General features: G+C 71.8%; 48 protein-coding genes and 1 tRNA gene (1 of these 49 only partly in view). 24 read left to right on the forward strand and 25 right to left on the reverse strand.

The features are described 5' to 3' along the window. Both ACWC5O_RS19665 and ACWC5O_RS19670 read left to right on the forward strand, forming a co-directional pair. Positions 1 to 838 carry the 3' portion of an aldehyde dehydrogenase family protein gene (locus ACWC5O_RS19665; protein WP_450584482.1) on the forward strand. It extends 551 nt beyond the left edge of the window, so the window shows 838 of its 1,389 coding nt (coding positions 552-1,389); its start codon lies off the left edge, out of view; its stop codon occupies positions 836 to 838. A gap of 14 nt (positions 839 to 852) precedes the next feature. Then, positions 853 to 1,935: a Zn-dependent alcohol dehydrogenase gene (locus ACWC5O_RS19670; RefSeq protein WP_450584480.1), complete on the forward strand. Its 1,083-nt coding sequence runs from the start codon at positions 853 to 855 to the stop codon at positions 1,933 to 1,935. A 3-nt stretch (positions 1,936 to 1,938) separates the two neighbouring features. Here ACWC5O_RS19670 and ACWC5O_RS19675 read toward each other — a convergent pair whose 3' ends face one another. The 3 genes from ACWC5O_RS19675 to ACWC5O_RS19685 all read right to left on the reverse strand — a co-directional run bounded on the left by ACWC5O_RS19675 (position 1,939) and on the right by ACWC5O_RS19685 (position 4,462). After that, positions 1,939 to 2,871 carry a DMT family transporter gene (locus ACWC5O_RS19675; RefSeq protein ID WP_450584478.1) on the reverse strand — a complete coding sequence of 311 codons (933 nt, stop codon included), beginning with the start codon at positions 2,869 to 2,871 and terminating at the stop codon, positions 1,939 to 1,941. A 195-nt stretch (positions 2,872 to 3,066) separates the two neighbouring features. Further along, positions 3,067 to 3,774, reverse strand: coding sequence for an ArsR/SmtB family transcription factor (locus tag ACWC5O_RS19680; protein ID WP_450584477.1), 708 nt, complete (start codon positions 3,772 to 3,774; stop codon positions 3,067 to 3,069). A gap of 46 nt (positions 3,775 to 3,820) precedes the next feature. Further along, a complete protein-coding gene (locus ACWC5O_RS19685; protein WP_386574624.1) occupies positions 3,821 to 4,462 on the reverse strand; it encodes a TetR/AcrR family transcriptional regulator in 642 nt (213 codons plus the stop codon). Between the two features lie 90 nt (positions 4,463 to 4,552). Here ACWC5O_RS19685 and ACWC5O_RS19690 point away from each other — a divergent pair, with 90 nt between their 5' ends. The 3 genes from ACWC5O_RS19690 to ACWC5O_RS19700 all read left to right on the forward strand — a co-directional run bounded on the left by ACWC5O_RS19690 (position 4,553) and on the right by ACWC5O_RS19700 (position 6,769). Continuing rightward, positions 4,553 to 5,704, forward strand: coding sequence for an acyl-CoA dehydrogenase family protein (locus ACWC5O_RS19690; RefSeq protein WP_450584648.1), 1,152 nt, complete (start codon positions 4,553 to 4,555; stop codon positions 5,702 to 5,704). 60 nt (positions 5,705 to 5,764) lie between these two features. Continuing rightward, entirely contained in the window at positions 5,765 to 6,052 is a 288-nt protein-coding gene (locus ACWC5O_RS19695) for a YiaA/YiaB family inner membrane protein (protein WP_450584475.1), read from the forward strand. Positions 6,053 to 6,145: 93 nt separating this feature from the next. Continuing rightward, complete coding sequence (locus tag ACWC5O_RS19700) at positions 6,146 to 6,769, forward strand: TetR/AcrR family transcriptional regulator (protein WP_450584473.1); 624 nt, start codon at positions 6,146 to 6,148, stop codon at positions 6,767 to 6,769. A 13-nt stretch (positions 6,770 to 6,782) separates the two neighbouring features. Here ACWC5O_RS19700 and ACWC5O_RS19705 read toward each other — a convergent pair whose 3' ends face one another. After that, the gene (locus ACWC5O_RS19705; protein ID WP_450584471.1) at positions 6,783 to 7,244 is read right to left on the reverse strand and encodes a MaoC family dehydratase; all 462 of its coding nucleotides are present in this window, start codon (positions 7,242 to 7,244) and stop codon (positions 6,783 to 6,785) included. A gap of 117 nt (positions 7,245 to 7,361) precedes the next feature. On the opposite strand from ACWC5O_RS19705, the gene soxR reads away from it, so the two are divergent. Beyond that, positions 7,362 to 7,820: a redox-sensitive transcriptional activator SoxR gene (soxR, locus tag ACWC5O_RS19710; RefSeq protein ID WP_450584470.1), complete on the forward strand. Its 459-nt coding sequence runs from the start codon at positions 7,362 to 7,364 to the stop codon at positions 7,818 to 7,820. Positions 7,821 to 8,046: 226 nt separating this feature from the next. Here soxR and ACWC5O_RS19715 read toward each other — a convergent pair whose 3' ends face one another. Then, positions 8,047 to 9,114 carry an RNA ligase (ATP) gene (locus ACWC5O_RS19715; protein ID WP_450584469.1) on the reverse strand — a complete coding sequence of 356 codons (1,068 nt, stop codon included), beginning with the start codon at positions 9,112 to 9,114 and terminating at the stop codon, positions 8,047 to 8,049. 152 nt (positions 9,115 to 9,266) lie between these two features. On the opposite strand from ACWC5O_RS19715, the gene ACWC5O_RS19720 reads away from it, so the two are divergent. Then, the gene (locus ACWC5O_RS19720) at positions 9,267 to 10,001 is read left to right on the forward strand and encodes a hypothetical protein (protein ID WP_450584467.1); all 735 of its coding nucleotides are present in this window, start codon (positions 9,267 to 9,269) and stop codon (positions 9,999 to 10,001) included. Here ACWC5O_RS19720 and ACWC5O_RS19725 read toward each other — a convergent pair. Together ACWC5O_RS19725 and ACWC5O_RS19730 are read right to left on the reverse strand one after the other, a co-directional pair. Then, complete coding sequence (locus ACWC5O_RS19725; RefSeq protein WP_450584465.1) at positions 9,971 to 10,675, reverse strand: 3-keto-5-aminohexanoate cleavage protein; 705 nt, start codon at positions 10,673 to 10,675, stop codon at positions 9,971 to 9,973. The genes ACWC5O_RS19720 and ACWC5O_RS19725 overlap by 31 nt on opposite strands. A gap of 145 nt (positions 10,676 to 10,820) precedes the next feature. Further along, positions 10,821 to 11,423, reverse strand: coding sequence for a hypothetical protein (locus ACWC5O_RS19730; RefSeq protein WP_450584463.1), 603 nt, complete (start codon positions 11,421 to 11,423; stop codon positions 10,821 to 10,823). A 258-nt stretch (positions 11,424 to 11,681) separates the two neighbouring features. On the opposite strand from ACWC5O_RS19730, the gene ACWC5O_RS19735 reads away from it, so the two are divergent. Continuing rightward, positions 11,682 to 14,471 (forward strand): penicillin acylase family protein, encoded by a 2,790-nt coding sequence (locus tag ACWC5O_RS19735; protein ID WP_450584461.1) that lies wholly within the window; start codon positions 11,682 to 11,684, stop codon positions 14,469 to 14,471. A gap of 18 nt (positions 14,472 to 14,489) precedes the next feature. Here the strand turns inward: ACWC5O_RS19735 and ACWC5O_RS19740 are convergent, their stop codons facing one another. Both ACWC5O_RS19740 and ACWC5O_RS19745 read right to left on the reverse strand, forming a co-directional pair. After that, positions 14,490 to 15,764 (reverse strand): serine-threonine protein kinase, encoded by a 1,275-nt coding sequence (locus ACWC5O_RS19740; protein WP_450584459.1) that lies wholly within the window; start codon positions 15,762 to 15,764, stop codon positions 14,490 to 14,492. Positions 15,765 to 15,844: 80 nt separating this feature from the next. Then, a complete protein-coding gene (locus ACWC5O_RS19745) occupies positions 15,845 to 17,065 on the reverse strand; it encodes an exo-beta-N-acetylmuramidase NamZ family protein (RefSeq protein WP_450584458.1) in 1,221 nt (406 codons plus the stop codon). A gap of 182 nt (positions 17,066 to 17,247) precedes the next feature. Here ACWC5O_RS19745 and ACWC5O_RS19750 point away from each other — a divergent pair, with 182 nt between their 5' ends. Genes ACWC5O_RS19750 through ACWC5O_RS19760 form a run of 3 tightly spaced genes read left to right on the forward strand, consistent with a single transcriptional unit; the run spans position 17,248 to position 20,305 of the window. Next, positions 17,248 to 18,021: an SDR family oxidoreductase gene (locus ACWC5O_RS19750; protein ID WP_450584456.1), complete on the forward strand. Its 774-nt coding sequence runs from the start codon at positions 17,248 to 17,250 to the stop codon at positions 18,019 to 18,021. Beyond that, positions 18,018 to 19,688: a class I adenylate-forming enzyme family protein gene (locus ACWC5O_RS19755; protein ID WP_450584454.1), complete on the forward strand. Its 1,671-nt coding sequence runs from the start codon at positions 18,018 to 18,020 to the stop codon at positions 19,686 to 19,688. The genes ACWC5O_RS19750 and ACWC5O_RS19755 overlap by 4 nt, the downstream gene beginning before the upstream one ends. Before the next feature lie 23 nt (positions 19,689 to 19,711). Next, entirely contained in the window at positions 19,712 to 20,305 is a 594-nt protein-coding gene (locus ACWC5O_RS19760; RefSeq protein ID WP_450584453.1) for a TetR/AcrR family transcriptional regulator, read from the forward strand. A 62-nt stretch (positions 20,306 to 20,367) separates the two neighbouring features. On the opposite strand, the gene ACWC5O_RS19765 is transcribed toward ACWC5O_RS19760, so the two are convergent. From ACWC5O_RS19765 to ACWC5O_RS19775, 3 genes are all read right to left on the reverse strand, one after another. Continuing rightward, positions 20,368 to 21,591 (reverse strand): acyl-CoA dehydrogenase family protein, encoded by a 1,224-nt coding sequence (locus tag ACWC5O_RS19765; RefSeq protein ID WP_450584451.1) that lies wholly within the window; start codon positions 21,589 to 21,591, stop codon positions 20,368 to 20,370. 6 nt (positions 21,592 to 21,597) lie between these two features. Next, positions 21,598 to 22,620, reverse strand: coding sequence for a phosphotransferase family protein (locus ACWC5O_RS19770; protein ID WP_450584449.1), 1,023 nt, complete (start codon positions 22,618 to 22,620; stop codon positions 21,598 to 21,600). Positions 22,621 to 22,787: 167 nt separating this feature from the next. Then, positions 22,788 to 23,087 (reverse strand): hypothetical protein, encoded by a 300-nt coding sequence (locus tag ACWC5O_RS19775; protein WP_450584448.1) that lies wholly within the window; start codon positions 23,085 to 23,087, stop codon positions 22,788 to 22,790. Between the two features lie 112 nt (positions 23,088 to 23,199). Here ACWC5O_RS19775 and ACWC5O_RS19780 point away from each other — a divergent pair, with 112 nt between their 5' ends. Beyond that, positions 23,200 to 24,159: an NADP-dependent oxidoreductase gene (locus ACWC5O_RS19780; protein ID WP_450584646.1), complete on the forward strand. Its 960-nt coding sequence runs from the start codon at positions 23,200 to 23,202 to the stop codon at positions 24,157 to 24,159. Positions 24,160 to 24,181: 22 nt separating this feature from the next. Here ACWC5O_RS19780 and ACWC5O_RS19785 read toward each other — a convergent pair whose 3' ends face one another. Genes ACWC5O_RS19785 through ACWC5O_RS19800 form a run of 4 tightly spaced genes read right to left on the reverse strand, consistent with a single transcriptional unit; the run spans position 24,182 to position 26,345 of the window. Beyond that, positions 24,182 to 24,496: a DUF202 domain-containing protein gene (locus ACWC5O_RS19785; RefSeq protein ID WP_450584447.1), complete on the reverse strand. Its 315-nt coding sequence runs from the start codon at positions 24,494 to 24,496 to the stop codon at positions 24,182 to 24,184. After that, entirely contained in the window at positions 24,493 to 24,885 is a 393-nt protein-coding gene (locus tag ACWC5O_RS19790; RefSeq protein WP_450584445.1) for a YidH family protein, read from the reverse strand. The genes ACWC5O_RS19785 and ACWC5O_RS19790 overlap by 4 nt, the downstream gene beginning before the upstream one ends. A gap of 21 nt (positions 24,886 to 24,906) precedes the next feature. Continuing rightward, positions 24,907 to 25,422: an NUDIX hydrolase gene (locus tag ACWC5O_RS19795; protein ID WP_450584443.1), complete on the reverse strand. Its 516-nt coding sequence runs from the start codon at positions 25,420 to 25,422 to the stop codon at positions 24,907 to 24,909. 32 nt (positions 25,423 to 25,454) lie between these two features. Beyond that, positions 25,455 to 26,345 carry a DMT family transporter gene (locus ACWC5O_RS19800; protein WP_450584442.1) on the reverse strand — a complete coding sequence of 297 codons (891 nt, stop codon included), beginning with the start codon at positions 26,343 to 26,345 and terminating at the stop codon, positions 25,455 to 25,457. Positions 26,346 to 26,678: 333 nt separating this feature from the next. Here ACWC5O_RS19800 and ACWC5O_RS19805 point away from each other — a divergent pair, with 333 nt between their 5' ends. The 4 genes from ACWC5O_RS19805 to polX all read left to right on the forward strand — a co-directional run bounded on the left by ACWC5O_RS19805 (position 26,679) and on the right by polX (position 30,859). After that, positions 26,679 to 27,680 (forward strand): hypothetical protein, encoded by a 1,002-nt coding sequence (locus tag ACWC5O_RS19805; protein WP_450584440.1) that lies wholly within the window; start codon positions 26,679 to 26,681, stop codon positions 27,678 to 27,680. 77 nt (positions 27,681 to 27,757) lie between these two features. Further along, the gene (locus ACWC5O_RS19810; protein ID WP_450584439.1) at positions 27,758 to 28,486 is read left to right on the forward strand and encodes a molybdopterin-dependent oxidoreductase; all 729 of its coding nucleotides are present in this window, start codon (positions 27,758 to 27,760) and stop codon (positions 28,484 to 28,486) included. Further along, complete coding sequence (locus tag ACWC5O_RS19815) at positions 28,470 to 29,096, forward strand: cytochrome b/b6 domain-containing protein (protein WP_450584438.1); 627 nt, start codon at positions 28,470 to 28,472, stop codon at positions 29,094 to 29,096. The genes ACWC5O_RS19810 and ACWC5O_RS19815 overlap by 17 nt, the downstream gene beginning before the upstream one ends. Positions 29,097 to 29,131: 35 nt before the next feature. Then, complete coding sequence (gene polX, locus ACWC5O_RS19820) at positions 29,132 to 30,859, forward strand: DNA polymerase/3'-5' exonuclease PolX (RefSeq protein ID WP_450584437.1); 1,728 nt, start codon at positions 29,132 to 29,134, stop codon at positions 30,857 to 30,859. A gap of 9 nt (positions 30,860 to 30,868) precedes the next feature. On the opposite strand, the gene ACWC5O_RS19825 is transcribed toward polX, so the two are convergent. From ACWC5O_RS19825 to ACWC5O_RS19835, 3 genes are read right to left on the reverse strand one after another with little or no spacing between them, the layout of a single operon-like run. Continuing rightward, positions 30,869 to 31,984, reverse strand: coding sequence for a CapA family protein (locus ACWC5O_RS19825; protein ID WP_450584435.1), 1,116 nt, complete (start codon positions 31,982 to 31,984; stop codon positions 30,869 to 30,871). Between the two features lie 9 nt (positions 31,985 to 31,993). Next, positions 31,994 to 33,298 carry a phosphoribosyltransferase family protein gene (locus ACWC5O_RS19830; protein ID WP_450584434.1) on the reverse strand — a complete coding sequence of 435 codons (1,305 nt, stop codon included), beginning with the start codon at positions 33,296 to 33,298 and terminating at the stop codon, positions 31,994 to 31,996. Between the two features lie 12 nt (positions 33,299 to 33,310). Beyond that, positions 33,311 to 33,610: a dsRBD fold-containing protein gene (locus ACWC5O_RS19835; protein WP_450584432.1), complete on the reverse strand. Its 300-nt coding sequence runs from the start codon at positions 33,608 to 33,610 to the stop codon at positions 33,311 to 33,313. Between the two features lie 127 nt (positions 33,611 to 33,737). Here ACWC5O_RS19835 and ACWC5O_RS19840 point away from each other — a divergent pair, with 127 nt between their 5' ends. After that, a complete protein-coding gene (locus tag ACWC5O_RS19840) occupies positions 33,738 to 34,112 on the forward strand; it encodes a YchJ family protein (protein WP_450584431.1) in 375 nt (124 codons plus the stop codon). 42 nt (positions 34,113 to 34,154) lie between these two features. Here the strand turns inward: ACWC5O_RS19840 and ACWC5O_RS19845 are convergent, their stop codons facing one another. Then, a complete protein-coding gene (locus ACWC5O_RS19845) occupies positions 34,155 to 34,856 on the reverse strand; it encodes a FadR/GntR family transcriptional regulator (RefSeq protein WP_450584429.1) in 702 nt (233 codons plus the stop codon). A 142-nt stretch (positions 34,857 to 34,998) separates the two neighbouring features. Between ACWC5O_RS19845 and ACWC5O_RS19850 the strand changes: the two genes are divergently transcribed. From ACWC5O_RS19850 to ACWC5O_RS19865, 4 genes are read left to right on the forward strand one after another with little or no spacing between them, the layout of a single operon-like run. Then, entirely contained in the window at positions 34,999 to 35,517 is a 519-nt protein-coding gene (locus ACWC5O_RS19850; protein ID WP_450584427.1) for a gluconokinase, read from the forward strand. A 39-nt stretch (positions 35,518 to 35,556) separates the two neighbouring features. Next, positions 35,557 to 36,954: a GntP family permease gene (locus ACWC5O_RS19855; RefSeq protein ID WP_450584425.1), complete on the forward strand. Its 1,398-nt coding sequence runs from the start codon at positions 35,557 to 35,559 to the stop codon at positions 36,952 to 36,954. 13 nt (positions 36,955 to 36,967) lie between these two features. Next, positions 36,968 to 37,732: an SDR family oxidoreductase gene (locus ACWC5O_RS19860; protein ID WP_450584424.1), complete on the forward strand. Its 765-nt coding sequence runs from the start codon at positions 36,968 to 36,970 to the stop codon at positions 37,730 to 37,732. 14 nt (positions 37,733 to 37,746) lie between these two features. After that, on the forward strand, positions 37,747 to 38,772 hold the full coding sequence (locus ACWC5O_RS19865; RefSeq protein ID WP_450584422.1) for an L-idonate 5-dehydrogenase: 1,026 nt from the start codon (positions 37,747 to 37,749) through the stop codon (positions 38,770 to 38,772). Here ACWC5O_RS19865 and ACWC5O_RS19870 read toward each other — a convergent pair. From ACWC5O_RS19870 to ACWC5O_RS19890, 5 genes are all read right to left on the reverse strand, one after another. Beyond that, positions 38,769 to 40,112, reverse strand: a complete 1,344-nt coding sequence (locus ACWC5O_RS19870) for a M1 family metallopeptidase (protein ID WP_450584421.1) — start codon at positions 40,110 to 40,112, stop codon at positions 38,769 to 38,771. The two genes, ACWC5O_RS19865 and ACWC5O_RS19870, sit on opposite strands and share 4 nt — an antisense overlap. 89 nt (positions 40,113 to 40,201) lie before the next feature. Then, positions 40,202 to 44,062, reverse strand: coding sequence for a Pls/PosA family non-ribosomal peptide synthetase (locus tag ACWC5O_RS19875; protein WP_450584419.1), 3,861 nt, complete (start codon positions 44,060 to 44,062; stop codon positions 40,202 to 40,204). Between the two features lie 263 nt (positions 44,063 to 44,325). Further along, positions 44,326 to 45,615, reverse strand: a complete 1,290-nt coding sequence (locus ACWC5O_RS19880; protein WP_450584417.1) for an McrC family protein — start codon at positions 45,613 to 45,615, stop codon at positions 44,326 to 44,328. Further along, a complete protein-coding gene (locus tag ACWC5O_RS19885; RefSeq protein ID WP_450584415.1) occupies positions 45,599 to 47,710 on the reverse strand; it encodes an McrB family protein in 2,112 nt (703 codons plus the stop codon). The genes ACWC5O_RS19880 and ACWC5O_RS19885 overlap by 17 nt, the downstream gene beginning before the upstream one ends. Positions 47,711 to 47,792: 82 nt before the next feature. Further along, positions 47,793 to 47,880 (reverse strand) — tRNA-Leu (locus ACWC5O_RS19890). Between the two features lie 195 nt (positions 47,881 to 48,075). Between ACWC5O_RS19890 and ACWC5O_RS19895 the strand changes: the two genes are divergently transcribed. From ACWC5O_RS19895 to ACWC5O_RS19905, 3 genes are all read left to right on the forward strand, one after another. Continuing rightward, on the forward strand, positions 48,076 to 49,401 hold the full coding sequence (locus ACWC5O_RS19895) for a M20/M25/M40 family metallo-hydrolase (RefSeq protein WP_450584414.1): 1,326 nt from the start codon (positions 48,076 to 48,078) through the stop codon (positions 49,399 to 49,401). Positions 49,402 to 49,548: 147 nt separating this feature from the next. Beyond that, on the forward strand, positions 49,549 to 49,782 hold the full coding sequence (chpH, locus tag ACWC5O_RS19900) for a chaplin ChpH (RefSeq protein ID WP_450584412.1): 234 nt from the start codon (positions 49,549 to 49,551) through the stop codon (positions 49,780 to 49,782). 142 nt (positions 49,783 to 49,924) lie between these two features. Further along, a partial coding sequence (locus ACWC5O_RS19905; protein ID WP_450781024.1) for a chaplin occupies positions 49,925 to 50,329 on the forward strand: 405 nt, incomplete at its 3' end.

A 50,329-nucleotide genomic window follows, 5' to 3' on the forward strand; every position in this document is an offset into this window, starting at 1 on the left:
GGCGGTCCACGATGCGGGCGTCCCGGCCGGTGTGTTCAACCTCGTCACCGGCCTCGGCCCGGTCGCCGGACAGGCGCTCGCCGAGCACCCGGGCGTCGACCTGGTCTCCTTCACCGGCTCCACGGCCGTCGGCCGGCAGATCGGCGCGGTGGCCGGCGCGGCCGTCAAGAAGGTGGCGCTGGAGCTGGGCGGCAAGTCCGCCAACGTCATCCTGCCGAGCGCCGACCTCGCCAAGGCCGTCAACGTCGGCGTCGCCAACGTCATGTCCAACTCCGGCCAGACGTGCAGCGCCTGGACCCGGATGCTGGTCCACCGCGACCGGTACGACGAGGCCGTGGAGCTGGCCGCCGCGGCCGCCGCCAAGTACGGCGAGCGCATCGGACCCGTCGTCAGCGCCAAGCAGCAGGCACGCGTGCGCGGTTACATCGAGAAGGGCATCGCCGAGGGCGCCCGCCTGGTCGTCGGCGGCCCCGAATCCCCGCGCGAGAAGGGCTGCTTCGTCAGTCCGACGGTCTTCGCGGACGTCACCCCGGAGATGACGATCGCGCAGGAGGAGATCTTCGGCCCGGTCCTCACGATCCTCGGCTACGAGGACGAGGAGGACGCCCTGCGCATCGCCAACGGCACCGTCTACGGTCTCGCCGGCGCCGTCTGGGCCGGCGACGAGGCCGAGGCCGTCGCCTTCGCCCGCCGCATGGACACCGGCCAGGTCGACATCAACGGCGGCCGGTTCAACCCCCTCGCCCCCTTCGGCGGCTACAAGCAGTCCGGGGTCGGCCGGGAGCTGGGCAGCCACGGGCTCGCCGAGTACCTGCAGACCAAGTCCCTCCAGTTCTAAGGAAGTCCACGACCATGGCCGTACGAGCCGCCGTCCTGCCCGCCATCGGCGCCCCGCTGGAGATCACCGACATCGAGCTGCCCGATCCGGGCCCCGGGCAGGTCCGCGTCCGCCTCGCCGCCGCCGGTGTCTGCCACTCCGACCTGTCCCTGTCCAACGGCACCCTGCGGGTACCGGTCCCGGTCGTCCTCGGCCACGAGGGCGCCGGAACGGTCGTGGCCGTGGGCGAGGGCGTCACCCACGTGTCGCCCGGCACCCCCGTGGTCCTCAACTGGGCACCGTCCTGCGGCACCTGCCACGCTTGCACGCTCGGCGAGGTCTGGCTGTGCGCCAACGCGCTGAACGGCACCGCCGACGTCTACGCCCGCACCGCCGACGGCACCGACCTCCACCCCGGCCTGAACGTGGCCGCGTTCGCCGAGGAGACCGTCGTCTCCTCCTCCTGCGTGCTGCCCCTCCCGGAGGGCGTCCCGCTCACCGACGCGGCCCTCCTCGGCTGCGCCGTCCTCACCGGGTACGGCGCCGTCCACCACTCGGCCAGGGTCCGGCCGGACGAGACGGTCGCGGTCTTCGGCGTCGGGGGAGTGGGCCTGGCCACCCTCCAGTCCGCGCGCATCGCGGCCGCGTCCCGCATCATCGCCGTCGACGTCTCCCCGGAGAAGGAGGAACTGGCCCGCGCGGCCGGCGCCACGGACTTCGTCCTCGCCTCCGACGCCACCCCCCGCGAGATCCGCGCCCTCACCGGCAAGCAGGGCGTCGACGTCTCCGTGGAGTGCGTGGGCCGCGCGGTCACCATCCGCGCCGCCTGGGAGTCCACCCGCCGGGGCGGCCGTACGACGGTCGTCGGCATCGGCGGGAAGGACCAGGAGGTCACCTTCAACGCCCTGGAGATCTTCCAGTGGGGCCGCACCCTGTCCGGCTGCGTCTACGGCAACACCGACCCGGCCCGCGACCTGCCGGTGCTCGCCGAACACGTGCGGGAGGGCCGGCTGGACCTCTCGGCCCTGGTCACCGAACGGATCGCCCTGGAGGGCATCCCGGCGGCCTTCGAGAACATGCTGGCGGGCAAGGGCGGCCGGTCCCTGGTGGTGTTCTGACCTTCAGCCGACCTTCTCGGGTCGCGGCTCCCCGGCCGCGACCCGCCGGGTCCGCCCGCGCACCCGGGACCGGGACACCGCCACGCCCGCGAGGCACAGCACCCCGCCCGCCAGCGTGAGCAGCCCCGGCACCTCACCGAGCGCCACCCACGACATCAGCACGACCAGGGCCGGAACGGCGTACGTCGTCGCGCCCATGCGGCTGGCGGTGGTGCGGGCGAGGGCGTAGGCCCAGGTGGTGAAGGCGAGAGCGGTCGGAAAGACACCGAGATACACCATGTCGAGGGTGGCCGAGGCCGGCGCACGGGCCGCCTCCCGCACCAACTGCCCGGCGAACGGCAGGCAGACCACGGCACCGACGAGGCAGCCGTAGGTCGTCACCTGCAGGGCACTCGCCTGTCCGAGGGCGGGCTTCTGCGCCACGACCCCGGCGGCGTAGGCCACCGCCGCGAGCAGACACAGCACCACCCCGAACACCGAGGATCCGCCCCCGGCCGACATCGACAGCCCCACGGTCACGGCGCCGGCGAACGACACGGCCATCCCCGCCAGCAGCCGGGGCGGCATCGGATCGCCGAGCAGCCTGGCACCGAGCAGGGCTATCAGCAGCGGGCCGACGTTCACGACGAGAGCGGCGGTGCCCGCGTCCACCTGCTGCTCACCCCAGTTCAGGACCACCATGTAGAACCCGAACCACAGCACCCCGGACAGCCCGATCCCCCGCCAGGCGGCCCTGGGCGGCAGCCCCTCCCGGCGTACGGCACAGATGACCCCGAGCGTCACGACCCCGGCGACCAGCCGCCCGAGCGCGAGCGCACCCGGCGAGTAGGCGTCCCCCGCGGTCCGGATCGCCACGAAGGCGGAGGCCCAGAGCACGACGGAGACGACGGCTGCGGCGGTGGCGAGCAGCTGTTGGCGTGGGGCGCTGTTCATCATGCTCCTGAGGCTAGGTAGGGACACGTACAGGGGCTGGCGGAATTCGGACGGGCAACGACGGTGCGCACGCGGCTCACGGGGCTGCGACTCCCCAGGGGCGCGGGACACGTATCGATGTGCGGCTCCGCCGCGTGGGCGCGCCCCCACGCACCCGCACCCGGCACACCACCTGACCCCCCACCCCCGTAGCCGAACTCAACCCAACCCCGCCGCCTCGATGCCGAGCAACTCAAATAGCGCCCGCCCTCCCGACGGAGTCACCTGCACGGCCCGCTCAGAGCCGATTCGGACGCACCAGCCCGCATCCATCGCGTGCCGGTACAGCGCCGCCCCCGCCACCCCCGCGAGATGAGGCCGCCGCTCGGTCCAATCGAGGCACGCTCGGGCCAGCGGACGCCGGGTCGAACGGTCGAGGGGGATTCCCGCCGTACCGAACCACTCCACCCCCGCGTCCGTCAGTGCGAACCCGGTGTCCTGCCGGAGCAGCCCGCGCGAGGTCAGCGCATCCGTGACCGCGATGCCGAGCCGCCCGGCGAGATGGTCGTAGCAGGTACGGCCCCGGGCCATGGCGGACCGGGAACTCGACTCCCGCAGCGAGCGCGGCCGTACCGCCGCCGCGGGCACCTGCGCGGCAAGGTCCTCCACGAGCTGTGCCACACGAGCGTCGGCCAGCCGCACATACCGGTGCCTGCCCTGACGTTCCTCCGCGAGCAGGCCGCCGGCCACCAGCTTGCCCAGGTGCCCGCTCAGTGTGGACGCGGCGACCCCGGCATGCCGGGCCAGCTCGCCGGCGGTCCAGGCCCGCCCGTCCAGCAGCGCGAGCAGGCACGCGGCCCGGGTCTCGTCGGCGACCAGGGAGGCGAGTGCGGCGAGGCCGGCGGCCTGGGAGTCCTTGGCGGTCATGCCTTCAGCTTGCGGCACCGACACTTCGGCAGCGGCCGAAGTGTCCTCACACGCTCTGCCGTACCTGCTCGTACTGCTGCGCCAGTCCGTCCAGCAGGGCGCTCAGCCCCGTCTCGAAGGCCCGCTCGTCGATCTTCTCCTGCTGCTCGGCGAGCAGGTGCGCCTGCCCGAGGTGCGGATAGTCGGCGGGGTCGTACGCGCTCGCGTCGTCCACGAAGCCCCCGGCGAAGGAGCCGAGCGCGGAGCCCATGATGAAGTAGCGCATCAGCGCGCCGATGGACGTGGCCTGCGCCGGCGGCCAGCCCGCCGCGACCATCGCGCCGTACACGGCGTCGGCCAGCCGCAGCGCTGCGGGTCGGCGGCCGGGCCCGCGGGCGAGGACCGGGACGATGTTCGGGTGGTCGCGCAGGGCGGCCCGGTAGGAGATCGCCCAGTCGTGCAGCGCGGTCCGCCAGTCCCGGACGTCCTCGAACATCGACAGGTCCACCAGACCGCTCACCGAGTCGGCGACCGCCTCCAGGATCTCGTCCTTGGTGCGGAAGTGGTTGTAGAGCGAGGGCCCGCTCACCCCCAGCTCGGCGGCGAGCCGCCGGGTGGAGACGGCCGCCAGGCCCTCCGCGTCCACGAGTTCCCGTGCCGTCTCGACGATCCGGTCGGTGCTGAGGAGGGGCTTGCGCGGTCGGGCCATGGCGCACATAGTAGGGCTGCGACAGGAAACTAGCAGTGCTAATTTAAATGTCCGGCTTTCAAGATCCATCTGGTGTGGGGTGATCTCGTGGTGAACCTGGGGCTCAGTGCGGAGCAGGCCGCCGTACGGCAGCTCGCCCGGGACTTCGTGGAGCGCGAGATCGCCCCGCACGTGGTCGCCTGGGACCGCGCCGAGGAGGTCGACCGGGGCATCGTGAAGAAGCTGGGCGAGGTCGGCTTCCTCGGTCTGACCGTCGGCGAGGAGTACGGCGGCTCGGGCGGCGACCACCTCGCGTACTGCCTGGTCACGGAGGAGCTGGGCCGCGGGGACTCCTCGGTCCGCGGCATCGTCTCCGTGTCCCTGGGCCTGGTCGCCAAGTCGATCGCGGCCTGGGGGAGCGAGGAGCAGAAGCGGCGCTGGCTGCCGGGTCTGACCGCGGGCGAGTACGTCGGCTGCTTCGGCCTCACCGAGCCCGGCACCGGCTCCGACGCGGGCAACCTCACCACCCGCGCGGTGCGCGACGGCGACGACTACGTCCTCAACGGCACCAAGATGTTCATCACGAACGGCACCTGGGCCGACGTCGTCCTGCTCTTCGCCCGCTCCACGGACGCCCCCGGGCACAAGGGCGTCTCCGCCTTCCTGGTCCCCACCGACACCCCCGGACTGACCCGCCGCACCATCCACGGCAAGCTCGGCCTGCGTGGCCAGGCCACCGCCGAACTGGTCCTGGAGGACGTCCGGGTGCCCGCCTCGACGCTGCTCGGCGAGGAGGGCAAGGGCTTCTCCGTCGCCATGTCCGCGCTGGCCAAGGGGCGGATGTCGGTGGCGGCGGGCTGTGTCGGCATAGCCCAGGCCGCGCTGGACGCGGCCGTGCGGTACGCCGGTGAGCGCGAGCAGTTCGGCAGGTCCATCGACCATCACCAGCTGGTGCAGGAGCTGATCAGCGACATCGCCGTCGACGTGGACGCGGCCCGGCTGCTCACCTGGCGGGTCGCCGACCTCGTCGACCGCGGGCAGCCGTTCGCCGTCGAGTCCTCCAAGGCCAAGCTGTTCGCCTCCGAGGCGGCCGTCCGCGCCGCCAACAACGCCCTCCAGGTCTTCGGCGGCTATGGCTACATCGACGAGTACCCGGCCGGCAAACTCCTGCGCGACGCCCGCGTGATGACCCTCTACGAGGGCACCAGCCAGATCCAGAAGCTGCTCATCGGCCGGGCGCTCACCGGGGTCTCCGCCTTCTGAGTACGCTCCTGAGTACTTCGGCGGATGTGGCGCGAGCCACGTCCGCCGATGCTTGCTCCCATGAGTGACACACCCGTCAAGCAGCAGAACACGGCCGCCTTCTACAGCCAGGCCGTCGCCTCCTTCGCGGTCGCCATGGCGGCCACCGCCATCGGCATCTTCCGGCTGAACGCCGACGCCTGGGTGCGGGCCTTCCTGGCCATCGCCGTCCTCTACCTCGTCACGTCCGCCTTCACGCTCGCCAAGGTGATCCGGGACCGCCAGGAGGCCGGGCAGATCGTCAGCCGCGTCGACCAGGCCCGCCTGGAGAAGCTGCTCGCCGAGCACGACCCCTTCGAAAAGCTGTGAAAAGCACCGGCAGGCTCTGAGCGGGCACTCTAAGCGAGCGCTCACCTTCGGCGGTATGGTGGTGCTCCTGTCACCGAGAGGGGCGAGTGAGCGATGAGTACGGCGGAGGAGACGGCCGGCGGCGAGGTCGAGCCGTGGGAAGAGGTCACCCCTGACGCGGCCCGGCGACTGCTGGTCGCGGCCGTGGAGGCCTTCGCCGAGCGCGGCTACCACGCGACGACGACCCGCGACATCGCGGGCCGCGCCGGCATGAGCCCGGCCGCGCTCTACATCCACTACAAGACCAAGGAAGAGCTGCTCCACCGGATCAGCCGGATCGGCCACGACAAGGCCCTGGACATCCTGCGGACGGCGTCCCGGCGCGAGGGCACCGCCGCGGAGCGGCTCGCCGACGCCGTCAGCTCCTTCGTCCGCTGGCACGCCGGGCGGCGCACCACCGCGCGGGTCGTGCAGTACGAACTCGAGGCGCTCGGCCCCGAGGCCCGCGCCGAGATCGTCGCGCTGCGCCGCCAGGTGGACGCAGAGGTGCGCGGGATCATCGAGGACGGTGTGGCCTCCGGCGAGTTCGACGTGCTCGACGTGAAGGGCACCACCCTCGCCGTGCTGTCACTGTGCATCGACGTGGCCCGCTGGTTCACCCTGGACGGCCCGTACACCCCCGAGGAGGTCGGCGCGCTCTACGCCGACCTCGTGCTACGGATGGTGGGCGCCAAGTAGGGCGCCCCCGGGCTCAGAGGTAGTACCGGGACACCGACTCCGCGACGCAGACCGGCTTGTCGCCGCCCTCGCGCTCCACGGTGAAGGCGACGGCCACCTGGACACCGCCCGGGACGTCCTCGACGCCGGTGATCGTCGCGGTGGCGCGCAACCGGGAGCCGACGGGGACGGGGGCGGGGAAGCGGACCTTGTTCGTGCCGTAGTTGACGCCCATCCTCACGCCCTCGACCTTGATCAGCTGCGGCCCGAAGAGCGGGAGCAGCGACAGCGTCAGGTATCCGTGGGCGATGGTGGTCTTGAACGGCCCCGCCGCGGCCTTCTCCGGGTCCACGTGGATCCACTGGTGGTCCCCGGTGGCCTCCGCGAACAGGTCGATCCGCTTCTGGTCGATCTCCAGCCAGTCCGTGTGGCCCAGCTGCTCGCCCACCGCGCCCTTCAGTTCGTCGGGGGAGGTGAAGGTCCTCGGTTCTGCCATGTTCCCGGCCTCTCGCTCGCATGTCTAAGCAACTGCTTAGCATGGTCGGGTCGGGGGGTGATGTCAACGGATGCCGGCCCGGCCGGTCGGATGGTGTCTGTCGGTAGTCTCTGAGGAGTGCCCCAGATTCCCGAGAAGATCCATGAGCTGACCGTCGGCCAGCTGTCCGCGCGCAGCGGCGCTGCCGTCTCCGCCCTGCACTTCTACGAGTCCAAGGGGCTCATCACCAGCCGCCGCACCTCCGGCAACCAGCGCCGCTACACCCGCGACACCCTGCGCCGCGTCGCCTTCGTCCGCGCGGCCCAACGGGTCGGCATCCCCCTGTCCACGATCCGCGAGGCCCTCGCGCAGCTCCCCGAGGAGCGCACCCCGACCCGCGAGGACTGGGCCCGCCTGTCGGAGACGTGGCGCTCCGAACTGGACGAACGCATCAAGCAGCTCAACCGCCTCCGCGACCACCTCACCGACTGCATCGGCTGCGGCTGCCTGTCCTTGGACACGTGCGTACTGTCCAACCCGGACGATGTGTTCGGTGAGCGGAGGGCGGGGTCGCGGCTCATGGCGGAGGGGCACTGACCGCTGACCGCGGGCTTCCGCCGTAGCGGCTCCCTTCCGTCGTCGGCTGCGGGTGAGTGGGGGCTGGTCGCGCCCACGCGGCGGAGCCGCATATCGATACGGTCCCGCGCCCCCGGGGAGTTGCAGCCCGGTCGGCTGCGACGGCACCGTTGGTGGCTGCGGCACCCTGCCCGCGCCGGTGCGCGGACCCCACCCCGCCCAGCCTCCACACCGGGCAACCGGAGACCTACTCGTACTCGGTCCCGCCCTTGCGCGTCAGGTACGCCGGGCTGACAGCCTTCGCGATCGCCCGTCCCCCGGTCACCGGGCTGTACCGCTCCACCGAGGGCCGTATCACCACACCCTCCCGCAGATGCAGCCCCCGCCCGGACACCGTCTCCCGCCCGCTCGCGAACTCCAGGACCCGCTCGATGTCGTACGGCCCCGAGTACAGCCGGGGCACCAACGGCAGCTCGCCGCCGAGGAGTTCGGTCGCGTCCAGCCACCGCACGGTGCCGTCGATCTCGGCGGAGACGTCGAACACCGCGTACCCCAGCGTCTCCCGCCGCCCATCGGCCCCGTACGTCAGGTCCTGCACCCCCGCCCCGTACACCTCGCCGAAGACGCCGACCCGGCGCGCGCCCAGCCGCTCGGCGAGCCGTGCCGCGACCTCGGGGACGCCGTGTCCGCGCACCGCCCGCCAGTACAGATTGCGTGGATCCTCTTTCAGGGCGAGGGACTTGGCGCCGAAGCCCTTGGAGGAGACGTGCACCCGGTCCTCGTCGGCGAGATACGTCAGCAGGCAGGCCGAGCCGTGCAGCTTCTCGGTCAGGACCACATCCTCGCCCGCTGCGAAGATATCCGGAAAGCGCTGGATGTTCTCGATGTCCACCCAGGGCAGCAGATCCGGCGCGGACTCCACGTCCCCGTCCATCGTGGGCGGGACCGGCGGCACCCACTTGGTGATGCCCAGCCGCTCGGCGAAGTCGGTCCCCTCGGCCGCGGCCCGCGCCAGGTCCTCGTCCGCCAGCGCCTTCGGCCGGCACACGATGCCCTGTGACAGCTCACCCCGCAGCCGTACCGCCTTGACCCGGTTGGCGTCGCCGCCCGCCAGCCGCCCGGTCAGCCCCAGTTCCTCGATCAGCCCGGGCGGGAGCACGGACTGCTCGGGGATGTACACGGCGGCCTCACCGGTGCGGTACGCACCCTTGGCGACGACGGCCCGGTACAGACCCACCTGGGCCAACTCAAGGGCATCGGCGTTCGGATGCTCGTGGACGGTCAGCACTTCAGCGGTGACGCGCAGCGTCGACATCTGGGGACTCCTCGGTTCCTCAGCTCGGTTTCATCGACACCCACTCTCCACACGGGAACGGGGTGGAGCGAGCGGATTAGAGGCTGGTAATGTCGCGCTCTTCGGCCGGCGGCGACGCCCGGCACGGAGTACCGGAACGGGGCCGAACTCCCATGCCCACGCCCGCCCTTGCCGCCGCCCTCGCGGACATCGACACGGTCTTCAACGGTTTCGCGAGCCCGAACGAGACCGGCTGCGGCCGCTGTCACCTGCCCGAGGAGACCGCGTATCTGCGCACGCCGTACGTGCGTGTGCCCGTCGACGTGGTGCAGATGTACCTCTTCGAGGTGTCCGACCACTTCGACGACCACGCGGCCGCGATGCGCCGCCTGCTCCCGCAGGGCGCACGGGCGATGACCGACGGCACCCTCGACGCGATCGGCTACGGCTGCCACGGGCTGAGCCGGGTGGACTGGCGCTCCTGGCCGGCCGAGCAGGCCGCGGCGATCGATGCCTTCCTGCGCGCATGGTGGCAGGACGCCCTGACGGCCGCCGAACCGCCGTACGCCATCGACGACATCTTCGACATCTGTGTCACGATCGCGCAGAGCGTGCGTCCGTTCCTCGACGGCTGGCCCCGAGGACCGGTCGCCGACACACACCTCGTCCACTGCACCGACGTGTGGCTCTACGACCTGCTCTCCGACCGCTCCCCCTTTTCCTGGTGGTACGACGACAGCGAGGAGGCGGGCCTCGCCGAGCTGCGTACCTGGCTGGCCGGCCCCGGTGCCGCCCGCCTGCACGCCCTGGGTGAGTACGACCTCGCCGTCCGCAGCGAACTCCTGGCCCTGCCCTACGACGACCGCTGGGCGCACGCCTACTGGGACAGCGCCTCCGCCACCAACTGAGCGTTGGACCGGGCCCGTTCACCGTCCGGCAGGACCAGGGTGTCCTCCAGGCCGATGCGGATGGCCAGGCCCAGCCGTCCGGCCAGACGCAGCACCGGCCAGGTACCGCCCTCCTCGCCGTGCAGCAGCACCGGGCGGCCGTGAGCCTGGCCCAGCTCGCCCAGCAGGGCCCGCGCCGTCGCCTGCGCCGTCGCCGGATCCGGGTCGGTCACCTCCGCGAGCACCCGCAGCACCCTGGGTCCGAGCGGCGAGGCCGCGAACCGGGCCGCTGCGTCGGTGCCGGACCAGATGCCCGCCTCCACACCGACACCCCGGGCGAGCAGGTGCTCGGCCACCTCCTCGGCGCCGGGCTCATGCCAGTCGACCGAGGCGAAGTCGGGCAGCACGGACCAGTCGCGCACGCGGTCGAGGCGGGCGGCCGGGTCGGGGTCGGTCCAGGCGCCGGTGGTCACCCCGACCGGTACCCGCACCCGTGCCCGTATCGCCTCCAGGGTCGGGGCGAGCACTCGTGGGGACAGGCTGTCGTGCCCGCACGGGGTCTTCGGGTGGACGTGGATCTCCGTGGCGCCGGCCGCGACTGCCTCGGCGGCGGACCGTGCCAAGTCCTCGGGAGACAACGGCACGCACGCGCCGTCCGTGGCCGAGCGGCGGCCGTTGAGACACACCTGCGTCATGACTCGATGGTGCCGGACGCCACTGACAGCGGCCCCGCAGCACATCTCACGAGGCCCAACGGCACCTCCGGGAACACCCCATGGCGCGTCCCGGCAAGGGGTGCGGCATCCCCCTGCGCACCCCCCGGTTCCACCCCCCTGCCGATCAGGCCGAGATCAGCAGCCGTCCCCGTCCGGCGCACGCCGGCGCCTGGGGCGTGAGCACGGGCCGGGGCACGAGGATCCCGCAGTCCGTGCAGACCGGACCGGACGAGGGCTCGTGGTCCAGGTCGTACTTCCACACGAGGCGCTCACCGGAACACACCGGGCAGGCCGAGCCCGGTTCCCGCTCCAGCGCGGCGATCAGCCGGCGCAGCACCTCGGCCAGGGGCTCGTCGGGGTGGACCCGCGGGTCGTCGCACCAGGCGACCCCGAACCCGCCCCAGGTCAGCCGGTGCCAGTCGTCCACGCTGCCCGGCCGCCGCAGCCCGTCGTGCTTCTCCTTCTTGCGGCGCTCGGCGAACTCGCCCTCGTAGGTGAGCCAGACCTCGCGCGCCTCCTCCAACTCCTCCAGTGCGGCCACGAGCCGCGCCGGGTCGGGGGAGCGGTCCTCCGGACCGAAACCGGCCCGGGAGCACAAGTGGTCCCAGGTCGCCCGGTGCCCGTAAGGAGCGAACCGCTCCAGGCACTTACGCAGTGAGTAGCGTCGCAGTGCCAGATCACACCGCGGATCGCGCACCTGTCTCGCCAGACTTCGGAATCCGGCCATCGCCCTGCACCTCCGTCACACCTGCGTCCGCACTTCGGTCACTTCGGCGTCGCCGTACGGCATTCGCGCGACGTCGCCGAGTAGACGTATCGACACGCGATCCGGCTCCATCCGATTTCCGATGCCCTCCCATAAGGCGCCCCGGGTTGACCGCCGGGCGCACCGGTCCTCGTGACTCCAAAACTTGACGCATGCTCATCTTCAATCCCGGGGATACCGGCGGTAACGTCCGGCCCACCCCCGTCGGGAGGAGCAGCCATGCCACGGCGCACCCCACGCAACGTGTTGTTCGACAAACTGAGAACTCCCCGCAGGCTCACCGGGTTCCTGAAGACGGCATCCGTATGCGTTCTGATCGCAGGAGTGCTCTCCCCGCTCACCCAGGCAGCGGCGGCTCAGAGCGCCATGGCCTCGAACGACTACTGCGGCGGCCAGTGTTCGGACATCCTGCCGCCGGGCGAGAACGGCAACGCCACCCTCGCCCAGATCCTGCTCAACCAGGCCTTCGGCACCCAGCCCTCCCATGCCGAGGACCAGCTCGGCCCGTACGCCAACCTGGCGACCGGCTACTCGGGGCTCACCGACGCGAAGGTCAACACCTTCTTCAACGACGCCTCGTTCGGCGTCCCTTCCGACCAGGTCGCCTCCACCGAGAAGCCGGCCGGCCGCAGCGACGTGACGATCGTCCGTGACAAGAAGACCGGTGTGCCGCACATCACGGGCACCACCCGGTACGGCACCGAGTTCGGCGCCGGGTACGCGGCCGCCGAGGACCGGCTGTGGCTGATGGACGTCTTCCGGCACGTGGGCCGCGGCCGGCTGACCACCTTCGCCGGCGGCGCGGCCGCCAACCAGGGCCTCGAGCAGCAGTTCTACCGCAACGCGCCGTACACCGAGGCCGACCTGCAGGCGCAGATCGACAACGCCGTGGCGAACAACGGCGCCCGCGGGCAGCAGGCCCTGGCCGACGCCAACGCCTACCTCGCCGGCATCAACTCCTACATCGACGCCTCCGACAGCGGCCGTTACTTCCCCGGCGAGTACGTCCTGACCGGCCACAAGGACTCCATCACCAACGCCGGCACCATAGACCACTTCAAGATCACCGACCTGGTGGCGCTCGGCTCCGTCGTCGGCTCGCTCTTCGGCTCCGGCGGGGGCGGCGAGGTCAACAACGCGCTCTCCCTGATCGCCGCCCAGTCCAAGTACGGCGTGGAGGAGGGCACCAAGGTCTGGGAGTCCTTCCGCGAGCGCAACGACGCCGAGGCCGTCCTGACCGTCCACAACGGCGAGAGCTTCCCCTACGCGTCCAGGCCCGACGACCCCAAGGGCGAGGCCCTGCCCGACGCCGGCTCGGTGACCGAGGAGCCGCTGGTCTACGACCGCACGGGCAGCGCCGCCACCGCGAGCGCCACCAGCGCCTCCACCACGGCGGCCAAGACCACCCTCAGCTCCGCCAAGCGCGGCATGTCCAACGCCCTCGTGGTCGGCGGCAAGTACACCGCCAGTGGCCACCCCATCGCCGTCTTCGGGCCGCAGACCGGCTACTTCGCCCCGCAGCTGCTCATGCTCCAGGAGATCCAGGGCCCGGGCATCAGCGCCCGCGGCGCCTCCTTCGCGGGCCTGAGCATGTACGTCGAACTGGGCCGCGGCCAGGACTACTCCTGGAGCGCCACCACCTCGGGCCAGGACATCATCGACACCTACGCCGTCGAGCTGTGCCAGGACGACTACCACTACCTGTACCACGGCACCTGCACCGCGATGGACAAGGCCGAGCAGAAGAACGCGTGGAAGCCGACGACCGCCGACGGGACCGCGGCGGGGTCGTACACCATGCGGGTCTGGCGGACGAAGTACGGCCCGGTGGAGTACCGCGCCACCGTCGGCGGCAAGAAGGTCGCCTACACCACCCTGCGCTCCTCCTACCTGCACGAGGCCGACTCGATCATAGGCTTCCAGATGCTGAACGACCCCGACTACGTCAAGGGCCCGAAGGACTTCCAGAGCGCGGCCCAGCACATCAACTACACCTTCAACTGGTTCTACGCCGACTCCCGGCACACCGCGTACTACAACAGCGGTGACAACCCGGTGCGGGCGAGCGGCGTGGACGCCGAGTTCCCGGTGTGGGGGCAGGCGGCGTACGAGTGGAAGAACTGGGACCCGGCCACCAACACCGCCGACTACACCCCGGCCTCCGCGCACCCCAACTCCGTCGACCAGGACTACTACGTCTCCTGGAACAACAAGCAGGCCAAGGACTACGCGACCGCGTCCTGGGGCGACGGGTCGGTCCATCGCGGCAACCTGCTCGAGGACCGGGTGAAGAAGCTGGTCGCGGCCGGCGGGGTGACCCGTACGAAGCTGGTGCAGGCCATGGCGGACGCGGCCCTCGCCGACCTGCGCGCCGAGGACGTGCTGCCCAAGCTGCTCAAGGTGATCAACTCCTCCCCGGTGACCGACTCCACGGCCGCCGGCGCGGTGAACAAGCTCCAGGCGTGGGTGACCGCGGGTGCCAAGCGCACGGAGACCTCGGCGGGTTCGAAGGCGTACGCCGACGCCGACGCGATCCGCATTCTGGACGCCTGGTGGCCGCTGCTGGTGAAGGCGGAGTTCGAGCCCGGCCTGGGCAGCGATCTGTACACGGCGTTCAGCAACAACCTGCCCGTGGACGAGGCCCCGTCCGCCGGACACGGTCCGACCGGTTCGCACGCCGGAAGCTCCTTCCAGTACGGCTGGTGGAGTTATGTCGACAAGGACATCCGGGCGGTGCTCGGTGAGTCCGTGCAGGGCCCGCTCGCCCGGCAGTACTGCGGCGGCGGCAGCCTCAGCGCCTGCCGGGACAGCCTGATCAGCACCCTGAAGCAGGCGGCGGGGCTGACCGCCGCCCAGGTCTACCCGGGCGACGACCAGTGCTCGGCCGGCGACCAGTGGTGCGCCGACTCGATCGTCCAGCGCACCCTGGGCGGCATCAAGCACGGCAAGATCAGCTGGCAGAACCGGCCGACCTTCCAGCAGGTCGTGGAGTACACCTCACACCGGTGACGTCCGAACGGCGGCGGGTCAGGCGATACGGCCCGCCGCCAGCACCACCCGCGCCAGCTCCGGGTGCACGATGTCGCTGTGCGCCCCGGACGGCGGGCCCCCGCGGTGGACGACCGCGGCCGTGTCGACGTTCACACAGCCCGAGCCGGGCAGCGCCCCGTTCAGGGCCGCGGCGAGGTCCAGCTTCGCGGTGCCCGGTACCGCCTGCACCCCGTCATGCCCCATGGCTCCCCACTCGGGCCCCAGCACGGCCGCGACGTCGACACCCAGGACCGAGTGGTCGTCCCCCGCGAGACGCGAGGCGAGCGGATAGAAGGTGCCGAGCGCCTGGTCGAAGTGCGAGTGGCAGCACACCAGCGGGCCGTCGATCCGCTTCTGCCGGTCCTTGAGCGCGCCCGCGGTGTCCGGGTCCTGGGGCAGTCGGGCCGCGAACGCGTAGTGCGAGAAGGCGCCCTGCAGCAGCGTCACGGACTTCACCACGCGCACTCCGTCGGGCAGCCCGCGCAGCGCGAACGCCACCAGCCGCCCGCCGAAGCTGTGTCCGACCAGATGCACCCGCACACCGGGGACCGCATGGGCCAACTGCCCGACGAAGGGCCCGAGTCCGTGCTCGCCGACCGTCCCGGCCCGCCGTTTCATCGTGTAGTACGTCGCCTGCCGCAGCAGCTCCTTGGCGCCTTCCCAGGGGTTCGGCAGGCGGAACTCGGCGTGCGGCCCGGTCAGGGCGTCGGCGAACTCCCCGCAGGCGGTCGCCGTGTCCCCGCCGAGCATGAGGGGCTCGCCCTGCTGCGAGGTGTCCGCCGCGGCGAGCGGCTGGGTCGTCCCGACCAACTGCCGCACCAGCTGCCCGAACTCCGCCAACCCCGCGTCCCCGTCCGGCTGTTCGTCCAGCATCCGGGCCAGCCGGTCGAGTTGCCCGGCCCGGTCCGGGAAGGTCCTCAGCAGCGCGCGCCGGGTGCCCGGGTCCAGCGCCGGGCCCGCCGCGAGAGCGGGCGCGGCGCTCGGGAAGTCCGGGATCGGCTCGTCGCAGAACCGCATCGACGGCCAGATCACACCCGCGTACCCGATCCGCGCCCGCGGCGCGAGTTTCGGGATCGGGGCGAAGAAACGCCGGTACAGCGCGGTGGCGCCCGAACGGTCGTTGTTCCAGCCGTGCGCGAAGACGATCAGGTCACGGACGCCCTGGTCCGTGACCTGCGCCAGCAGCCGGTCGCGTTCGGGGCCGTCCACGTCCCCGTCCGCATCGAAGGTCAGCTCCCAGTAGGGAGTCACGCTCATCCCAGGATCCGCCATGCCAGGCTCCCTCGTCCCCCGAACGACGCGATGTGGGCGTATCGTCCTGCGCCGGGGCAGAGTTGGCCATACAACGCGGGTCACTCGTACAGCAGATATTCCTTTCGAATGCTCCGGAAAGCCGCCAGCTCGTCCTGCCAGGCGGCGACCACCTCGTCCGTGTCCGCCCCCGCGTCGATCATCGTCCGCACAAGGGTGGAGCCGGTGAGCTTGTCGATCCAGTTGTCCGACCGCCAGGCGAAGCCGTCCCAGACCTTCCGCGCGGTCACCAGCAGAGCGATCCCGGTGCGTACGGGGTCGTAGGCGGCCCGGTCCCGCACATGGATCTGCACGCCCCCGACGGTCTTGCCCTGGAACTTGGAGAAGGTGGGCGCGAAGTACGCCTCCCGGAACCGCACACCCGGCAGCCCCAGCTCGTTGACCGCGGCGGCCCAGCGCCCGTCGACGCCCTCGGCGCCGAGGAGTTCGAAGGGCCGGGTGGTGCCGCGGCCCTCGGAGAGGTTGGTGCCCTCGAACATGCAGGTGCCCGAGTACACCAGCGCGGTGTCCGGAGTCGGCATGTTCGGGCTCGGCGGCACCCAGGGCAGACCGGAGTCGTCGTAGAACCGTGTGCGCTTCCAGTCCGTCATCAGGACGGTCTCCAGCGGGACGGGCGTGCTCAGGAACTCCCCGTTGAACAGCCGGGCCAGCTCGGCGACCGTCATGCCGTGCGCCTGCGCGATGGGTTGGCGGCCGACGAAGGTGGCGAACTCCTTGTGCAGGACGGGGCCCTGGGCCGAGCGGCCGGTGACCGGGTTCGGGCGGTCGAGTACGACGAACCCCTTGCCCGCGAGCTGGGCCGCCTCCATGCAGTCGTACAGGGTCCAGATGTACGTGTAGAAGCGGGCGCCCACGTCCTGGATGTCGAAGACGACCGTGTCGACGCCGGAGGTGGTGAAGATGTCCGCCAGCGGGCGGCCGCTCTTCAGGTACGTGTCGTAGACCGGCAGGCCGGTCGCCGGGTCGTCGTAGCGGCCTTCGGAGCCGCCGGCCTGGGCGGTGCCGCGGAAGCCGTGCTCGGGGCCGAAGACCGCGGTGAGTCTGCAGCGGGGGTCGGCGTGCATGACGTCGACGATGTGGCCGGCGTCTCTCGTGATGCCCGTGGGGTTGGTGACGACGCCGACTTTCTGGTCGGCCAGGAGGGCGTATCCGTCGGCTGCGAGTCTTTCGAAGCCGGTGTGCAGTTGTCCGCGGTGCTGGGGTGTGACAGGAACGGCTGCCATCGTGGCCGATGCGAGAAGGCTCCGTCTGGACATGCGCATGGGGTGACCTCCGTCTGTGTGGAAGGTGCCGGCCGTATGTGGTTGCTCGCGCCCGCGCGGCGGAGCCGCAGATCGACACCGCCCCGCGCCCCTAGGTTGGAGCAGTCACCCTTCCTTTTACACATACCGACTGGTTAGTCTGGTCGTTGCTGAGCCGAGTCGCGTCGTGTCGAAGGAGACCGATGGTGGAAGCCGTGCAGGATGCGGGAGTGGTCGTCACCGGGGCGGGCGGGGGGATCGGGGCCGCGTTGGCCCGTAGGTTCGCTGCCGAGGGGGCCCGGGTGGTGGTGAACGACCTGGATGGCGACAAGGCCAAGGCGGTGGCGGACGAGATCGGTGGGATCGCCATGCCGGGTGACGCCTCCGCGATCGTCGACGACGCCCGTGACGCGCTCGGCGGCGCCGTGGACGTCTTCTGCGCCAATGCCGGGGTCGCCTTCGAGGACGCGGGTGCCGGTGTGCCCTTCGACGAGAAGTCCTGGGCGCTGTCCTGGGACGTCAACGTGATGGCTCACGTCCGGGCGGCCCACGCGCTGCTGCCGGACTGGCTGGAGCGCGGGCGTGGACGGTTCGTCTCCACCGTGTCGGCCGCCGGACTCCTTACCATGATCGGCGCCCCCTCCTACGCCGTCACCAAGCACGGCGCGCTGGCCTTCGCCGAGTGGCTGTCGCTGACCTACGGCCACCGGGGCGTCAAGGTCCACGCCATCTGCCCGCAGGGCGTCCGCACCGACATGCTGGCCGCCACCGGCAGCGCGGGCGACCTGGTGCTGCAGCCGACCGCGATCGAGCCGGAGGCGGTCGCCGAGGCGCTGTTCCAGGGCATCGCGGAGGACCGCTTCCTGATCCTGCCGCACCCCGAGGTCGCCGAGTACTACCAGGCGCGGGCCGCCACCCCCGACCGCTGGCTCGCCGGCATGAACCACCTCCAGCAGAAGTGGGAGGCCACCCGGTGAGCGCCTCGCCGTACGCGGCGCGGCCCTGGCTGGCCCTGCTCAACGAGGTCCAGCGCGGGCCGGTCGACCCCGCCGACTCGCTCGTGCACGCCCTGCGCGCGGCCGTCGCCGACGCCTCCGAGCGGACCTTCCTCGCCTACTTCGACGCCCGGCTGAGCTACCGCGAGGTCGACGAGCTGAGCGACTCGGTGGCCGCCCACCTCGCCGGGCGCGGTCTGGAGCGCGGCGACCGGGTCGCCGTCCTGCTGCAGAACTCCCCGCACTTCGTCCTGGCCGTCCTCGGCGCCTGGAAGGCGGGCGCGACCGTCGTGCCGGTCAACCCCATGTACAAGTCGGCCGAGGTCGCCCACGTGCTGCGGGACGGCGAGGTCGCCGCGCTGATCTGCTCCGACCGGGCCTGGGAGTCGTATCTGCGGGACACGGCCGCCGACTCGCCGGTGCGGATCGTGCTCACCGCGTGCGAGCTGGACTTCCAGACGCGGGACGACGCGCGCGTGCTCGCCTTCGAACGGCTGCCCCAGGCCCCCGACGCCGACGATCTCGTGGCCGTCGCGCGGCAGGGCGGCACGGCGCCCGAGGGCCGCGATCCGCTGCCCGGCGACATCGCGCTGATCAGCTACACCTCGGGCACCAGCGGCACCCCGAAGGGCGCCACCAACACACACGGCAACATCATGCACAACGCCGAGCGGCAGCGGACCGGGCTGGCCCTGCCGGAGGCACCCGTCTACTTCGCGCTCGCACCCCTGTTCCACATCACCGGGATGGTCAGCGAGTTCGCGTCCTGCCTCACCAGCGCGGGCACGCTGGTGCTCGCCTACCGCTTCGAGCCTGGCGTTGTCCTGGACGCGTTCGCCGAGCACCGGCCGCAGTACACCGTCGGCCCGTCCACCGCCTACATGGCGCTGGCCGCCCACCCGGACGTCACCTCGGAGCACTTCACCTCCTTCGTGTGCATCGCCTCGGGCGGCGCCCCCGTGCCGCCCGCCCTGGTGGAGAAGTTCCGCGCCCGGTGCGGTCCGTACATCCGCACCGGCTACGGGCTCACCGAGTGCAGCGGGGCCGCCGCGGCCGTCCCGCCCGGACTGGAGTCGCCCGTCGATCCGGCCTCCGGGACGCTCGCAGTGGGCGTGCCCGGCGCCGACACCCTCGTGCGCATCCTGGACGAGCAGGGCGAGGAGGTCCCCTTCGGCGAACAGGGCGAGATCGTCGTCCGCGGGCCCCAGGTCGTCCCCGGCTACTGGCGACGTGCCGAGGCCACCGCCGAGACCTTCCCGGACGGGGAGCTGCGCACCGGCGACATCGGCTTCATGGACGCACAGGGCTGGCTCTACGTCGTCGACCGCAAGAAGGACATGATCAACGCGTCCGGCTTCAAGGTGTGGCCGCGCGAGGTCGAGGACGTCCTCTACACCCATCCGGCGGTGCGCGAGGCCGCCGTCGTGGGCGTCCCCGACGGCTACCGCGGGGAGACCGTCAAGGCCTACATCAGCCTCCGTCCGGGCACCGAGGCGGACCCGGATGAACTCGCGGTGTACTGCAAGGAGAGACTGGCTGCCTACAAGTACCCGCGCCAGGTGGAGATCCTGCCCGACTTGCCCAAGACGACGAGTGGGAAGATCCTCCGTCGGGAACTGCGTTCCCGCGCCCACGACAATCAGCAGTAACGACGGAAAGGCAGGTGGCGGCAGTGCCCAGGACGACGGACGGAGACGGGACGCCCGTTCCGCAGCGGCTGCTGAACGCCGCCACCCGCCTCTTCGCCGAGCAGGGCTACGACCGCACCTCGGTGCAGGAGATCGTGGAGGCGGCCGGCGTCACCAAGGGGGCGCTGTACCACTACTTCGGCTCCAAGGACGACCTCCTGCACGAGGTGTACGCGCGCGTGCTGCGCGTCCAGCAGGAGCGGCTGGACCATTTCGCCAGCATGGACGCGCCCGTGGAAAAACGGCTCAGGGGCGCGGCCGCGGACGTCGTCGTCACGACGATCGAGAACCTCGACGACGCGATGATCTTCTTCCGCTCCATGCACCACCTGAGCCCGGAGAAGAACAAGCAGGTGCGCGCCGAGCGCCGGCGCTACCACGAGCGCTTCCGCGCGCTCATCGAGGAGGGCCAGCGCGAGGGCGTCTTCTCCACGGCGACCCCCGCCGACCTGGTCGTGGACTACCACTTCGGCTCGGTCCACCACCTGTCAACCTGGTACCGCCCCGACGGCCCCCTCACCCCCCAGCAGGTCGCCGACCACCTCGCCGACCTGCTGCTGCGGGCGCTGCGGCCGTAGCAGCGTAGAGATACCTGTAAGGGGCGGTCGCCTTCATGGCGGCCGCCCCTTGTGCACGCTCCCTAGAGGTACTTCTTCAGCTCCCGCCGCGCCAGCGACCGCTGGTGCACCTCGTCCGGGCCGTCGGCCAGCATCAGGGTGCGGGCGCTCGCGTACAGCTCGGCCAGCGGGAAGTCCTGGCTCACACCGCCCGCGCCGTGCAGCTGGATGGCCCGGTCCAGGATGCCGACCACCGCGCGCGGGGTGGCGATCTTGATGGCCTGGATCTCCGTGTGGGCGCCCTTGTTGCCGACGGTGTCCATCAGCCAGGCCGTCTTCAGCACCAGCAGCCGCAGCTGCTCGACGGTGACCCGGGCGTCGGCGATCCAGTTCTGGACGACACCCTGCTGGGCCAGCGCCTTGCCGAAGGCGGTGCGTGAGACGGCCCGCCTGCACATCAGCTCGATCGCGCGCTCGGCCATGCCGATCAGCCGCATGCAGTGGTGGATCCGGCCCGGCCCGAGCCGGGCCTGGGCGATGGCGAAGCCGCCGCCCTCCTCACCGATGAGGTTCGACGCCGGCACGCGCGCGTGGTCGAAGATCACCTCGGCGTGGCCACCGTGGGAGTGGTCCTCGTAACCGAAGACCTGCATCGCGCGCTTGACCGTCACGCCCGGGGTGTCGCGCGGGACCAGGATCATCGACTGCTGGCGCCGGATGTCCGCCCCGTCCGGGTCCGTCTTGCCCATGACGATGAAGATCTTGCAGTCGGGGTTCATCGCCCCGGAGATGTACCACTTGCGGCCGGTGACGACGTACTCGTCCGTGCCGTCGGAGGCTCGCTCGATGAGCGTGGTGATGTTCGTGGCGTCGGACGAGGCCACGTCCGGCTCGGTCATCGCGAACGCCGAGCGGATCTCACCGGCGAGCAGCGGCTCCAGCCACTGCTTCTTCTGCTGCTCGTTGCCGAACTGCGCCAGCACCTCCATGTTCCCGGTGTCGGGCGCGGCGCAGTTCGTCGCCGTCGGCGCGAGGTGCGGGGAGCGGCCGGTGATCTCGGCGAGCGGCGCGTACTGGAGGTTCGTCAGCCCGGCGCCGTACCCGGCGTCCGGCAGGAAGAGGTTCCACAGGCCCTGCCTGCGCGCCTCCGCCTTCAGCTCCTCGACCACGGCCGGCGTGTCCCAGGGCGAGGCCAGCGCGGCCCGCTGCTCCTCGGCCACCGCCTCCGCCGGATAGACGTGCTCGTCCATGAAGGCGAGCAGCTTGGCGCGCAGTTCCTCCGTGCGCGCGTCGAACGCGAAGTCCATGTCCGGTCAGCCTTCCTGAAGAGTGGTCAGTCCGTGGTCGATGAAGACGGGCACGAGTTCGCCGATGCGGTCGAAGCCGCGCCCGACCGTCTGGCCGAGCGTGTACCGGTAGTGGATGCCCTCCAGGATCACGGCGAGCTTGAACCAGGCGAACGCCGTGTACCAGGAGACGGTGGAGACGTCCCGGCCCGAGCGCGCCGCGTACCGCTCGATCAGCTCCTGCGGGGACGGGTGCCCCGGGGCCTCGGCGGTCGTGGACACCGGCGACTGGGGCATCCCGAGCGGCTGGCTGTACATCACCAGCAGGCCCAGGTCGGTCAGCGGGTCGCCGAGGGTCGACATCTCCCAGTCGAGGATCGCCTTGATCTTGTCGTCGTCGCCGATCAGGACGTTGTCCAGGCGGTAGTCGCCGTGCACGACTGCGGGCGCGGGGGAGGTGGGCAGGGCACGTCCCAGTGCCGCGTGCAGCTCGTCGATGCCGGCCAGCTCGCGGTTGCGGGAGGCGTCCAGCTGCTTGCCCCAGCGGCGCAGCTGCCGGTCCAGGAAACCCTCGGGCCGGCCGAAGTCGCCCAGGCCCACCTCGGCGGGGTCCACCGCGTGCAGTTCGACCAGCGTGTCCACCAGGGACAGCACCGCGTTCCGGGTACGCTCCTCGCCCAGCGGGGCGAGCTGGTCCGCGGTGCGGTACGGGGTGCCCTCGACGAACTCCATGACGTAGAACGGCGCCCCGAGCACCTCCTCGTCCTCGCACAGCAGCACCGGGCGGGGGACCGGCACGTCCGTCGGGTGGAGCGCGCTGATCACCCGGTGCTCGCGCTTCATGTCGTGCGCGGTGGCCAGGACGTGGCCGAGCGGCGGGCGCCGCACGACCCACTTCGAGGTGCCGTCGGAGAGCGCGTAGGTGAGGTTCGACCGTCCGCCCTCGATCAGCCGGCCGGTCAGCGGGCCGTTCACCAGACCGGGCCGCTCACGGTCGAGCAGGCCGCGCAGCCGGTCGAGATCGAGTCCGGGCGGGTGGTCGGCGCTCATACATCACTCCTACGAACGGGTGAACTGGACCCGACTTATGATGCCGACCGGTCGGTATGCCGTCCAGTGCCTACGCCGAACGTGGCGAGAAACGTGACCGGAGCCACGATAGGCCGACGGCTCCCCGCGCGCTGCCCGGGGAGCCGTCGGCCGTTCCGCGATACGGGTCAGTGGTCGTCCCAGTGGTCCCCGTGCTCGGCGTGCCGGTGTCCGTCGTGCAGGTAGTCGACGTGGTCGCCGTGCTGCACCTGGGTGTGCCCGCACTCCTCGTGGTGCACGTGCTCGTGGCCCTCGTGCTCGGTGTGGCCGGCCGGTTCGCACTCGTCCCAGTGGCCGCCGTGCTCGCGGTGCAGATGGCCGTCGTGTGCGTAGTCGAGGTGGTCGAGGTGCTGGACGGCGGTGTGCCCGCAGCCCGGGCCGTGGCTGTGGGTGCCGTGCTCGGTGTGTTCCTGGTGGAGGGTGGTCATGTGTTCGCCTTCGAGGGGTACGGAACGGTGACGTCCGACAGGCTACGCGCGAACGGTGCATATCTGGACATACAGGTTGCGTGGCGTGCGAGTACCCCGGAGGGTCGAGGGCATGAAGGGCATCAGCTACAGCCGCTACGGCGGACCCGAGGTGCTGGAGTTCGGGGAGGTGCGCGACCCGAAGGTCGGCCCCGACCAGGTGCTGGTCAAGGTGCGCGCGGCGGCGGTCAACCCGGTCGACTGGAAGTGCCGCGAGGGCTACCTCGACCCAGTCCTGGACGCCGTCTTCCCGGTCGTCCCGGGCTGGGACGTGAGCGGCGTGGTGGTGCAGCCCGGTGTCGCCGTGACGGAGTTCTCCGTCGGCGACGAGGTGATCGGCTACGTCCGCGAGGACTTCCTGTCCCGGGGCACCTTCGCCGAGTACGTCGCCGCGCCCGTGCGCACACTCGCCCGCAAGCCGCGCAACCTGTCCTTCGAGGAGGCCGCCGGGCTGCCGCTGGCCGGGCTCACCGCCTACCAGGTCCTCGTGAAGGCGCTGGAGATCAAGCGCGGTGAGACCGTGCTGGTGCACGCGGCGGCCGGCGGGGTCGGCTCGCTGGCCGTCCAGATCGGCGCCCACCTGGGCGCCCGGATGATCGGCACGGCGAGCGAGCGCAACCACGACTTCGTACGGAGCCTCGGCGGCGAGCCGGTCGCCTACGGCGAGGGCCTGGCCGAACGGGTGCGCGGACTGGCTCCCGAGGGCGTGGACGCGGTCTTCGACACCGTCGGCGGCGACACGCTGAAGACCTCCGCCAATCTGCTCGCCCCCGAGGGTCGGCTGGCGTCCATCGCCGACGCCGAGGCGCTGGCCTACGGCGGCCGGTACTGCTTCGTCCGCCCCGACGCCGAGGACCTGACCCGCCTGACCGAACTGGCCGAACAGGGAGCCGTGTCCGTGCACGTCCAGGAGACCTTCCCGCTGGAGCGGGCGGCGGACGCGCACCGGCTGAGCCAGGAGGGACGCACCCGGGGCAAGATCGTGGTCACGGTGGACTGGGAGACCGAGGAAGGCACCGCCCCGAACCACTAGGACCAGAAGGAGAAGGTGCCGCCTAGAACACGATTGCGGCCGCGCACGCCGCCATCGCCACCGTGCACAACACCGCCGCCGTCGCGTGCCGGGGTGCCAGCGCGGCCGGGCGCGGGCCGGCCGCGAGCGCGCGGATCCGGTGGTGGGCCACCCACAGGAAGCCCAGCCAGAGCGCACAGCACAGGGCGCACAGGACGACGCCGACCGCCGTGGCCCCGCCGTGCAGCGTGGTCTTCACGGCGAGGACGGCGGCCACGGTGCTCGACAGTGTCGTACGCCGCCAGGCCAGCCGGGTGCGCTCCGGCTGCAGCCCGGGATCCCGGGCCTCGGTGCTCACCCCTCCCATCCGACCAGCACCACCAGGACCATCGCGACCGCCACCACCGCGATCACCAGGCTCAGCACCGCCGGGAAACGGGACGTCGGCAGATCCTCGCCCCGCCGCATCGCCCGCTCGCAGCGCACCCAGTGGTTCACCGCACGCAGCGAGCACAGCACGCCGGCGCCGAGCAGCGCGAGCGCCAGGCCGACCCGCCAGGCCCAGCGCAGGTCCGGCAGGAACTGGTCCACCGCGAAGCCGCCGCCGATCAGCGCGAGCGCGGTGCGCAGCCAGGCCAGGAACGTGCGCTCGTTGGCCAGCGAGAACCGGTAGTCGGGGGTGTTGCCCTCTTCCCGCACCTGTTCCGGGGCGAACCAGAGCCGGACGTTCCGCACGAATTCGATCACGCGCAGGACCCTACCGGGGCTTCAGCGGGCGGCACGGAACGCCCTCAGGCGCTCGTACGCCGCCAGTCCGTCCGGCACCCACTCCCACTCGCCGAGCCGCCGCTCCACCTCGTCCTCGGGCAGGAAGTCGTACCACTGGACCTCCTCCGCCTGGGGCCGTACCGGAAGGTCGCACCGCACCTCGTACACCGCCGACCACCAGCTGTTCCCGGCCCCGTCGTCGTACAGGAACTTGAAGAGGAAGGCCGGCCGGGGCAGGCCGGTCACCCCCAGCTCCTCCTCCGCCTCCCGAAGCGCCGCCTCGTCGTAGGACTCGCCGGCTCCCACGACCCCGCCGACGAACATGTCGTAGCGGGCGGGGAACACCAGCTTGGTCGCGGTGCGGCGGTGGACGAAGAGCCGCCCGGCCGCGTCCCGGGCCTGGATGAAGACGCACCGGTGGCGCAGGCCCCGGGCGTACGCCTCGCCGCGTGCGACCTGGGCGACGACCCGGTCGTGCTCGTCGACGATGTCGAGGATCTCGTCAGCAGGGTTCATGCCCGTATCCAAGCAGGGCCCGCGCGGCCGGCTCAGCGTGCCTGGAGGTTCCTCGCGGGCTCCGCCTCCGTGCCGCACGGCATGGCCGGGTGCAGCCCGAGCAGCACGATGCCCGCGACGATCGCCGCGAGCCCCGCCGCCTCCCAGGCCAGCGCCCCGGTGTCGGTGTGCAGCCGGTCGCCGAGGAAGCCCACCCCGCACAGGATGCCGGCGAGTGGCTGGGCCGCGGTGAGCGCGGGCAGGGACATGCGCAGCGGAGCCGTCTCGAAGGCGCTCTGCACCAGGACGAGACCGCTGACGCCGAGGGCGAGCACACCGTAGGGCTGCCAGCCGGTGAACAGCTCCGTGAAGCCGCCCTCGGCGAAGCGGGTGCCGCTCACCCGGGTCAGCGCGTCCTGCACGCCGTACAGCAGCCCGGCGGCGGTGGCCAGCAGCACCGGACCCCAGCTCAGCCGGGAGCGCTTGGCGTACGTCGTGAGCACCATGGCCGCGCCGAGCATGGCGCCGATGATCAGCCAGTGCCGCACCGGGTCGGCGACCGCGCTGCCACCGCGCGGCTCGCCCGCCATGATGAACGCGGTCACGCCGCCCGCGAGCAGCGCGAGACCGGTCCAGCCCTGGCGGCCCAGGGACTGCCTGGTCTGGTGGCGGGAGAGGGCGAGCGCGAACAGCAGGTTCGTGGCGAGCAGCGGCTCGACCAGGGAGATCTCGCCCTTGCCCAGAGCGACGGCGCCCAGCACCATGCCGGCCACCATCAGGGCGATGCCGCCGAGCCAGCGCGGCACCCGCATCAGGTCGAGCAGCAGCCGGAACGACAGGAAGTCGCCGAGGGGTGCCTTCTGGGCGGCGTTCTGCTGGAGTACGAATCCGAAGCCGACGCAGCAGGCCGCGCTCACGGCGAGAAGGAGAACCAGAACGGACACGCTGCGTACCTCGATCATCCGGCCGGACCACGGACGCGTAGTGGCCGACTGTAGCGCTCCCGGGGCCGCATCGCCCCGGAGAGTGCCCGGAACCGGGCGGTTGACGGGTCACGATGCTCCGCCGAGCGGGCCTGCGGCGCCATGGCGTACGCCACAGAAAAGCGCCCGCACCTCGCCCGCGCACCTCGCAATCTGGGTGTCCGTGGCTCAAGTCCCCCTACTCGTAAGTTAGTTGAACGCAGTAACATCCGGGTTCCGCTTGACGCAAACCTTGGCTGAGGGTTTGCTGTGCGTGATCGGTCGATGGCAGCCCGAGAAACAGGAAGTCCTGCGGTGACCCCACTCCCGCCTCTGCTCGGCGCTCGCCGGGCCCCCACGGACCAGTCCGGCGACACCGCCCCGGACGACTCCGGTGCGTTAGAAGCTGCCTTCGACGAGGCGCTCGGCGACGCCGAGCTCCGCGCCGCCCGGGCCGCGTTGGCCCAGGGCCGCTGGCAGGTCGCCCGCTCGTTGCTGCTGCACACCGGCGACGACTGGGACCGGCGGGGTCACCGGGCCACCGTGCTCGCCGCGGAGCCGTACGCCGCCGCCTGGTCCCACGAGTGGCTGCTCGCCGAACCCGGCTCCGCCGACGCCGCCACCCTGCACGCCCTCGCCCTGGTCCAGCGCACCCTGCGCGGCAAGGACGACGCCGACCGGGCCCGCGAGGCCTGCCGCACCGCCGCCGCGCTCACCCCCGCCGACCCCACCCCCTGGCTCGGCCTGCTCCTGCTGGCCCGCACCCGGGGCCCGGAGAACGAGGTGCTGCGCACGTTCGCGGAACTGCGCGAGCGGCATCCCGAGCACCACCACGGACACCACCTGCTGGTCGCCCGGCTCGCCGAGCGGCCGCAGGGCGGCCGGGCCGAGTCCCACGAGGTGTACGACCTCGCCGAGCTGGCCGCCGCCGAGGCCCCCGCCGACTCCCCGCTGGCCGTCCTGCCGGTGGTCGCGTACGCCGAGCGCTACCGGGTCCTGGCCGCCACCGGACTGGCCCCCGCCGACCCGGTCGGCTCCGGGCACTGGGCGGGCCCCCGGGCCCGCCGGATCCTGCGCGCGGCCTTCGACTGGTGGCTGGAGTGGGAGCACGACGACCACCCCCGCCGCCACACCGACCTCAACCACCTGGCGTTCGCCATGTCCTGCGCCGGCCGCCCGGCCGAGGCGGCGGCCCTCTTCCAGCGCATCGGCCGGCACGCCACCCGGGCCCCCTGGTCCTACCCGCACCGCGACGCCTGGCAGGCCTTCCGCACCGCCCGCCACCGCGCACTGGGCAGGCCGCTGCCCGAGGTGTAGGTGAGAAGTGATTACGGAAGTCTGACCTGTGACCCGACTCCCTGGCCCGGGAGGGCCGGAAGTGCTCGAATGACTACGTGAACCCTGAACCAACGGAGGAACCGGAGGGCAGGCCGATCGGCCGCCGTGTCTTCCTCGGCACCCTCGGCCTGGGCGCCCTCGGCGTCGCCGCCGCACCGGTGCTGCAACGGGGCCTGGAGGGCTTCCTCGGCAGCGTCTCCGGCAAGGACCCCACGGGCCTGACCGGCCTGCTGCCCAACGGCGGCGGCTTCCGCTACTACTCGGTCGCCGCGTCCGTCCCGCACAGGGGCCCCGCCGACTACCGGCTCACCGTCGACGGGCTGGTCGACCACCCGCGCACCTACACCCTCGCCGACCTGCACGCCCTGCCGCAGACCCGGCTGGTCAAGGACGTCCAGTGCGTCACCGGCTGGCGGGTCCCGGGCACCCCCTTCGAGGGCGTACGCCTCTCCCACCTGCTGGACGCCGCGGGTGTCCGGGCCGGCGGCAAGGCCATCCGCTTCACCTGCTTCGACGGCGCCTACACCGAGAGCCTCACCCTCGACCAGGCCCGCCGTCCGGACGTCCTGGTCGCCCTGCGTATGCAGGACAAGGACATCGGCCACGACCACGGCGGCCCGGTCCGGCTCTACGTCGCCCCCATGTACTTCTACAAGTCGGCCAAGTGGCTCTCCGGCATCACCGTGACCGACGAGGTCCGCCCGGGTTACTGGGAGAAGCTCGGCTACGACGTCGACGCCTGGGTCGGCCGCTCGAACGGACGGACCGATGAGCCTACGAGCTGAGACCCCGGCCCCGCCGAGCGCCCGCGTCCGCCGCTTCAGCCGGGCCGAACGGTGGGTGCACCGCACCACGGCCGCCCTGATGGGCGTGTGCGTGGTGACCGCGGCCTGCCTCTACATCCCGCAGCTCGCCGTGCTCGTCGGGCGCCGCGAACTGGTCGTCCGCGTCCACGAGTGCGCCGGGCTGGCCCTGCCCGTCCCCGTCCTCCTCGGCCTGGCCTCCCGGGCCTTCCGCGCCGACCTGCGCTTCCTCAACCGCTTCGGCCCCCACGACCGCGTGTGGCTGCGCGCCGTGCTCGTACACGACAAGCGCCACTCCTCGCGTCCGGCGGGCAAGTTCAACGCGGGCCAGAAGGTCTACGCGGCCTGGATCGCCGGGGCCACCCTGGTCATGCTCGGCACCGGCCTGATGATGTGGTTCACCCACCTCACCCCGCTGATGTGGCGCACCTCGGCGACCTTCGTCCACGACTGGCTGGCGCTGACCATCGGCGTGGTCCTGGCCGGCCACATCGGCATGGCGCTGGGGAACCCGGAGGCACGCCGGGGACTGCGGACCGGGTCGGTGAGCAGAGAGTGGGCGAAGCGGGAGCACCCCCTGTGGCGTCCGTGAGGACGACCTGGAGGTCGTCTTCCTAGACTTGAAGGGTGGCCCGGCCCAATGAAGAGGTCGAGGCGCTCCTGCGGGAGTACGCGGACCTCATCGCCATCACGGGAGGCGACGCCTTCAAGGCGCGCGCCTACGAGAAGGCCGCGCGTGCCATCGGCGGCCATCCCGCCGACATCTCCCATCTGGACGTCAACGGCCTGAAGGAGATCCCGAACGTGGGCAAGTCGATCGCCGAGAAGGTGGTCGAGTACCTGCGCACCGGCATGATGGCCGTGGTCGAGGAGCGCCGGGCGAAGATCCCCGCCGGGGTACGGCAGCTGATCACCATCCCCACGCTCGGCCCGAAGAAGGCACTGCGGCTCTACCAGGACCTGCACATCTCCTCGGTGGACGAACTGGCCGCGGCCATCGAGGCGGACGCGCTGGCCGATGTGAAGGGGTTCGGCGAGAAGACGCAGGAGAACATCCTGCACGGGATCCAGCTGCTGCGGCAGGCGGGCGGCCGCATCCCCGTCCACCTGGCCCTCGACACCGCCGAGGAGATCGTCGCCGAACTGTCCGCGGTGACCGGCTGCAAGCGCTGCACCTACGCCGGATCGTTGCGGCGCATGAGGGAGACCGTCGGCGACATCGACATCCTCGTCGCGGCCAACCGGTCCGGGCCCTTCATGGACGCCCTCGTCTCGCTGCCGTCGACCGCGGAGGTGATCGCCCACGGCGAGAAGAAGACGTCGGTCCGCACCCACAAGGGCGTCCAGGTGGACCTGCGGGTGCTGCCGCCCGACTCATGGGGCGCCGGACTGCAGTACTTCACCGGCTCCAAGGCGCACAACATCCGCACCCGCACCATCGCCGTCCACCAGGGGCTCAAGCTCTCCGAGTACGGCCTGTTCGACGCCGAGAGCGGGAAGTCGCTGGCCTCCCGAACCGAGGAGGAGGTGTACGACCGGCTCGGCCTGCCCTGGATCCCGCCGACGCTGCGGGAGGACCGGGGAGAGATCGAGGCGGCCCTGCGCGGTGAGCTGCCCGAGGTGCTGACCGAGCGGGACATCCGCGGCGACCTGCACACCCACACCGACCTCACCGACGGCCTCGCACCGCTGGAGACGATGCTGGAGGCCGCCGCCGCACGCGGCTACGCCTACTACGCGGTCACCGACCACGCGCCCAACCTGTACATGCAGCGCATGACCGACGAGAAGGTCCTCGCCCAGCGTGAGCAACTGCGGGAACTGGACGGCACCTTGGGCAGGATGCGGCTGCTGCACGGCACGGAGCTGAACATCGGCCCCGACGGCGACGTGGACTGGCCGGACGACTTCCTGGCCGGATTCGACCTGTGCGTGGCCTCCCTGCACTCCCACTTCGACCTGAACCCCAAGGCGATGACCCGGAGGCTCCTGCGGGCCTGCGAGAACCCCTACGTGAACGTCATCGGCCACCCGACCACCCGGCTCATCGGCAAACGGCCGGGCGTCGACGCCGACTGGGACGAGGTGTTCGCCGCCTGCGCCCGCAACGGCACCGCGCTGGAGGTCAACGCCCAGCCCGACCGGCTGGACCTGCGCGACGAGGACATCCTGCGGGCCCGGCAGCACGGAGTGAAGTTCGCGGTGAACACCGACGCCCACTCCGTCCTCCACCTCGCCCAGCTGCGCTACGGCGTCGCCACCGCACAGCGCGGCTGGCTCACCAAGGACGACGTGATCAACACCTGGCCCCTGACCCGCCTGCGCAAGTTCCTGCGCAAGAGCGGGCGGACCTGAGCTCCCCATTCACCGCAGGGACCGGACCGTGAGCGTGCCGTCGTCCCCCTGTTCGACCCGGGTGCCGAGGTCACGGCTGCACCGGTCGAGGGCGGCGCGCAGCCACGCGGTGTCCTCGGCCGACGCGTGCTCCAGGCGCATCCGGCGCGCCTGGAGCGGCACCATCCGCAGGCAGGTCAGCCGGCCCGTGCCGGGTTCGAGCGAGGCCAGGTACAGCAGCCGCAGGTCGTCCCGGTAGCGCTCGTAGCCGCCGATGCCCTCGTAGTCGTCGACGAGGTCGCCGCAGCCGTACAGCACGAGCTTGTCCCGGTACACCTCCAGCGGACGCGGGTGGTGCGAGGAATGGCCGTGGACGACGTCCACGCCGGCGTCGACGAGCGCGTGGGCGAAGCGGACATCGGCGCGCGAGACGCCGTATCCCCAGTTGGAGCCCCAGTGGACGGAGGCGACCACGATGTCGTCCGGCCGGCCGAGCTGCCGCAGCCGGTCGGCGAAGGCGGCCGCGGCGCCCTCGGTCGGCGCGGCGACCAGGGCCACTCCGGACCGCTCGGCACCGGCGGCCCAGCTGTGCGGGATTCCGCTGGACGGCATCCCGAAGGAGAAGACCAGCACCCGTCCGCCCGCCCGCAGCGGTACGGCCGCCGGCCGCCAGGCCGCGACCTCGTCCCGACCCGCACCCGCGACCCGCAGCCCGGCCGCCGCCAGGGAGTCCAGCGTCTCCGCGAGGCCCAGCGGCCCGAAGTCGAGCACGTGGTTGTTGGCGAGCACGCAGACGTCGGGGCGCGCCGCCGCCAGACAGGGCAGGTTGGCCGGGTTCATCCGGTAGTGGACTCCCTTGCCCGGCGCGAAGTCGCCGTCCCGGGTCACGGCCGTCTCCAGGTTGATCACCCGCACGTCGGGCGCGGCACGGTCCAGCACCGGCAGGGCCTCGCCCCAGGGCCAGGACGGGTCGACCGGCCGCGGCACCGGACCGTTCGCCGACTCCGCCAGGGCCACGTAGCCGCGGGCGTCGTGCACGTAGGACTCCCGCAGGGCGGGGTCACCGGGGTGCGGGAGGATCTGGTCGACGCCCCGGCCGAGCATGACGTCTCCGGCGAGGAACAGCGTGACGAGCCCCTCGGGCATGATCCCCACCTACACGTGCGCGGGTGCCATGTGGTCGGTGAACCAGTCGCGGGCCAGCTCGGTCACGCGCTCCAGCGTGCCGGGCTCCTCGAACAGATGCGTGGCGCCGGGAACCACCTCGAGCCGGTTCTCGCACCGCAGTTGCGCCTGTGCCTCCCGGTTGAGACCGAGCACCTGGAGGTCGGCACCGCCCACGATGAGCAGCGTCGGCGCCGTCACCTCGGGCAGCCGAGGCCCGGCGAGGTCGGGCCGGCCACCGCGGGAGACGACCGCGGCCGGGCGTGCCGACGGTTCGGTGGCGGCCCACAAGGCGGCGGCCGCGCCGGTGCTGGCGCCGAAGTAGCCGACGGCGAGCCCTTCCACGTCGGGTTCCTCGCGCAGCCAGGCCGTGGCACCGGACAGCCGCCCGGCCAGCAGCCCGATGTCGAACACGTTGGCCCGGTCGCGCTCCTCGGCCTCGGTGAGCAGGTCGAACAGCAGGGTGCCGAGGCCGGCCCTGTTCAGTCCCTCGGCCACGAAACGGTTGCGCGGGCTGTGCCGGCTGCTGCCGCTGCCGTGGGCGAAGGCGACGACCCCGGTCGCGCCCTCGGGCAGGGTGAGCCGTCCGCGCAGCCGTACGGCACCGGCCGCGACCTCCACCTCGCGGTCCTCCGCGCCGGTGCCGGCGAAGCGGTCGTGGCGCCTGGCCGCCTGCCGCAGACAGGCCATGACCTCGTCGTCGCCGGTCTGGGTGAAGTCGACGTAGAACTGGCCGATCGCGAAGAAGTCGTCCGGGGTGTCGAGGCAGACCAGTTCGTCGGCGTCCCCGCCGAGCCGCCGGGCGAAGTCCCGTGGTGCCACGGGGACCGCCAGCACGATCCGCGCCGCGCCCCGGGCCCGGGCGATCCGGCAGGCCGCCCGCGCGGTCGAGCCGGTGGCCACACCGTCGTCGACGACCACGACGGTCCGGCCGGCGACGGAGACGGGGGTGCGGTCGCCCCGGTAGCGGGCGGCCCGCTGTTCGAGCACCTCGCGCTCGTGTCTCTCGACCCGGTCCAGCGCCGCCTCGCCGACACCGGTGAGGCGCAGCACCTCCTCGTTGATCACCCGTACGCCGCCCTCGCCGATCGCGCCCATGCCCAGCTCCGGCTGGTCGGGCACGCCCAGCTTGCGCACCAGGCAGACGTCGAGCGGCGCGTCGAGCGCCTCGGCGACCGCCGCGCCGACCGGCACCCCGCCGCGCGGCAGCCCCAGCACCACGACGTCCTGACCCCTCAGGTACTCGAGGCGGGCGCCCAACAGCCGCCCCGCCTCGATTCGGTCGGTGAAGAACACGGCAGGGCTCCGTCATCCCTCGGTCGGCCAGAGGGGCGCGGGAGTGTCCATCTCGGTCGCACCCATCTCCTTCATGTCGCCCGAGGCCGCGCGCAGCAGCAGACGGCCCATGGCGATCAGCGCACGACCGGCCGCGAGTTCGTCACCGATCTCGGGCACCGCCGTGTCGTAGGGGCTCCTGCGGGCCTCCGCGTGGCTCTCCAGGACGTTGTCCCCGGTGTCCAGGATGATCCGGGCCGTGGTGTCCGGGTCGTGTTCGGACAGGTACAGGTTCAGCCGCCATTCCTTGACGGACGGAGGACGGTTGCTCACGGGTCGAGTCATCGTCCGTCTCTCCTCACTGCGCTGCGAGGCAACGGGACGCACCGGCGCGTCTCCTCTTCCACTGTGCACCGCACAGGCGGCCCGCGCCTCCCCGGTCACGGGCAGAATATGGGCCATGACCACGCGCACCTGCCCCTGCGGCCGACCCGAGTCCTACGACGCCTGCTGCGGCCGCTTCCACTCGGGGTCGGCCGCTGCGCCGACCGCCGAAGCGCTGATGCGGTCGCGGTACAGCGCGTTCGTGAAGGGGGACACGGGGTATCTGATGCGGACGTGGCATCCCCGGACCCGGCCGGAGCGGCTGGATCTGGACCCCGGCATGGAGTGGACGGGGCTGGAGATCCTCGGCAGCACCGACGGGTCCGCCTTCCACACCACCGGCACCGTGACGTTCCGCGCCTCCTACCGCGGCGGCTCGCTGCACGAGCGCAGCCGGTTCGAGCGGGTGGACGGGGCGTGGGTGTACGTCGACGGGGACATCCTCGACTAGGACGTCAGGACGTCGTGGTACGTCGGCTGCCGGTCACGCCGACTAGGGCGCCAGGATGTCCAGTTCATGGAGGGCGCCCACGGTGATCTCGCGGGTCAGCTCTTCGGCGCGGGCGGCGTCACCCGCGCGTACCGCCTCCGCGACCTGCACGTGCAGGGTCACCGCAGCCGGGTCGGGGTCCTCGAACATCACCTCGTGATGGGTGCGCCCGGCCAGCACCTCCGCGACGACGTCGCCGAGGCGGGCGAACATCTCGTTGCCCGAGGCCGTGAGGATGACCCGGTGGAAGGCGATGTCGTGGACCAGATACTCCTCCAGCCGGTGGCCGCGTGAGTTGGACACCATACCCAGCGCGCACTCGGTGAGTTCGGCGCACTGCTCGGCCGTGGCGTTCTTCGCGGTCAGGCCCGCCGCCACCGGCTCGACCGCCGAGCGCAGCACGGTCAGGGAGCGCAGCTGGTGCGGGCGGTCGGCGCCCGCGAGGCGCCAGCGGATGACCTGCGGGTCGTAGACGTTCCACTCGGCCTTGGGGCGGACGGTCACGCCCACCCGGCGACGGGACTCGACCAGGTGCATGGACTCCAGCACCCGGACCGCCTCCCGCATCACGGAACGTGACACCTCGAAGTGCTGTGCCAGCTCGTCGGTTCGCAGAACGCTGCCCGGCGGGTACTCGCCCGCGGTGATCGCGGGACCGAGGGTGTCCAGTACATGGCCGTGCAGCCCCCGGCCCGGTGTGCTCATGCACTCAGCGTACGGCGTGGATCACAGAGCCAAAAAGTCAGACTTATATGTCACGCACTCTTGAATTCGTCGTACCTAATGGGTTTCAGTGTGGCGACGCCGGACGTCGGCGTCGGATGTCGAGGAAGACAGCGAGGCAGTCATGCGCACCCCCCAGGTCGTCGTCGTGATGGGCGTCGCCGGGACGGGCAAGACCACGATCGGTCCTCTGCTCGCCGCCCGGCTGGGCGTCCCGTACGCCGAGGGCGACGACTTCCACCCCAAGGCCAACATCGACAAGATGTCGGCCGGGATCCCGCTCGAGGACGCCGACAGGTGGCCGTGGCTGGAGGCCATCGGTCACTGGGCGCACGGGCGGGCCGGGCTCGGCGGGGTGGTCAGCAGCTCGGCGCTGAAGCGGTCGTACCGCGACCGGCTCCGGGCGGTTGCGCCCGGGATCGTGTTCGTGCACCTCACGGGCGACCGCGAGCTCATCGAGGACCGGATGTCCCACCGGCAGGGTCACTTCATGCCGACCGCCCTGCTGGACTCCCAGTTCGCCACGCTCCAGCCCCTGGAGCCCGACGAGCCGGGAGTCGCCGTGGACGTCAGCGGCAGCCCCGAGGAGATCACCGACCGAGCCGTGAAGGCACTCGACGCGCTTCCCGGCACTCCCGCGTAGCACCCCACCCCCGTCCCCCGTACCTGCAAGGGAACCCCCGTGACCAGACTCAGAGTCGAGATGCTGGCAGCGGACACCGTCCAGCCCATCACCTCGGCCGGCCACGCCCAGCTCGGCATCGCCGTCCTGGCGGGCATCGCCGTCATCGTCCTGCTCATCACCAAGTTCAAGCTCCATGCCTTCCTGGCGCTGACCATCGGGTCGCTGGTCCTCGGGGCCGTCGCCGGGGCACCGCTGGACAAGGCCATCACCAGCTTCACCACCGGGCTCGGCGCCACGGTGGCCGGCGTCGGCGTCCTGATCGCGCTCGGGGCGATCCTGGGCAAGCTGCTCGCCGACTCGGGCGGCGCCGACCAGATCGTCGACACGATCCTCGCCAAGGCGGGAGGGCGTGCGATGCCGTGGGCGATGGTGCTGATCGCGTCCGTGGTCGGCCTGCCGCTGTTCTTCGAGGTCGGCATCGTGCTGCTGATCCCGGTCGTGCTGATGGTCGCCAAGCGCGGCAACTACTCCCTGATGCGCATCGGCATCCCGGCGCTGGCCGGTCTGTCCGTGATGCACGGCCTGATCCCGCCGCACCCCGGCCCGCTGGTCGCGATCGACGCGGTCGGCGCCAACCTGGGCGTGACGCTGGCGCTCGGCATCCTCGTCGCCATACCGACAGTGATCATCGCCGGCCCGGTCTTCTCCCGGTTCGCCGCCCGCTGGGTGGACGTCCCGGCCCCCGACCGCATGCTCCCGCAGCGCGCCTCCGAGGAGTTGGAGCGCCGGCCCGGCTTCGGCGCGACGCTCTTCACCATGCTGCTGCCGGTGGCGCTGATGCTGGCCAAGGCGCTGGTGGACATCGTCGTCGACGACTCCACCGACATGACCCAGCGGGTCTTCGACGTCGTCGGCTCCCCGCTGATCGCGCTGCTCGCCGCCGTCATCGTCGGCTTCTTCACGCTGGGCCGGGCCGCCGGGTTCGGCAAGGAGCGGCTCCAGCAGACGGTCGACAGGGGCCTGATGCCCATCGCCGGCATCCTGCTGATCGTCGGCGCGGGCGGCGGCTTCAAGCAGACCCTGATCGACTCCGGGGTGGGCCAGATGATCCTGGACATCTCCAAGGACTGGTCGATCCCGGCGCTGCTGCTGGCCTGGCTGATCGCGGTGGCGATCCGGCTGGCCACCGGCTCGGCGACCGTGGCGACGATCTCGGCGGCCGGCCTGGTAGCGCCGCTCGCGGCCGACATGTCGACCACCCACACCGCCCTGCTGGTCCTCGCCATCGGCGCCGGCTCGCTCTTCTTCAGCCATGTCAACGACGCCGGCTTCTGGCTGGTGAAGGAGTACTTCGGGCTGAGCGTCGGGCAGACCGTCAAGACCTGGTCGGTGATGGAGACGATCATCTCGGTGGTCGCCGGCGGCCTGGTCCTGCTGTTGTCCCTGGTGATCTAGGAGCGGTACGGCGATGACGGCTCACCCCCTCTTCGACATCGGCGGCCGTACGGCCCTGGTCACCGGCTCCAGCCGCGGCATCGGCCGCGCGCTGGCCCGGGGCCTGGCGGAGGCCGGCTGCACGGTGGTCCTCAACGGGCGCGACCCGGACCGGCTGGCCGAAGCGGCCGCGGGACTCCCCGGGGACCGCACCCACACGGCGGTGTTCGACGTGACCGACGGTCCGTCCGTGGCCGCCGGGATCGCGGACGTCGAGGAGCGGGTGGGCCCGCTCGACATCCTCGTCAACAACGCGGGCATGCAACTGCGCGCCCCGTTGCTGGAGTTCACGGAACCGGACTGGCACCGGATCCTGGACACCAACCTCACCAGCGCGTTCCTGGTCGGCCGCGAGGCGGCCCGGCGGATGACGGAACGTGGCCACGGCAAGATCATCAACATCTGCTCGCTGCAGAGCGAGGTGGTACGGGCCGGCATCGCGCCCTACGCCGCCACCAAGGGCGCGCTGAAGATGCTCACCAAGGGCATGTGCGCCGACTGGGGCCCGTACGGCGTCCAGGTCAACGGGCTCGGGCCCGGCTACATCGAGACCGAGCTGACCAAACCCCTGGTGGCGGACGCGGAGTTCAGCGCCTGGGTGCGTCGCCGCACCCCGGCCGGCCGCTGGGGCCGTACCGGGGACCTGGTGGGCGGGGTGCTCTTCCTCGCCTCGCCCGCCGCCGACTTCGTCAGCGGGCAGATCCTCTACGTCGACGGCGGTATGACGAGCGTGCTCTGAGAGGAGCGGCGGACATGCTGGGTTGTGTGATCCACGGCGCGGGGGAGCTGCGCGTGGCGGAGCTGCCGGTCCCCGAACCCGGGCCCGGCCAGGCCCTGGTGGCCGTCCGGTACGGCGGTGTGTGCGGCTCCGACCTGCACTACTGGCGACACGGCGGGGTCGGCGACTTCCGGCTCAGGGAGCCGATGGTGCTCGGGCACGAGGTCGTGGGGACCGTGGTCTCCTACGGCGCCGGAGCCACCGGTCCGGTACCCGGTACGGCCGTCGCCGTGCACCCCGCCACCCCCTGCGGCCGGTGCCCGGAGTGCGGTGCCGGGCGGGCGAACGTCTGCCGGGACACCCGGTACCTCGGCAGCGCGGCCCGCTTCCCGCATGTGCAGGGCGGGTTCGCCGGCCGAGTGGCCGTACCGGCAGGGCAGTTGAGGCCCCTTCCGGACGGGCTCCGGCTGCGGCGGGCGGCCCTCGCCGAGCCGCTCGCGGTCGCGCTGCACGCGGTGCGGCGGGCCGGGGACGTGTCCGGCCGGCATGTGCTGGTGACCGGGGCCGGGCCGATCGGATGCCTGGTCGTCGCCGCGGCGAAGGCGGCAGGCGCGGCACGGGTGACCGCGACCGACCTGCTGCCCGAGGCACTCGGATACGCGGCCCTCGCCGGGGCCGACACCCTCGTACGCGCCGACGACCCGGACGACACCGGGTGGCCCGCCGAGGCGGACGTGGCCGTCGAGGCTTCCGGGGTCGCGGCCGGCCTCGACACCTGTCTCCGGCTGGTGCGGCGCGGCGGCGTGGTGGTCCAGCTCGGGATGCTGCCGCCGGGACAGAGTCCCTTCCCCGGGAACCTGCTGGTGAGCCGGGAGATCGAGCTGCGGGGCGCGTTCCGTTTCGGCACCGGGTTCGACGAGGCGCTGCGGCTGCTGGCGGCCCGCGAGGAGTTCGACGGGCTGATCAGCGCGGTCGTTCCGGTACGGCAGGCCGAGGCGGCGTTCGCGCTGGCCGCCGACCGGAGCCGGTCGTGCAAGGTCCTGCTGGAGTTCGAGAACTAGACGGCCGCCCGCGTGCCCGGCATCGGCAGCGGCGGCAGCGCCGCCCCGTACACCCACGCCTCGAACAGCCCGTCCAGCGGCTCGTCCGCGAACCGGGCCACGTGCGCGGTGAACGCCGACGTCGTCACCGAACCGTTCCGGTGCAGCCGCACCCAGCTGCGCACCATGAGGAAGAACGCCTCCTCGCCCAGCGCGCAGCGCACCGCGTGCAGGGTCAGGCCGCCGCGCTCGTAGAGCCGGTCGTCGAACATCGACTTGCGGCCCGGGTCGGCCAGCCGGAGGTCCTGCGGCAGCGTGGACAGCAACCGGTGTGCGGCCGCGGCCAGTTGCTGGGCGCTGCGGCCGCCCGAGCGCTCGGACCACAGCCACTCCGCGTACTTGGCGAAGCCCTCGTTCAGCCAGATGTGCCGCCAGTCGGCGATGGACACGCAGTTGCCGAACCACTGGTGCGCCAGCTCGTGCGCCACCAGGCGCTCCGAACCCCGGGCCCCGTCCACGTGGTTGGAGCCGAACAGCGACAACCCCTGTGCCTCGACGGGCACATCGAGTTCCTCCTCGGTCACCGCGACCGCGTACTCGTCGAACGGGTACGGCCCGAACAGCTCCTGGAACAGCTCCATCATCGCGGGCTGCCGCGCGAAGTCCCGGGAGAACTCGGGCAGCAGATGCGCCGGGATGTGCCCGTGCTGCGGGATGCCGCCCGGCCCCGGGTCGCCCAGCAGCACCGTCTGGAACTTGCCGATCGCGAGACCGACCAGATAGCTGGACGTGGGCGCGGCCTGCTCGTACACCCAGGTGGTCGTCGAGGCCTTCGTCGTACGGGTCAGCAGGCGCCCGCCCGCGACCACCGCGTACGCCGACGGCGTGGTGACCGAGATCAGGTACGACGCCTTGTCGGCCGGCCGGTCGTTGCACGGGTACCAGGACGGCGCCCCGATCGGCTGGCTCGCCACCAGCGCCCCGTCCGACAGCTCCTCCCAGCCGATCCCGCCCCAGGGGCTCGACACCGGGCTGGGGTTGCCGGACCAGTGCACCTCGACCGTGAAGGCGGCCCCGGCCCGGATCTGCTTGACCGGGCGGATGCGCAGTCTGCCGCCACGGTGCGTGTAGTGCGGCTGCCGGCCGTCCACCCGGACCCGCCCGATCTTGAAGTCGGCCAGGTTGAGCTGGAACTCGGTGAGCGCCGACCGTCCCGCGATCGCGTTGATCCGGGCCGTGCCCGCCAGCCGGTTCGGACCCGGGCGGTAGTCCAGCGTGAGCTCGTAGCGGTGCACCCGGTAGCGGGAGTCACCGTTGTCCGGGAAGTACGGGTCCGGGCCGACCGACTGCTGAACTGCCACTGCTGTGTCCGCTCCCTGCGCTGTGCCACCACTCCGTGCCGGTGCACCGTCCGCGACACCGTCGGCGGGCGACCCCGAGAAGGCCGCGCTCACGGACGCCATGCCTCGATCGGGTTGCCGAGCCAGCGGGTGTCGTCCGGGACGGACTCCGCGGCCATGACGAGCGACGCGGGACCCAGGGTCGTACGGGCCCCGACCGTGCTGCCGGGCAGCACGATCCCGCCAGGGCCCAGCGTGGCGCCCTCACGGAGGACCACAGTATCCGTCCGCAAGATCCGGTCGTGGAAGAGGTGAGTCTGCAGGACACAGCCGCGGTTCACGGTGGCCGCGTCTTCCAAGGTCACCAGGTCCGTCTCCGGCAGCCAGTAGCTCTCCACCCAGACGCCCTTGCCGATGCGGGCACCGAGCCCGCGCAGCCACGCCGTCATCACCGGCGTCCCCGGCACGGCCCCGGCCAGCCACGGCACGGCCAGCACCTCGACGAACGTGTCCGCCAGCTCGCCTCGCCACACGAAGGAACTCCACAGCGGATGCTCCCCGGTGCGGTGCCGCCCCACCAGCAGCCACTTCGCCACGACGGAGGTGAGCGCGGCCGCGGCCCCGGCCGCGAGCAGCACCAGCCCCGACAGCAGCGGCGCCCACGGCCCCAGCGCGCACAGCGCCGCCACCGTCAGCACGGCCAGCGCCGCCGAGCAGAAGACCGGCACGATCCGGCACAGCTCCACCAGACCGCGCGCCCACAGCAGCCGGGCGGGCGGGTCGTACGTACGGCTCTGGTCCCCGCCGGCGGCACTGCGCGGCAGCTTCACCGGCGGCAGCCCCAGATACGAGGTGCCCTTCTTGGCCTTCTTGGGCGTCGCCGACAGCACACCGACCAGGCCGCCGTCCGGCACGCTCCGCCCCGGCGCGGTCATCCCGGAGTTCCCGAGGAAGGCCCGCCGCCCGATCTCCGCGTGCCCGATCCGCACCCAGCCGCCCCCCAGCTCGTACGGCGCGGTCAGCGTGTCGTCCGCCAGGAAGGCCCCGTCGCCGACCGTGGTCAGGCTCGGCAGCGCGAGCACCGTCGACACCTCGGCGCCCCGCCCGACCCGCATCCCCAGCAACCGCAGCCACACCGGCGTGACCAGCCCCGCGTACAGCGGGAACAGCGTCTCCCGGGACCGGTCCATCAGCTGCGTCACGGTCCACGCCTGCCAGCCGACCCGGCTGTGCGTCGGATGCGTGCCCTCGCGCAGCCCCAGGCTGAGCAGGCGTACGGCGATCAGGATCAGCAGCGCGTACGCCAGCCCGTAGGCGAGCGTGGCCGGGACGAGCCCGAGCGCGGCCCCGCGCAGTGCCTGGGCGGGCGAGGTGCCGGGCGCCACGAAGACCCCGGCGACCAGCAGCGCAGCCCCGCCCGCGAGCAGCGGCAGCGCACTGAGCGCCATGCCCGTCACGCCGTACATGATCCGCCAGTACGTGCCCCGCTGCGGCCGCTCCTTCGGCCAGTTGCGCTTGGCCTTGCCGAGCTTGACCGCGGGCGCGCCCGCCCACCGCTGACCGGTGGGCACCTGCCCGGTGACCGCCGACCCCGGCGCCACCTCGGCCCGCTTGCCGACCCGCGCGCCCGGGAACAGCATGCTGCGCGTCCCGACCACGGCGTGCGCGCCGATCCGCACCGGACCGACCGCCAGCCGGTCACCGTCCAGCCAGTACCCGCGCAGGTCCACCTCGGACTCCACGGCTGCGCCGCGCCCCAGCCTGAGCAGACCGGTGACCGGCGGCAGCGAATGCAGGTCCACCTCGGGCCCGACCCTGGCGCCCAGCGCCCGCGCGTACCGCTCCAGCCACGAGCCGGTCAGCGAGGTGGCCCCGCTGAACTCGGCCAGCCGCTCGGCGGTCCACAGCCGCAGATGCACGCTCCCGCCACGCGGGTACGTGCCGGGCTCCAGGCCCCGCAGCAGCAGCCGCGCCCCGCCCGCCGCGAGCGCGATCCGGCCGGGCGGGCTGAAGAACAGCAGGGCGCCGGCCGCGAGCAGCCACCAGGGGGCGGTCGGCAGCCAGGCGTAGGCGGGCAGCAGCTTCCCGACGGCGGCCAGGACCACCGTCCAGCGCAGCCCGAGCAGCGTGAGCAGCGGGACGAGCAGCAGGAGCTGGAGCGCCTGGGCGCCCACCGGCACCGGAGCCACCGTCCGCCGCGCGCCGTCGCCCTGGGCCGAGGCCTCCAGGCGCCGGGCCAGCTTGCGCAGGGTGGGCTGCTGATAGACGTCGAGGACGGCGGCGCTCGGGTAGCGCGTGCGCAGCCGGGTGGTGAGCTGGGCGGCGGCCAGACTGCCGCCGCCGATCGCGAAGAAGTCGTCGCAGGCGCTGGTCACCGGGATGCCCAGCACCTCGGCCCACTGCTCGGCGAGCCAGGCCTCGGTGCCGTACAGATCGGCCTTGGGGGCCTGCACGCCCTCCAGCGGCCACGGCAGGGCGTCGCGGTCCACCTTCCCGGACGTCCGGGTCGGCAGCTCGGCGACGGGCGCGAGCAGCGGCACCAGCGCGGCGGGCAGCTCCGCGCGCAGCTTCTCGACGGCGGCCGCCTGGTCCCAGCCGTCCTGGGTGACGACGTACCCGACGAGGAGCTGGTTGCCACTGCGGGCGGTGCGCACCGCGGCGGCGGCCCCCGCCACACCGGGCAGCGCCTGCAGCGCGGCGTCCACCTCGCCCAGCTCGATCCGCCGCCCGCCGAGCTTGATCTGCTCGTCGGCCCGCCCCAGGAAGACCAGTCCCTCGGGCTCGGCCCTGACCAGGTCACCACTGCGATACGCCCGCCCCCAGCCCAGCGACTCCAGCGGCGCGTACTTCTCCGTGTCCTTCCCGGGGTCGAGATACCGCGCGAGCCCGACCCCGCCGATCACGAGTTGCCCGCTGCCCCCCATGGGCACGGGCTCCCCGCTCTCGTCGACGACAGCGAGCTCCCACCCGTTCAGCGGCAGCCCGATCCGCACCGGCTCCTCACCCGTGAGGAGCGCCGCACAGGCCACGACGGTCGCCTCGGTCGGCCCGTAGGTGTTCCACACCTCGCGCCCCTCGGTGACCAGCCGCTGCGCCAGCTCGGGCGGGCAGGCCTCGCCGCCGAAGATCAGCAGCCGTACGTCGTTGAGGGTCTCGGGCTCCCACAGCGCGGCCAGCGTGGGCACGGTCGACACGACCGTGATCTCCTGCTCGACCAGCCAGGGCCCCAGATCGGCACCGCTCCTGACCTGCGACCGGGGCACGGGTACCAGACAGGCGCCGTACCGCCAGGCGAGCCACATCTCCTCGCAGGACGCGTCGAAGGCGACGGACAGCCCCGCCATGACCCGGTCCCCGGGCCCGACCGGCTCGTCGGTGAGGAAGAGGGCCGCCTCCGCGTCCACGAACGCGGCGGCGCTGCGGTGCGTGACGGCCACACCCTTCGGCTTTCCGGTGGACCCGGAGGTGAAGATGATCCAGGCGTCGTGCTCGACGCCGGGCCGGGCGGCGGGGGAGCCGGAGGCGCCCTGGGCGGTGATGGTGTGCCCGGCCCCGATGACGGCCCGCACGGCCGCCTCCCCGAACACCAACTCGGCCCGCTCGTCCGGGTCCTCGGCGTCCACCGGGACGTAGGCGGCGCCGGCGGCGAGGACGGCGAGAATCGCGACGTACAGGTCATTGGTCCCCGAGGGAACCCGCACCCCGACCCGGTCCCCGAGCCCGACCCCCGCCTCGGCGAGCCGTCGCCGCAACCGCTCCACCTCCACGGCCAGACCGCGGTAGGTGAGGCGGTGGGTGCCGTCGTCCAGGGCGAGTTCGTCGGGGTACGACCGCACGGACGCGTCGAAGACGTCGACCAGCGTGCGCGGTGAGGCGGCGGGCCCCGCGGAGAAGCGTGCCCTGTCGCCGAACTGCGTGCGGAACTCTTCGTCGAGCAGGCCGAGAGCACTGCTCTCGTCTATGGCTGCCATCGGTCCTCGCGTCTCGATCCCGGAAGCCTCCGGGGCGCTGGCGGGCCCGCAGGTCTGCCTGGGGTTGTCCGGCTCCAGCTCGGTAACAAGCCGGAAATATTAGTACGACGCTAGGCTTCGCCTCTTGGTCCAGCCACCCGGGAAGGCTGTCCGGGTGAGTGGGGGCGGACCGGACCGGCAGCGCTGACCTGCCGTTTTCGTGCCCGACGAGAGATGTCCCACACGCACCGCAAGCGAGTGGACACTCAGGGCAATTCGTGCCGTCAACTACCGCCGCCCGCCGCGAACTCCGCGACGAGTTCCCGCAGCGGCTGTGCCGCCTGCTCGGGCGTCAGCCGGGTGTCGATGCCCAGGACTCGGATCGTCCCGAGATGCCGCCCGCCCGGTCCGTCGATGCGCACGGTCCGGCTCGTGGCGCCTTCCGGTCCGGGGTGGACGAGGGCGGCGAGCGGGGCGTCCGGTGTCGTGTATCCGGCGATGTACGTGAGGAGCTGATGCCGGTTCTCGGCGCTGAGCCGCTTCCCGTCGTATCCGATGTACTTGGCGTCGACGGGCAGGTAGCGCGCCTCCGGATCCTCGAACCGCACCAGGATGTCGGGCCGGAAGGGCTGCGGGTACGGGCCGGTCTCGTCGCTCGTCCTGATGGCGGGGACCTCGGCGACCTCCACGTGCCGCCCGCCGAACTCCTGCGCCGCCCGCGCGGCCATCCGTTGGACGACCACTTCCCAGAGCCGGTCCATCCGCAGCAGCAGGCTCCCCGCGGGCAGGCCGCGGTCGTGCAGCAGGTCGGTCACCCCGCCGCCGCCCAGGACCAGCCGGGCCCAGGTGTGGGCAGGCCGGTAGCGGGAGTTGAGCCTTGTATAGCGGGCGCGGGCCAGCAGACGAGGGGCCGTCACCGGCAGTTGTGGTCGGGGGAAGCGCTCGGCCAGATCCCGCAGGGCCAGGGCCAGGTTCGCGTCGGCGGCCAGCGGTATCGCCGCGTGCAGCGCGGCACCGCAGACCAGGTTCTCCCAGGTGTCCACGCGCCGTTCGAAGTTCCGTACGTGCAGCCGGTCGACGACGCCGTACCGGTGCGTCAGCTGCGCCCGCAGGTCCAACTGCCCGCGCAGCACCGGCTGCACCTGCTCGGTCCGTACGTAGTCACGCCGCAGCCCCTCGTCGAGCAGCGCCCGGCATTCGGTGAGCAGGGCGTGCGGGACGACGGCGGCGTAACCGGCGCTGCCCGTCAGCCACTTCCTGGAGGCCGGGTCGTCGAACGGCAGCCGGGTGTCGCGTGCGTAGCAGAGCCAGGACATCAGCCGGGCACCGGAGATGGCCATCTTCGGAGCGACGACCAGACGTACGTGCTGCAGCCGCAGGACCCCGACCGTGGACCTGGCCTCCAGCTTCCAGCCGTCCGGTGTCCGCTGCAGCCGGAGCCGGTCCTTGTCACGGAGCCGGTCGAGGACGCGCTGATCGGCTTCGGTGAGTTCGCCGGGCTCCAGCACAACGGACTTGTGCTCCTGCACGAAGACGTCCCTGAGCCCCGAGCCGCGCTCACCGCTCGACGGCATCGTCCGGCTCCGTGAACTCGGCGGCCAGCTTGTTGGGGAGGTCCTGCGGTGTCATACGCGCGATACGGCCGGAGTCCGGGTCCACGAGGTCGCCCAGAACGGCCCGCAGCGGCTCGGGTCGGCCCATGCCGTGGTCCTCGATCTGCGGCACGATGTCGTGGTAGAAGACGGCGCTGAGCTCCTCCTCCGTGGTGACGGGCCGGTCCTCCCGCAACAGGAACGCCTGGCCGATCTGCTGGTCGGCGCCGAACTCCCGGACGAGTCTGGTGTTCAGCCCGGCGAGGAACGCCGCGAGGTCGAGCGCGCCGACGGAACCCTCGACGGAGTCCAGATCGGGCGGCACCTCCAGGAACGCGAAGCGCCGCCGGATCGCCGCGTCCAGGTGGCCGACGCTTCGGTCGGCCGTGTTCATCGTGCCGATGATCCGGACGTTGGGAGGAATGCCGACCTGCCGCCCGCTGATGGGCAGGGTCACGGGGATCGCCCGCTTGTCGATCTCCAGCAGGGTGACGAGTTCGCCGAGGATGCGGGGCAGGTCACCGCGGTTGATCTCGTCGATGATCAGGAGAAAGGTCCGGCCGGGCGCCTTCTCGGCCGCCGCGCAGATCCGGAGGAAGATCCCGTCGCGCCGCTCGAGCTTCAGCCCGGCCTGGTCCGAGGCCGGGTCGGGCTTGTATCCCTCGACGAAGTCCTCGTACCCGTACGACGGATGGAAGGTCACCAGGGAGACCTCGGTCACCTCGTCGGTCCCCGGCGCGGGCAGCAGGCTCGTCACGGCCGCCGAGCGTTCGGCCGGCGTCGCCTCGATGGCGTCCGGCCGTCCGGTCAGCGCCAGCGCGGCGCTCAGGGCCAGCCTGGTCTTGCCGGTGCCGGGCGGTCCGAAGAGGATCACCTGCCCCTTGTGTTCCAGCGCGTCGAGTACGTCCTCCACGGCGCCGGGAACCTCCACCGACGCCGGCAGCGCGGCCGGCACCGCGCGTGCTTCCCTGATGCGCCGCAGGAGCTTCTCGGGGACCTTCGCGAACGTGGGCTGCCAGGCGTTCTCGGGCGGGAAGACCTGGGCGTAGCTCTCGTCCCAGGTCACGGGCACCTTGTGCCGGAACTCGGCGTACGACTCGTCGTAGGTGTAGCCGCCGCTGACCTCGCCCAGCGCGAGCACCTCCGACTTGCCGCGGTTGGCGACGACAAGGTCGCCGGGTTCGAGGTCGCGGTAGGTCAGCAGCTGCCGCGCGAGCCGCAGATGCCCGCCCGCCGACTGCGGCCATACGTTGTCCAGCGCCTGTTTGAGTTCCGTGTCGCTCTCGTAGTCACCGAGATCGCCCACCTCGTCCCAGCCGACCCGGATGTGCTGCCCCTCCCGGCACTCCTCCCACAGCCGGGCGTTCTGTCCGGGGGCGATCTTCCAGGTGTCGCGGCGCCTGGGCTTCGGGGAGAACTCGCCGTACAGGAAGCGCATGACCTCCAGGGGGTGCCATCCGTCGAACTCGGGCCTGGCGCGGACGAGGGCGAGCAGATCCCGGTTGGCTTGCCAGGAACGGACGTTCCCGTAGGCCTGATGCCCGGTGCCGCCGAGCAGGTCCGTGAAGTGCCTGATGTGGGAGGCCGAGTAGATGGGCAGGAAATCGTCCGGGAAGTAGGTGGCCAGAGACTTGGTGACCAGCGCCTGCCCGTAGGACAGGGTGTCGAGGTCGTCGATGGCGCGGAAGTTCCTGACCCGCACGCCGGCGAACGCGGCGACGAACTCCTCGCGCACCACGTCCCACGCCTCACCGGCGCTCACCTTCCGTAGCGGGGCCGGCAAGCGCCACTCATCGGCGCGCCGGCTCCGGTAGATGATGTGTTTCGCCGCGCTGCCGCCGCGGATGCTGCCGAGCACATCCGTCCCGTACTCCATCAGCCAGCAGAACGGGCGGCCGAGCGCTGGGTCGTAGGACGTGCCGAGTGCGTATCGGCGCAAGGGCAGACGGGGCCAGTCGTCGAGCGGAAACCTCTCGACCACCCGCTGCCGGACCTGCTCGGCCCGCTCCAGTAAGTCCCTCAGCGCCGCCCGGTCGAAGACCCGGGCCGCCGCTTCCACGCTCGTCTTGTCTGCCACCGGCTCATAATTCACCCCGGGGACCGGCCGGAGGAGGGAAACAGGGAAAAGCAGAGGGCCCCTGATGAACAGGGGCCCTCACTGGTGTCCGAGGGGGGACTTGAACCCCCACGCCCGATAAAGGGCACTAGCACCTCAAGCTAGCGCGTCTGCCATTCCGCCACCCGGACAAGGTGTCTGTCGTGCGGGCTCTCCCCGCGACGACGAAGGAAACATTACCAGGCTTTCGGGGGTGGCTGATCACACCCCGTCCCGCGGCCCGGTCCCGCGTGAACGGCGTGTGACGGGTCGGGACCGGTCTTGGGCCCGGGGCCGGGCGGAGAGAGGATGAGGGGGACCACCAGCAGACAGCGGAAGGACGCAGCGTGAGCGAGACGGACACGGCCAAGGGCGTCACCGGCGAGGACGAGGTCGTGGACCTCTGCCGCGAGCTGATCCGGTTCGACACCAGCAACTACGGCGACCACTCGGGCCCCGGGGAGCGCAAGGCCGCCGAGTACGTCGCGGAGAAGCTCGCCGAGGTCGGGCTGGAGCCGAAGATCTTCGAGTCGCACCCGGGACGCGCCTCCACCGTGGCCCGGATCGAGGGCGAGGACCCGTCCCGGCCCGCGCTGCTCATCCACGGCCACCTGGACGTCGTACCGGCCAACGCCGACGACTGGACCCACCACCCGTTCTCCGGTGAGGTCACCGACGGGTGCGTGTGGGGGCGCGGAGCCGTCGACATGAAGGACATGGACGCCATGACCCTCGCGGTCGTGCGTGACCGGCTGCGCAGCGGGCGGCGGCCGCCGCGGGACATCGTGCTCGCCTTCCTCGCCGACGAGGAGGCCGGCGGCACGTACGGCGCCCGGCACCTGGTCGACAACCACCCGGACCTGTTCGAGGGCGTCACCGAGGCGATCAGCGAGGTGGGCGGCTTCTCCTTCACCGTGAACGAGCAGCGGCGGCTCTATCTGATCCAGACGGCCGAGAAGGGCATGCACTGGATGAAGCTCACCGTGGCCGGTACCGCCGGGCACGGGTCGATGATCCACCGGGACAACGCCATCACCGAGCTGTCCGAGGCGGTCGCCCGGGTCGGCCGGCACAAGTTCCCGGTGCGGGTCACCAAGACCACCCGGGCCTTCCTCGACGAGCTGGGCGACGCACTCGGCACCGAGCTGGACCCGGAGGACATGGAGTCCACCCTGGCCAAGCTCGGCGGCATCGCCAAGCTCATCGGCGCGACCCTGAGCAACACCGCCAACCCCACCCAGCTGAACGCCGGTTACAAGGTCAACGTCATCCCGGGCGAGGCCACCGCGCACATCGACGGACGCTTCCTGCCGGGCCACGAGGAGGAGTTCCTCGGCGACCTCGACCGGCTGCTCGGGCCGAACGTCCGGCGCGAGGACGTGCACTCCGACAAGGCGCTGGAGACGAGCTTCGACGGGGCGCTCGTCGAGGCCATGCAGTCCGCGCTGCTGGCAGAGGACCCGACCGCCAAGGCGATCCCCTACATGCTCTCCGGCGGCACCGACGCCAAGTCCTTCGACGACCTCGGCATCCGCGGCTTCGGCTTCGCGCCGCTCAAGCTGCCGCCGGAGCTGGACTTCGCCGGCATGTTCCACGGCGTGGACGAGCGGGTCCCGGTGGACGGGCTGAAGTTCGGCGTGCGGGTGCTCGACCGGTTCATCGACGCGTCGTGAAGTCTTGGGCCCAGGTATTCGGGCGCCCGTACGAGATCGACTGAGAAGAGTGAATGCGACGATAAGCTCGTAGCTCCATTACTCCCTCCTCGTTACAGGTAATGCGATGCCGCACCTTGGGATCGCGTTTGCCTACAAGGAGGAATAATGATCAAGAAGGTCGTCGCTGCCGCCGCTGCCACCGGTGGTCTGGTTCTCGCCGGCGCGGGCCTGGCCGTCGCCGACTCGGGTGCCCAGGGTGCCGCCGTGAACTCGCCGGGCGTCATTTCCGGCAACGTCGTCCAGGTGCCCGTGCACGTCCCGGTGAACGTGTGCGGCAACACGATCAACGTGATCGGGCTCCTGAACCCCGCCTTCGGCAACACCTGCATCAACAGCTGACGCCGGCTTTCTGAGGGGCGTCTTTCACGAGCCGTCGGCCTCGGCGTGCGCGCCATGCGCTCCGAGGCCGACCGGTCTTTTTTTCGCGGAAATCCTTTTCGCGGAACGCACGGAGAATCGAAGGCAGGGGGGAAATCCAGAAATGCGACAGGTCACCCGCAAGGGCCTGATGACCATGGCGGCCGCCACCGGTGTGCTCGCCGCCGCGAGCGGCTACGCCCAGGCCGACTCGGCCGCGGTCGGCTCCGCGGCCGGCTCGCCCGGCGTACTGTCCGGCAACACGGTGCAGGCGCCGGTGCACGCGCCGGTGAACGTGTGCGGCAACACCGTGAACGTGGTCGGGCTTCTCAACCCGTCCGTGGGCAACAAGTGCGCCAATCATGGCGGTAGCGACGCGGGGGGTTACGGCGACTCGAGCGGCTCCGGTGGCTCCGGCGGTTCGCACGCGGGCGGTCACACCGGCGGCTCGCCGGGCGTCGGCTCGGGCAACACCGTCCAGGTGCCGATCGACGTGCCGGTGAACGTGTGCGGCAACAGCGTGGACGTG

Source organism: Streptomyces sp. NPDC001450 (assembly GCF_053597295.1).

Coding starts and splice junctions, on each gene's coding strand:
- ACWC5O_RS19715 (WP_450584469.1), bottom strand. CDS start 9,114: ATGTCGACGCTGCGCGTCACCGCTGAAGTGCTGACCGTCCACGAGCAT.
- ACWC5O_RS19780 (WP_450584646.1), top strand. CDS start 23,200: ATGAAGGGCATCAGCTACAGCCGCTACGGCGGACCCGAGGTGCTGGAG.
- ACWC5O_RS19720 (WP_450584467.1), top strand. CDS start 9,267: ATGCCCACGCCCGCCCTTGCCGCCGCCCTCGCGGACATCGACACGGTC.
- ACWC5O_RS19680 (WP_450584477.1), bottom strand. CDS start 3,774: ATGACCGCCAAGGACTCCCAGGCCGCCGGCCTCGCCGCACTCGCCTCC.
- ACWC5O_RS19740 (WP_450584459.1), bottom strand. CDS start 15,764: ATGGCGGATCCTGGGATGAGCGTGACTCCCTACTGGGAGCTGACCTTC.
- ACWC5O_RS19770 (WP_450584449.1), bottom strand. CDS start 22,620: ATGAGCGCCGACCACCCGCCCGGACTCGATCTCGACCGGCTGCGCGGC.
- ACWC5O_RS19675 (WP_450584478.1), bottom strand. CDS start 2,871: ATGATGAACAGCGCCCCACGCCAACAGCTGCTCGCCACCGCCGCAGCC.
- ACWC5O_RS19735 (WP_450584461.1), top strand. CDS start 11,682: ATGCCACGGCGCACCCCACGCAACGTGTTGTTCGACAAACTGAGAACT.
- ACWC5O_RS19705 (WP_450584471.1), bottom strand. CDS start 7,244: ATGGCAGAACCGAGGACCTTCACCTCCCCCGACGAACTGAAGGGCGCG.
- ACWC5O_RS19860 (WP_450584424.1), top strand. CDS start 36,968: ATGACGGCTCACCCCCTCTTCGACATCGGCGGCCGTACGGCCCTGGTC.
- ACWC5O_RS19825 (WP_450584435.1), bottom strand. CDS start 31,984: ATGCCCGAGGGGCTCGTCACGCTGTTCCTCGCCGGAGACGTCATGCTC.
- ACWC5O_RS19875 (WP_450584419.1), bottom strand. CDS start 44,062: ATGGCAGCCATAGACGAGAGCAGTGCTCTCGGCCTGCTCGACGAAGAG.
- ACWC5O_RS19865 (WP_450584422.1), top strand. CDS start 37,747: ATGCTGGGTTGTGTGATCCACGGCGCGGGGGAGCTGCGCGTGGCGGAG.
- ACWC5O_RS19795 (WP_450584443.1), bottom strand. CDS start 25,422: ATGAACCCTGCTGACGAGATCCTCGACATCGTCGACGAGCACGACCGG.
- ACWC5O_RS19685 (WP_386574624.1), bottom strand. CDS start 4,462: ATGGCCCGACCGCGCAAGCCCCTCCTCAGCACCGACCGGATCGTCGAG.
- ACWC5O_RS19880 (WP_450584417.1), bottom strand. CDS start 45,615: ATGCCGTCGAGCGGTGAGCGCGGCTCGGGGCTCAGGGACGTCTTCGTG.
- ACWC5O_RS19695 (WP_450584475.1), top strand. CDS start 5,765: ATGAGTGACACACCCGTCAAGCAGCAGAACACGGCCGCCTTCTACAGC.
- ACWC5O_RS19765 (WP_450584451.1), bottom strand. CDS start 21,591: ATGGACTTCGCGTTCGACGCGCGCACGGAGGAACTGCGCGCCAAGCTG.
- ACWC5O_RS19725 (WP_450584465.1), bottom strand. CDS start 10,675: ATGACGCAGGTGTGTCTCAACGGCCGCCGCTCGGCCACGGACGGCGCG.
- ACWC5O_RS19670 (WP_450584480.1), top strand. CDS start 853: ATGGCCGTACGAGCCGCCGTCCTGCCCGCCATCGGCGCCCCGCTGGAG.
- ACWC5O_RS19850 (WP_450584427.1), top strand. CDS start 34,999: ATGCGCACCCCCCAGGTCGTCGTCGTGATGGGCGTCGCCGGGACGGGC.
- ACWC5O_RS19840 (WP_450584431.1), top strand. CDS start 33,738: ATGACCACGCGCACCTGCCCCTGCGGCCGACCCGAGTCCTACGACGCC.
- ACWC5O_RS19700 (WP_450584473.1), top strand. CDS start 6,146: ATGAGTACGGCGGAGGAGACGGCCGGCGGCGAGGTCGAGCCGTGGGAA.
- ACWC5O_RS19730 (WP_450584463.1), bottom strand. CDS start 11,423: ATGGCCGGATTCCGAAGTCTGGCGAGACAGGTGCGCGATCCGCGGTGT.
- ACWC5O_RS19750 (WP_450584456.1), top strand. CDS start 17,248: ATGGTGGAAGCCGTGCAGGATGCGGGAGTGGTCGTCACCGGGGCGGGC.
- ACWC5O_RS19745 (WP_450584458.1), bottom strand. CDS start 17,065: ATGCGCATGTCCAGACGGAGCCTTCTCGCATCGGCCACGATGGCAGCC.
- ACWC5O_RS19815 (WP_450584438.1), top strand. CDS start 28,470: ATGAGCCTACGAGCTGAGACCCCGGCCCCGCCGAGCGCCCGCGTCCGC.
- ACWC5O_RS19845 (WP_450584429.1), bottom strand. CDS start 34,856: ATGAGCACACCGGGCCGGGGGCTGCACGGCCATGTACTGGACACCCTC.
- chpH (WP_450584412.1), top strand. CDS start 49,549: ATGATCAAGAAGGTCGTCGCTGCCGCCGCTGCCACCGGTGGTCTGGTT.
- ACWC5O_RS19775 (WP_450584448.1), bottom strand. CDS start 23,087: ATGACCACCCTCCACCAGGAACACACCGAGCACGGCACCCACAGCCAC.